The 57,671-nt window shown below is 55.3% G+C and carries 46 protein-coding genes and 3 pseudogenes (1 of these 49 only partly in view); 29 read left to right on the forward strand and 20 right to left on the reverse strand.

Translation table 11 applies throughout. The features are described from left to right. The 3 genes and pseudogenes from ACZ1HV_RS08730 to ACZ1HV_RS08740 form a co-directional block, all read right to left on the reverse strand. A protein-coding gene (locus ACZ1HV_RS08730; protein ID WP_472717843.1) for an ABC transporter permease crosses the window boundary here: on the reverse strand, positions 1 to 329 show its beginning. The gene continues 1,882 nt to the left of window position 1, outside the view; 329 of the gene's 2,211 nt are visible here — the first part of the coding sequence; it begins with the start codon at positions 327 to 329; the stop codon falls past the left edge of the window. A gap of 6 nt (positions 330 to 335) precedes the next feature. Further along, the gene (locus ACZ1HV_RS08735) at positions 336 to 1,361 is read right to left on the reverse strand and encodes an ABC transporter substrate-binding protein (protein WP_472717844.1); all 1,026 of its coding nucleotides are present in this window, start codon (positions 1,359 to 1,361) and stop codon (positions 336 to 338) included. An 881-nt stretch (positions 1,362 to 2,242) separates the two neighbouring features. After that, positions 2,243 to 3,246: pseudogene (locus ACZ1HV_RS08740) on the reverse strand (nucleoside recognition domain-containing protein). A 117-nt stretch (positions 3,247 to 3,363) separates the two neighbouring features. On the opposite strand from ACZ1HV_RS08740, the gene ACZ1HV_RS08745 reads away from it, so the two are divergent. Next, complete coding sequence (locus ACZ1HV_RS08745; RefSeq protein WP_472717845.1) at positions 3,364 to 3,816, forward strand: Lrp/AsnC family transcriptional regulator; 453 nt, start codon at positions 3,364 to 3,366, stop codon at positions 3,814 to 3,816. Between the two features lie 205 nt (positions 3,817 to 4,021). On the opposite strand, the gene ACZ1HV_RS08750 is transcribed toward ACZ1HV_RS08745, so the two are convergent. The 4 genes from ACZ1HV_RS08750 to ACZ1HV_RS08765 all read right to left on the reverse strand — a co-directional run bounded on the left by ACZ1HV_RS08750 (position 4,022) and on the right by ACZ1HV_RS08765 (position 7,282). Next, entirely contained in the window at positions 4,022 to 4,873 is an 852-nt protein-coding gene (locus tag ACZ1HV_RS08750; RefSeq protein ID WP_472717846.1) for a carbohydrate ABC transporter permease, read from the reverse strand. Positions 4,874 to 4,876: 3 nt separating this feature from the next. Beyond that, positions 4,877 to 5,827, reverse strand: a complete 951-nt coding sequence (locus ACZ1HV_RS08755; RefSeq protein WP_472717847.1) for a carbohydrate ABC transporter permease — start codon at positions 5,825 to 5,827, stop codon at positions 4,877 to 4,879. Next, positions 5,824 to 6,552 carry a CE1 family esterase gene (locus ACZ1HV_RS08760; RefSeq protein WP_472717848.1) on the reverse strand — a complete coding sequence of 243 codons (729 nt, stop codon included), beginning with the start codon at positions 6,550 to 6,552 and terminating at the stop codon, positions 5,824 to 5,826. Before ACZ1HV_RS08760 ends, ACZ1HV_RS08755 begins: the two co-directional genes overlap by 4 nt. Before the next feature lie 169 nt (positions 6,553 to 6,721). Continuing rightward, complete coding sequence (locus tag ACZ1HV_RS08765; RefSeq protein WP_298983573.1) at positions 6,722 to 7,282, reverse strand: TetR/AcrR family transcriptional regulator; 561 nt, start codon at positions 7,280 to 7,282, stop codon at positions 6,722 to 6,724. 251 nt (positions 7,283 to 7,533) lie between these two features. Here ACZ1HV_RS08765 and ACZ1HV_RS08770 point away from each other — a divergent pair, with 251 nt between their 5' ends. Next, the gene (locus tag ACZ1HV_RS08770; RefSeq protein WP_472717849.1) at positions 7,534 to 8,136 is read left to right on the forward strand and encodes a hypothetical protein; all 603 of its coding nucleotides are present in this window, start codon (positions 7,534 to 7,536) and stop codon (positions 8,134 to 8,136) included. A 204-nt stretch (positions 8,137 to 8,340) separates the two neighbouring features. Here the strand turns inward: ACZ1HV_RS08770 and ACZ1HV_RS08775 are convergent, their stop codons facing one another. Continuing rightward, positions 8,341 to 10,500 (reverse strand): malate synthase G, encoded by a 2,160-nt coding sequence (locus tag ACZ1HV_RS08775; RefSeq protein WP_472717850.1) that lies wholly within the window; start codon positions 10,498 to 10,500, stop codon positions 8,341 to 8,343. A gap of 223 nt (positions 10,501 to 10,723) precedes the next feature. Between ACZ1HV_RS08775 and ACZ1HV_RS08780 the strand changes: the two genes are divergently transcribed. Beyond that, on the forward strand, positions 10,724 to 11,653 hold the full coding sequence (locus tag ACZ1HV_RS08780; protein WP_472717851.1) for a DMT family transporter: 930 nt from the start codon (positions 10,724 to 10,726) through the stop codon (positions 11,651 to 11,653). Positions 11,654 to 11,719: 66 nt separating this feature from the next. Further along, the gene (locus ACZ1HV_RS08785; protein WP_472717852.1) at positions 11,720 to 14,563 is read left to right on the forward strand and encodes a cation:proton antiporter; all 2,844 of its coding nucleotides are present in this window, start codon (positions 11,720 to 11,722) and stop codon (positions 14,561 to 14,563) included. A 33-nt stretch (positions 14,564 to 14,596) separates the two neighbouring features. Here ACZ1HV_RS08785 and ACZ1HV_RS08790 read toward each other — a convergent pair whose 3' ends face one another. The 5 genes from ACZ1HV_RS08790 to ACZ1HV_RS08810 all read right to left on the reverse strand — a co-directional run bounded on the left by ACZ1HV_RS08790 (position 14,597) and on the right by ACZ1HV_RS08810 (position 20,755). Then, positions 14,597 to 15,403, reverse strand: a complete 807-nt coding sequence (locus tag ACZ1HV_RS08790) for a mechanosensitive ion channel family protein (protein ID WP_298813646.1) — start codon at positions 15,401 to 15,403, stop codon at positions 14,597 to 14,599. Between the two features lie 166 nt (positions 15,404 to 15,569). Further along, positions 15,570 to 17,090 (reverse strand): ankyrin repeat domain-containing protein, encoded by a 1,521-nt coding sequence (locus tag ACZ1HV_RS08795; protein ID WP_472717853.1) that lies wholly within the window; start codon positions 17,088 to 17,090, stop codon positions 15,570 to 15,572. A 188-nt stretch (positions 17,091 to 17,278) separates the two neighbouring features. Continuing rightward, entirely contained in the window at positions 17,279 to 18,142 is an 864-nt protein-coding gene (locus ACZ1HV_RS08800) for an SDR family oxidoreductase (protein ID WP_472717854.1), read from the reverse strand. A 64-nt stretch (positions 18,143 to 18,206) separates the two neighbouring features. Beyond that, positions 18,207 to 18,950 carry a crotonase/enoyl-CoA hydratase family protein gene (locus tag ACZ1HV_RS08805; RefSeq protein ID WP_472717855.1) on the reverse strand — a complete coding sequence of 248 codons (744 nt, stop codon included), beginning with the start codon at positions 18,948 to 18,950 and terminating at the stop codon, positions 18,207 to 18,209. 23 nt (positions 18,951 to 18,973) lie between these two features. Next, positions 18,974 to 20,755, reverse strand: a complete 1,782-nt coding sequence (locus ACZ1HV_RS08810) for an acyl-CoA dehydrogenase (RefSeq protein WP_472717856.1) — start codon at positions 20,753 to 20,755, stop codon at positions 18,974 to 18,976. Between the two features lie 227 nt (positions 20,756 to 20,982). On the opposite strand from ACZ1HV_RS08810, the gene ACZ1HV_RS08815 reads away from it, so the two are divergent. From ACZ1HV_RS08815 to ACZ1HV_RS08900, 18 genes and pseudogenes are all read left to right on the forward strand, one after another. Next, positions 20,983 to 21,984, forward strand: a complete 1,002-nt coding sequence (locus ACZ1HV_RS08815) for an L-threonylcarbamoyladenylate synthase (protein WP_472717857.1) — start codon at positions 20,983 to 20,985, stop codon at positions 21,982 to 21,984. Between the two features lie 540 nt (positions 21,985 to 22,524). Further along, positions 22,525 to 23,453 (forward strand): annotated as a pseudogene (locus tag ACZ1HV_RS08820) (histone deacetylase family protein). A gap of 140 nt (positions 23,454 to 23,593) precedes the next feature. Further along, entirely contained in the window at positions 23,594 to 23,842 is a 249-nt protein-coding gene (locus tag ACZ1HV_RS08825; protein WP_472717858.1) for an exodeoxyribonuclease VII small subunit, read from the forward strand. Between the two features lie 287 nt (positions 23,843 to 24,129). After that, the gene (locus tag ACZ1HV_RS08830; RefSeq protein WP_472717859.1) at positions 24,130 to 25,320 is read left to right on the forward strand and encodes a helix-turn-helix transcriptional regulator; all 1,191 of its coding nucleotides are present in this window, start codon (positions 24,130 to 24,132) and stop codon (positions 25,318 to 25,320) included. Between the two features lie 392 nt (positions 25,321 to 25,712). Beyond that, positions 25,713 to 27,632 (forward strand): 1-deoxy-D-xylulose-5-phosphate synthase, encoded by a 1,920-nt coding sequence (gene dxs / locus ACZ1HV_RS08835; RefSeq protein ID WP_298813662.1) that lies wholly within the window; start codon positions 25,713 to 25,715, stop codon positions 27,630 to 27,632. A gap of 166 nt (positions 27,633 to 27,798) precedes the next feature. Beyond that, a complete protein-coding gene (locus ACZ1HV_RS08840) occupies positions 27,799 to 29,223 on the forward strand; it encodes an MFS transporter (protein ID WP_472717860.1) in 1,425 nt (474 codons plus the stop codon). Between the two features lie 494 nt (positions 29,224 to 29,717). Further along, entirely contained in the window at positions 29,718 to 30,224 is a 507-nt protein-coding gene (locus ACZ1HV_RS08845; protein WP_298813669.1) for a copper chaperone PCu(A)C, read from the forward strand. A gap of 24 nt (positions 30,225 to 30,248) precedes the next feature. Continuing rightward, positions 30,249 to 30,875 (forward strand): SCO family protein, encoded by a 627-nt coding sequence (locus ACZ1HV_RS08850; protein ID WP_298813671.1) that lies wholly within the window; start codon positions 30,249 to 30,251, stop codon positions 30,873 to 30,875. Between the two features lie 27 nt (positions 30,876 to 30,902). Next, on the forward strand, positions 30,903 to 31,037 hold the full coding sequence (locus tag ACZ1HV_RS08855) for a hypothetical protein (protein ID WP_298813673.1): 135 nt from the start codon (positions 30,903 to 30,905) through the stop codon (positions 31,035 to 31,037). Positions 31,038 to 31,100: 63 nt separating this feature from the next. After that, positions 31,101 to 31,841: a TlyA family RNA methyltransferase gene (locus ACZ1HV_RS08860; RefSeq protein ID WP_298813675.1), complete on the forward strand. Its 741-nt coding sequence runs from the start codon at positions 31,101 to 31,103 to the stop codon at positions 31,839 to 31,841. Between the two features lie 57 nt (positions 31,842 to 31,898). Next, entirely contained in the window at positions 31,899 to 32,267 is a 369-nt protein-coding gene (locus ACZ1HV_RS08865) for a VOC family protein (protein ID WP_298813676.1), read from the forward strand. A gap of 136 nt (positions 32,268 to 32,403) precedes the next feature. Then, positions 32,404 to 33,636 (forward strand): class I SAM-dependent RNA methyltransferase, encoded by a 1,233-nt coding sequence (locus ACZ1HV_RS08870; protein WP_472717861.1) that lies wholly within the window; start codon positions 32,404 to 32,406, stop codon positions 33,634 to 33,636. Positions 33,637 to 33,639: 3 nt separating this feature from the next. Then, positions 33,640 to 34,752 (forward strand): class I SAM-dependent methyltransferase, encoded by a 1,113-nt coding sequence (locus ACZ1HV_RS08875; RefSeq protein WP_472717862.1) that lies wholly within the window; start codon positions 33,640 to 33,642, stop codon positions 34,750 to 34,752. Between the two features lie 72 nt (positions 34,753 to 34,824). Beyond that, positions 34,825 to 36,144: a 3,4-dihydroxy-2-butanone-4-phosphate synthase gene (gene ribB / locus ACZ1HV_RS08880; protein WP_298813683.1), complete on the forward strand. Its 1,320-nt coding sequence runs from the start codon at positions 34,825 to 34,827 to the stop codon at positions 36,142 to 36,144. Between the two features lie 61 nt (positions 36,145 to 36,205). Beyond that, complete coding sequence (locus ACZ1HV_RS08885; protein ID WP_298813685.1) at positions 36,206 to 36,727, forward strand: hypothetical protein; 522 nt, start codon at positions 36,206 to 36,208, stop codon at positions 36,725 to 36,727. Positions 36,728 to 36,915: 188 nt separating this feature from the next. Beyond that, positions 36,916 to 38,019: a patatin-like phospholipase family protein gene (locus ACZ1HV_RS08890; protein WP_472717863.1), complete on the forward strand. Its 1,104-nt coding sequence runs from the start codon at positions 36,916 to 36,918 to the stop codon at positions 38,017 to 38,019. Between the two features lie 63 nt (positions 38,020 to 38,082). Next, positions 38,083 to 38,970: an alpha/beta fold hydrolase gene (locus tag ACZ1HV_RS08895; RefSeq protein ID WP_472717864.1), complete on the forward strand. Its 888-nt coding sequence runs from the start codon at positions 38,083 to 38,085 to the stop codon at positions 38,968 to 38,970. A 22-nt stretch (positions 38,971 to 38,992) separates the two neighbouring features. Next, positions 38,993 to 40,525, forward strand: a complete 1,533-nt coding sequence (locus ACZ1HV_RS08900; protein ID WP_472717865.1) for an MFS transporter — start codon at positions 38,993 to 38,995, stop codon at positions 40,523 to 40,525. 49 nt (positions 40,526 to 40,574) lie between these two features. Here ACZ1HV_RS08900 and yghX read toward each other — a convergent pair whose 3' ends face one another. Together yghX and ACZ1HV_RS08910 are read right to left on the reverse strand one after the other, a co-directional pair. Further along, positions 40,575 to 41,462 (reverse strand): YghX family hydrolase, encoded by an 888-nt coding sequence (gene yghX, locus ACZ1HV_RS08905; RefSeq protein ID WP_298814049.1) that lies wholly within the window; start codon positions 41,460 to 41,462, stop codon positions 40,575 to 40,577. A gap of 162 nt (positions 41,463 to 41,624) precedes the next feature. Further along, positions 41,625 to 42,488 (reverse strand): LysR family transcriptional regulator, encoded by an 864-nt coding sequence (locus ACZ1HV_RS08910; protein ID WP_298958983.1) that lies wholly within the window; start codon positions 42,486 to 42,488, stop codon positions 41,625 to 41,627. Between the two features lie 23 nt (positions 42,489 to 42,511). Between ACZ1HV_RS08910 and ACZ1HV_RS08915 the strand changes: the two genes are divergently transcribed. Next, positions 42,512 to 43,345 carry a sulfite exporter TauE/SafE family protein gene (locus ACZ1HV_RS08915; protein WP_472717866.1) on the forward strand — a complete coding sequence of 278 codons (834 nt, stop codon included), beginning with the start codon at positions 42,512 to 42,514 and terminating at the stop codon, positions 43,343 to 43,345. Positions 43,346 to 43,364: 19 nt separating this feature from the next. On the opposite strand, the pseudogene aroC reads toward ACZ1HV_RS08915, so the two are convergent. Next, a pseudogene (gene aroC, locus ACZ1HV_RS08920) lies at positions 43,365 to 44,449 on the reverse strand (chorismate synthase). Positions 44,450 to 44,775: 326 nt separating this feature from the next. On the opposite strand from aroC, the gene ACZ1HV_RS08925 reads away from it, so the two are divergent. Together ACZ1HV_RS08925 and ACZ1HV_RS08930 are read left to right on the forward strand one after the other, a co-directional pair. Further along, positions 44,776 to 46,005: a GGDEF domain-containing protein gene (locus tag ACZ1HV_RS08925; RefSeq protein WP_472717867.1), complete on the forward strand. Its 1,230-nt coding sequence runs from the start codon at positions 44,776 to 44,778 to the stop codon at positions 46,003 to 46,005. Beyond that, the gene (locus tag ACZ1HV_RS08930; RefSeq protein ID WP_472718419.1) at positions 45,905 to 47,023 is read left to right on the forward strand and encodes an EAL domain-containing protein; all 1,119 of its coding nucleotides are present in this window, start codon (positions 45,905 to 45,907) and stop codon (positions 47,021 to 47,023) included. The genes ACZ1HV_RS08925 and ACZ1HV_RS08930 overlap by 101 nt, the downstream gene beginning before the upstream one ends. A gap of 6 nt (positions 47,024 to 47,029) precedes the next feature. Here ACZ1HV_RS08930 and ACZ1HV_RS08935 read toward each other — a convergent pair whose 3' ends face one another. From ACZ1HV_RS08935 to fabI, 3 genes are all read right to left on the reverse strand, one after another. Next, complete coding sequence (locus ACZ1HV_RS08935; protein WP_472717868.1) at positions 47,030 to 48,199, reverse strand: DUF3095 family protein; 1,170 nt, start codon at positions 48,197 to 48,199, stop codon at positions 47,030 to 47,032. Positions 48,200 to 48,395: 196 nt separating this feature from the next. Beyond that, on the reverse strand, positions 48,396 to 49,040 hold the full coding sequence (locus ACZ1HV_RS08940; protein WP_472717869.1) for a histidine phosphatase family protein: 645 nt from the start codon (positions 49,038 to 49,040) through the stop codon (positions 48,396 to 48,398). 85 nt (positions 49,041 to 49,125) lie between these two features. Continuing rightward, entirely contained in the window at positions 49,126 to 49,944 is an 819-nt protein-coding gene (fabI, locus tag ACZ1HV_RS08945) for an enoyl-ACP reductase FabI (protein WP_152503013.1), read from the reverse strand. A 170-nt stretch (positions 49,945 to 50,114) separates the two neighbouring features. Between fabI and ACZ1HV_RS08950 the strand changes: the two genes are divergently transcribed. From ACZ1HV_RS08950 to ACZ1HV_RS08965, 4 genes are all read left to right on the forward strand, one after another. Further along, entirely contained in the window at positions 50,115 to 51,527 is a 1,413-nt protein-coding gene (locus ACZ1HV_RS08950; protein WP_472717870.1) for an FAD-binding oxidoreductase, read from the forward strand. A gap of 994 nt (positions 51,528 to 52,521) precedes the next feature. Next, positions 52,522 to 54,006 carry a chromosomal replication initiator protein DnaA gene (gene dnaA / locus ACZ1HV_RS08955; RefSeq protein ID WP_472717871.1) on the forward strand — a complete coding sequence of 495 codons (1,485 nt, stop codon included), beginning with the start codon at positions 52,522 to 52,524 and terminating at the stop codon, positions 54,004 to 54,006. Positions 54,007 to 54,336: 330 nt separating this feature from the next. After that, entirely contained in the window at positions 54,337 to 54,768 is a 432-nt protein-coding gene (locus tag ACZ1HV_RS08960; protein ID WP_472717872.1) for a glyoxalase superfamily protein, read from the forward strand. Positions 54,769 to 54,982: 214 nt separating this feature from the next. Then, entirely contained in the window at positions 54,983 to 56,749 is a 1,767-nt protein-coding gene (locus tag ACZ1HV_RS08965; protein WP_472717873.1) for a caspase family protein, read from the forward strand. Between the two features lie 11 nt (positions 56,750 to 56,760). Here the strand turns inward: ACZ1HV_RS08965 and ACZ1HV_RS08970 are convergent, their stop codons facing one another. Beyond that, complete coding sequence (locus ACZ1HV_RS08970) at positions 56,761 to 57,618, reverse strand: methyltransferase (RefSeq protein WP_472717874.1); 858 nt, start codon at positions 57,616 to 57,618, stop codon at positions 56,761 to 56,763. Between the last annotated feature and the right edge of the window lie 53 nt (positions 57,619 to 57,671).

The following is a 57,671-nucleotide window of genomic DNA, read 5'->3' on the forward strand; positions in this document are numbered from 1 at the left end:
ATGGAAAAACCCTGGGCAATCATCCACGCAAAGCCGATCGATCCGGCAAGCACAAGCAAACGGGCATAGGCCGGATCCGACTTTGAGCACCGCAACGCAAACAGCGGAAGCACCAGCGGGATCAAAAGGGGTGCCAGCCACAGTTTTTCGCCCTGTGCGATCAAAAACGCGGCAGGCGCATAGTCGTCGTTGAAAGGGTAGCCGTCGATCAGCCACTCAAACGACCAAAAGCCGTCCTCAATGCCGTACCAGGGCAGCAGACAGAAGCCTACCCACCCGGCAATGATCCAGAAGATCAGAACCGGGGGAGCTTTATTTGGTTTGGTCAAAGTCACTTACTGCGGCAGCGTGGATACGTCCTCGTCCCATTTCTGCAAGAGGCGCTTACGCTCATCCGACGACCCATATTTCTTGAAGTCGTAGTCGATCAGCTTGATCTGGCTCATGTCAGGTGCGCTATCGGAGGTCTCCGCACCTTTGTTGGACGGCACCTGGAACGCGTTCACCTCAAGCGCAAGGTTTTGGGCCTCAGGGCTCAACGCCCAGTCATAAAACTTCTTTGCCTCGTCGATGTTGCGGGCACCGTCAATGATCGACATCGACCCAATCTCGTAGCCGGTTCCTTCGCACGGGGCGACGACTTTCACCGGGAAACCGGAGACGGCCTGCTTGACGGCATCATGCATGAAAACAATACCAATGGTGTTTTCGCCGCGACCGGCAGCCTTGATCGGAGCGGAACCGGATTTGGTATACTGGTTGATGTTGGCGTGGAGGCCCTTCATGAATTCAAAGCCCTCGTCCTCACCAAAAATCTGCACCATGGAGGCAAGCGTCGTGTAAGCGGTGCCGGAAGAGTTCGGGTTTGCCATCTGGACATGACCCTTGTATTCGGGTTTCAGAAGGTCCTTCCAACATGCCGGCTCCGGCAGATTGTTTGCGGCCAGAAGATCGCTGTTGTAGCCGTATCCGAGTGCACCGGAATAGATCCCGATTGTCCTGTTTCCTGCGCTTTCAGCCTGGCTAATTGCCCAGTCGTGCAGCTGATCCCGCATGGGAGAAACATATTCGGCGGTCAGGCCTTCCTCAGCAGCTTGCAAATGCGGATCACCGGTGCCACCCCACCAAACGTCTCCTTTTGGATTGGAAGACTCGGCGCGGATCTGTGCGAAGGTTTCACCTGAAGACTTGCGTGTCATATTGACGTCGATGCCGGTTGCATCTTCGAAACTGCGCGCCATCAACTGGCACCAGTCCTCCTGAGCACTGCAGTAAAGGGTGAGTTTGTCGGCGTGAGCCATCGATGCGCTGGCTGCAAACACCACAAGCGAACCTGCAAAAACTGCGGCTTTTCTGTTCATTTCTGTTCCTCCCTGAACATTGTATTCCAACCGGTTTTCCGGCTTTCTTTTGGACCCCAACAACGTTTCGCGAAGTCTCACGGGGCAAGGCAAGCGCCAATTTGGATCGATGTCTCCACGCTTCGTTGCGGTAAAACCGATATTGTGAGCCGCTTGCAGGCAATTGGGTAAAACCCAACTGTTTGAGCATTCTCCTTGATTTTCAGACAGCACCCTCAACGCTGGTCAGACCTTGGGTTTCCGGAACCTTCACGGTTGAATACCCAAGAGACAGGTCATTCTTGCTGGACCTCCGTCCTTTTTCGGCTCCCTCCCGATCGTCTTTGCTTGAACGGCGGTTAGAGCTCCGCCAACCCGGAGTTTAGTCACTGCTTTCAACGCCTTCGTCTTGGGACTTCTCCCTTGTCATCCGTCCCTGAAGCCGACATTTTTTGGCGACGTTGTTTGTTCAATCACCCTGGATGCGTCGCTGTTTTCCGAATGCCGAAAACTTTTCTGACAGACACTTCCTTCTGGCATCGATTATCAGCATCAGCTTGAAGGCTTTGCAACTAAATTTATCCAAAACACTGAGTTTCTTATAAAAAAAGATTAGTAAGCAAAATAAAGAAGCTGATTTCCATTACCAGAAGATGAGGTTACCACCGCCCGGCATCCGGCAGTTGGTAAGGCTGAGGGCCTTGATGCATCAAGGTTCACCCGTTTGAAAGCAACAGCTGCGACCCCTGAAAGGCAATCAGATGAGCGGGCGAATTGTTCGACTGAAAACCAACCGACCTCAATGAGGGACTGCCCGATCCCGGGAGTTGTTCGGCATGTCATCGCCCAACCTTGGAAGGGCGCTCCCATTCCAGGGACAGGCATGCCTTGTCACCTCTTCTTCAGGCCCATTGCCAAACACCGACAAAGGTTTGCTTACCCAGTTTTTGCCCCTCTAGCCGGTACATGTGCTGGAAGAAGGCATTGTCAGACAGTCGACGAAGCAGAGCAGCAATGATGGCGGTGGCCGCAATGGCAAAGCAAAGCCGTCCGACCAGCACACCATAAACATCGGCCCCTAGAGCGATCATCAAAAGCGTGTCTTCAATAACGCTGTGCGCAAACCCCATAAACACGCAAGACACAAAAACCTGCCGCGGTGACACCGCGCCTGACCGCGCTTCCCGGATCAGCAGGCCGGCGCCATAAGAGATGCCCAAAAACAGACCCACCGCAGTCAGGTATCCGGCTTCACCGCGAATGCCCGCAAGGCGCAGAACCGGTGCCAAGGCGGACATGATCCATTGCAAAACCCCGGTCACCTTCAGGACTTCCAGGAACCAGAAAAGAGCGACAAGGACGACCAGCATCCAGATCATGGCCTGGGCGAATCCGAAGAAAAACTCGAACCAGTCCGGTGTGGTGCTTAAGGGTATCCAGGCAGGTGCAACCGGAGCAGACAGCCATCCCGTCATTTGCAGTACCGTGTGCAACAGAAATGCATAGAGGAGCCCTCCCACAATGCGCAGCGTTGTCGTGACGGTCATGCCGGGGCCAGCCATCCGGATGATTTTCTGCTCAACGGGCAACCCGTGCGCAAACAAAACAAGCGCAGAAAAAATTGTGACGTCCGCAACACTCAAGGACGAGACGGGCACCAGTGTGAAGAGAAGCGGCACAGCCCCCAGATCCCAACCAGCATGGCGGTCAGCCAAGCCAGGCCAAGCTCTGAAGGGAGGCCGACAAGGTTCATAACAGGTGCGAAGACTGGCGCGACCACTTCGATCACACCCAGTCTCGAGAGCACCTCGGCTCCGATTGTTATAGGTATCATAACACGCGCCAGGACCCAGTAGATCTCAATTGGTTCAAGCGTTTTTCGGAATATTTTTGCGATGACCGACATTCAAGGCTCCTAAAAAGTTGCCTCAGTCCTAGCTTGGCTCGCTTCGAATTTGTGGTCTAAAATTGCATGATCTTGCAATTTTATTGCAAAGATTTGCTGAATGAATAGGCTTTTCAGATGGACCGAATAGACCGTAAAATATTGAACTTCATCCAGCACGATGCTTCGCGCACGAATGTGGAACTGGCAGACAAGGTAGGTCTCTCGCCGTCTACCTGTCTGCGCCGCGTGCAGCGGCTCAGAAAAAACGGTTTTATCGATCGCGTGGTCGCCATTTTGAACCCCGCCAAAGCCGGACGGGTCATCAAGGCTATTGTAACCGTTGAACTGAAACTGCACGGCGAACAGCATATGCGCCGCTTTCTGGACAGCGTGGCTGCAGAAGAAGCCGTCTCCAACGCTTATGCGGTTACGGGTGCAAGCGATGTCGTCCTGATGCTTCGATTGCGGGACATGGAGGAATATGACCGTCTGTGCGAGCGTCTGTTTCGCGACCAAAGCAACGTCGCCCGTTTCTTCACAATGGTGGTCATCAAGACCGGCAAGGAAGAAACCGCCGTTAGTCTCTGACATGCTCTTAGAGAGTAGATGATCTTCTCCATCGGCCTTCGACGTCGGCAAGGTTCATGAGCGGCACATGAGACTGAATTGAAGGCAATGGATTATCTGCAGTCCGGTGCGAGGCTGACAGACCAACGTCGTCAAAGCGCTCCCGCTCCAAAGAGGTTGAGAGCACTTTTGGAAAAACGCAGGCTACCTCAACGCGGCACGAGTGCTACCCCTTGCTCGCCCCGAGTGTGAGCCCGGCCGTGAAGTGTTTTTGCATCAGAAAAAACAAAATGACCGGCGGCAAAGCAGCCAGGAGCGAGGCTGCGGAGACCAGATGATGACGACTGACGAACTGTCCATTCAAGGACTGTATTGCCGCTGTTATCGGGCGCGTATCATTGCTCTGGGTGAGTGAAGTCGCCCAGAAAAAATCATTCCAGACGAATGTGAAAACAAGGATCATCATTGCGGCCAGGACCGGCTTGATCAACGGCAATACAATACGCAAAAAGATCTGTCTTTCGCCGACGCCGTCCAGCCTTGCGGTCTCGATCAGCTCAAACGGAAGTTCCCTGATGAAATTGCGTGCCAGCAAGGTGCAAAATCCGGTTTGAAACGCAGCGTGAAACAAGACCAGACCGGTCGCAGTGTCATAGAGCCCGGTCTCCAGAGCAAGATTGCGGACCGGGACCAGCAGGATTTGAAACGGGACAAAATTTCCGGCCAGAAAGAGCAAAAACACTGTCGCGCCAATCCGGATTCGATGGATTGCAAGCGCGTATCCCGCCAGGGTGGCAATGCAGACAGCCAAGAGCGCGCTTGGTACGGTAATGTTGATCGTATTCAGGAAATGGGAGACAAAATCGGACTCAGTCAGGACTGCACCATAGTTTTGAAAAATCTGGATCTCCGATGGCCACCCCATAATGTTGCCGCGCGTGATATCGGCTTGTGAGCGAACAGACGTTACAAACACCGCCAATAGAGGCAGCAACCAGACAATTACGCAGACAGGTAAAAGCAGATTGTAGAGGTACCTTGTGACCGCCGGCGCATGTTCGATGGGTTTTGGAAACATCGCCTAGTCTTCCGCCTCTGACTTGAGCGTTCGCCAGATGAAGATGCTGAGCACCGTCATGGTCAGCAGGAAGAGAACAACGGCTATGGCTGCTCCATATCCCTGACGGGTGCCGTATTCAGACAGGGCCTGCTCATACATGAAATAGGAAAGCACCCGTGATGAGCCGTAGGGCCCGCCATCTGTCATGATCACAATGAGGTCGTATGACCGCAGTGCGCCAATAGCCGTCACAAGGAAGGCAATGAACGTCGCCGAACGCAATTGCGGAAGGATGATATAACGCAGCAGTTTCCATCCCTTTGCATTGTCTAGTCTTGCCGCTTCGATCTGGTCCTGTGACAGATTGCAGAGCCCTGTCAGGTAAATCAGGGCGCAAAATGCGGTCTGGGGCCAAAGGCCCGCTGCAATCAGGCCGAAATTGACGAGACCTGGCTCTCCCAGAATTGCAGGGGGTGCTGCCCCCATCCAGTCCCAAAGTTTGCCGACCAGCCCAAAGCGGGGGTCGTAAAACCAAGTGAAAATCAGGCCGACAACGACTTGAGAGATCACAAAGGGAAAGAAAAAGAGCGACCTGTAGAGCCAAACGCCTGGAGCGGTCTGATTCACAAGCAAAGCGATCCCTAGCCCTGCCGGCAACGCCAACATGAAGAGGCAAAACCAGAGCAGCGTGTTTTGAACAGACACATGGAACCTGGGATCTTCAAGGAGTTCCAGATAGTTGCTTAACCCCACCCACTCGGCTTTGTTCGATGCGCTGAACAGATCCGCTCCCGTCATATCGAAGAACGAAATCCAGATCGAATGCGCGATGGGATAAAGAACAAGAACGGAAAAAACCAGAACCGCGGGTGCCAGGAAAAAATAGGCTTTCACATTTCGTGGCACGGAGGGAAAAGAACGGAAAACCGTCTGACGTTCAGCGCGCCCAGCAGCCATTGAGACATTTGTCACGGCTTGCCTGACCGCTGTTCAAACCAATCGAGAGCCTTCTGCATCCAGTCGGCCGGCCAGGTATGGTCACCATCATACAGGCAGAAACGAACCGCGCTGTCTTGCCAGAAACGGCAACTCATTTCAGCCGAGACGGCAAACCCGTCCGGTGTATGGCTGTCAACCGCAACTTCCCGCACCAACTTGAGCCCTGCGAAAACGTCACCAGTGCTGACAGGTCCGTAACTCAAACCCTCAAGCGGCATAACGGTGTCTGAGAAGGCATGGATCTGGAAAAGTTGAACGGGTTCGACGCAGGTCTTCGGAAGTGGCGTCCACATAGCGCCGTTGAGAACGACAAATCCGGCAAAGCCTTGTGGCGAATGGCAGGCTGTATCCAGAACGGCGGAACCTCCCATTGAGTATCCAGCAAGCAGGACGCGACTCAAATCCAGAGACAATTCGCCGGCGAGATCTTGAACCGCCGCTCTGGCAAAATCGGCTTCGTTGCGCAACGGGTGTTGCCCGTCGCGCACCGACCAACCATTCTTGGCTCCCTCAAAATTCCGGGTCATTCCGTTCAGCGCGAGAAACACATATCCACGCTCCAACGCAGCGTTGACAAGATTGCGATCCACCTCAATCGTGTTCGCTGCCGAGCTGCCGTAACCATGAAAGTAGACCACGACAGGCAATTGGGAGCCGATGATGTCAGGTGCCTCGTAGCGATAGGTACCTGTTTCCAACCTGCAATCACTTGCATTCCCGCAAGCATTGGCAGCGCCCCCAGGACCAGCACAAAAGCTGCATAAAATATGGGATACCAGCTTCTCATTGTACCTCCTCCAGGCAAAAGAACCCCGTCCCGGCGACAGAGCCAGGCTTCAAAAAATCAATCAGGAGATTGCCGTCAGTTCACTTCAGGCAGGCATCCAGAAGTGTCATTGCAATACCGACAGAAATGTCCGGCCTCGCTTCCAGCATTGAACTCGAGCCGATATGTTCCGTTTCGACGCAGCAGGCGACCACATCCGTCCATTTGTTCAGTTCAATCGGTTTCATTGGAGTTTCCGACATGCGTGTCAGCGTCACATAGATTTTTCTGCGAAGTTCCGTTTTGGCAAGCTGCCGGCCTTCAGAAATCAGACACTCGGGCGTCGCCAGAATGCTGTGATTGTCGCGATTGAATTTGTAGTAACTCAGAAGAAACGTTTCGCATTTCGCTCGAATTGCATTCGCATCTCCCTTGATCCATTCCGGTTCATAACTTGAGCAAACGGCGCGATATCCTTCGTCCAAATGAGCAAAGATCAAATCCCCGATTTCCGGAAAGTGGCGATAGACAGTCCCTCTTCCCAAGCCACTTTGCCGGACCACGTCCGACATCGTGGGAAGCTTGGCGTTGCCTGGTCGCAACAGACTGGCAAATGCCTGAAGTATTGTGCGTCTATTTTCCTGCGCGTCGCTTCGGGTCATCAGTTTCGCTTACTTAAGTGGACACTTGTCCGTTTGTCAAGTCCAGCCTGAACCAGTTGGAATTCAAAGGACCGATTGAAGGGGGGATGAGCCTCTTCTCTGGTAATTTGATCCTGCTCAGGACAATGTTCCGGTATGTGCCAGACTTGCGGAAAATACACCGACCCTACCGGGACGGGCACCGTCTTCACCCTCGTCTTTCAATCATGGGCCAAACACTAGTGACACACGCACCGCTGCAAAATCGAGTCTTGCCGACAGGAGAAATCGTTTCAACTTCCTTCCGGGGGACAATCACCGGCAATCGCGGCATTCTTGATCTCGATGCGCAAGGCCGGTTGGGCACAAGCCGCTGGAAACACAAGCATTGGATCATTTGCAATCTCGTTCATCCGCGCGGACGCTATCACGGGCCAAGACCAGCACGCGGATGGACACCGTTGTTTTTCTTTGACGAAGCGATTGCGCTTGCCGCGGGTCACCGGCCCTGCGCCTATTGCAGGCCGAAAGCCTACCGCGCATGGGTCAAGGCCTGGTCCAAGGCGCATGGAGGCGCGTCCGGTCACAAGGAAATCGATACCGCGTTGCATTCTGCCAGAGTAACACGCATGCGCACCCAGGTTCGTCATGAGGCCTTGCTGCGTGACCTTCCAGATCACGCATTTGTTCTTTATCGGGATCGCCCGCACCTGCTGCTTAACCGTTCGCTTTATCCATTTGAATCCGGCTCGTATGGCACGGCAGTTCAGAGCCCCTTTGACAGCCTGCAGGTTACGGTCCTTACGCCTCGCCCGACATTGGCTGTTTTGGCGGCAGGCTTTGAGCCCGAAACCAGCTCAATACCTGACAGCTAGAACGACACTTGTCTTTGCCGCTTTGATCTGATGACTGGTGCATGTTTGCGTTTGGATCAATCGCCGAGAATGGGGAACTTCGAGAAGCAAAGCGTACCTCCGGGAGTGCTTTCTCCCGTCGGCATTCCCATAATATCCTGCGCGCAGCCCCTGCCTCATCGGCTGGCCGCGCGCAAACTGCTCGCATTGAACGATGATCGCGTGTCAGGCTGTCTTGGCCTTGAACTCAAGCCGACGGCGATGAAGAACCGGCTCGGTGTAGCCGTTGGGCTGCTTGGTGCCTTCAAAGACCAGCTCACACGCTGCCTGGAAGGCGACCGAGCCTTCATAATCAGCAGACATCGGACGATAGAGCGGGTCGCCGGCATTTTGACCATCCACGACGGCTGCCATGCGCCGCATGGTCTCCAGAACCTGTTCCTTGCTGGCAACACCATGATGCAGCCAGTTGGCGATATGCTGGGAGGAAATGCGCAATGTGGCCCGGTCTTCCATGAGGCCGACATTGTTGATGTCCGGCACCTTGGAACAGCCGACCCCCTGCTCTACCCAGCGGACGACGTAGCCAAGAATGCCTTGCGCGTTGTTGTCGAGTTCAGCCTGAATGTCGTCCGGCGCCCAGTTGGGCCTTTCGGCGACGGGAATAGACAGAATGTCTTCCAGCTTGGCCGCGTGCCGTGACTTCAATTCCTGTTGTCTATCCTGAACGGCAATCTTGTAATAGTGCATGGCATGCAGGGTTGCCGCCGTTGGCGAGGGAACCCAGGCCGTGTTCGCTCCTGACATCGGGTGCCCGACCTTTTGCTCCAGCATCGCGTGCATCAGATCAGGCATGGCCCACATGCCCTTGCCTATTTGTGCGTGCCCCGGCAATCCGCAGGCGAGCCCGACATCAACATTGTTGTTCTCATAGGCCGCAATCCAGGTGGCTGCTTTCATGTCACCCTTGCGGATCATCGGACCGGCTTCCATGGATGTGTGCATTTCATCACCGGTTCGATCCAGGAAACCGGTGTTGATGAAAAAGACACGATCCTTTGCCTGCCGGATACACTCCTTCAGGTTCACTGTCGTGCGCCGCTCTTCGTCCATGATGCCCATCTTGAGCGTGTTTCGCTCAAGCCCGAGTGCGTCTTCCACCCGGCTGAATATCTGCGACGCGAAAGCCACTTCTTCTGGGCCGTGCATCTTTGGCTTCACGATATAGACAGAGCCGGTGCGGCTATTGGTGCCGCCGCCGTTGGGGCCAATGTCATGAAGTGCAATCAGCGACGTGATCATGGCGTCGAGCAGGCCCTCAGGCACTTCGTTTCCATGCTCATCGAGAACGGCATCAATCATCATCAAGTGACCGACATTGCGTATCAGCAGCAGTGAACGACCATGAAGCTTTAGTGCGCTGCCATCCGGTGCTGAATAATTCCGGTCGCCATGCAAGCGCCTCGTCACCGTTTCACCGCCTTTTTCAAAGGTCTCCTGAAGGTCCCCCTTCATCAGTCCAAGCCAGTTGGTGTAAACGACAACCTTGTCCTCGGCGTCAACGGCAGCGACAGAATCTTCGCAATCCATGATCGTCGACATTGCGGATTCCAGGACAATATCCGAAATGCGCGCCTTGTCGGTTTTGCCGATCGGATGCTGACTGTCGACATTGATTTCCAGGTGAAGACCGTTCTTTACCAGCAGAACCTTGTAGGGGTCCGCAGGGTCGCCGGCGAAGCCGGCAAACTGGGACCTGTCTGCAAGGCAGGTAGAACCGCCGTCGACCGAGATCAACAGATTTTCGTCTTTCACTGCAAGGCCTGTGATATCCGACCAGCTTCCAGCGAGAAGCGGTGCGGTCTCGTCCAGCACACGGCGCGCATATGCAATGACTTCTGCGCCGCGCGCGGCATCAAAGCCGCCCGGTTGCGGGCGCGAACCCATGGCATCGGTGCCATAGAGTGCATCATAGAGCGACCCCCAGCGCGCGTTGGCGGCATTGAGCGCATAGCGCGCATTCATGACCGGAACCACGAGCTGGGGTCCGGCAACTTCACCAATCTCCGGATCGACATTCTGCGTACCGACTTCAAAATCCGGCCCTTCCGGCACCAGGTATCCGGTTTCACTCAGGAACGCTTTATATGCGGGCATATCCGGAGTTCCGGAATTGGCCTTGTGCCAGCCATCAACCCTTGCCTGCAGTTCGTCGCGCCGCGCGAGCAGTGCCTTGTTCTTTGGCGCCAGATCATGGATCAGTGCAGACAGACCTTTCCAGAAATGCTCCTGTTCGACACCACTTTCCGGCAGGGCTTTCTCATTGACAAAGTCATATAGAACCTGGGCAACTTGCAACCCGTGGACGTCGATCCGGCCTGTCATTCGTATTCTCCGCTCAGAACATGCGTGTTTTGCTTTACCCAGTGTTTTGGGGTCAAAGGCCCCGATCGTCAATTGCCGTCCTCCAAGCATCACTTTTTCTTTTTTGGAAACAATCATTTTCATTATCTCCGAGAATATAGAACTGCATTCGAAGATATTGTGCTTTCGCAACGTCCTTTGATCCGCTACCTCTCGTTCTCCCGCTCACTCCTCACAGGACCTCATGCGCGCTCTCGCAAAACGATTTGGCGACCTGACCTTCGGCAATGCCATCGTCATGCTCGGCCTGACCACACTGTTCTGGGGTGGAAACACGGTCGCCGGCCGTCTGGCAGTCGGTGAAGTTTCTCCCATGGCGGTTGTCTTCCTGCGTTGGGTGATTGTCGCGTCCATCATGTTGCCGCTGCTGTGGCCGCGCATCCGGGCAGACTGGCCGGTCATCAAACCATTTTTCTTTCCGCGCATGGTGCTCATGGCAGCTCTCGGGTTTGTGGCCTTCAATTCGCTGTTCTATATCGCTGCCGGTCAAACGACAGCGGTCAATCTCGGCATCATTCAGGGTTCCATGCCCATTCTGGTTCTGATCGGTTCCGTGATTGCCTTTGGAGCAAAGGTTCGGGTGTTGCAGGTGTGCGGCATCCTGTTGACCTTGGCGGGCGTCACCTTGATCGCCGCGCAGGGCAAACTGGAGACACTGCTTGCACTCGCCGTCAATCCCGGTGACGGCGTCATGTTCATCGCTTGTGTTCTTTACTCCGGTTACACCCTGGCTCTCCGAAACAGGCCGCAGGTTTCCGGACTGGTGTTCTTTGCAATTCTGTCCGGCATTGCCGTTGCCACCTCAATCCCGGGCCTCCTTTTCGAAATCAGTGCAGGCACAGTGCAGTGGCCCACCGCCAAGGGATGGCTGGTGGTGCTATACATTGCCGTCTTTCCCTCTTGCCTGTCGCAGATCTTCTTCATGCGCGGTGTGGAGCTGATCGGTCCGGCTCGGGCCGGGGTCTTTATCAACCTGGTCCCGATTTTTGCCGCCGTATTGGCAGTGTCGATCCTGAACGAACCCTTCAAATGGCATCACGGCCTCGCACTGGTGTTTGTCCTCGGTGGCATCTGGCTTTCGGAGCGAAAAGCCGCCAGCGCCGCGTCGCCTTAACTGAAATTCATAAATTAATTCGACCGGTTATTTGAAATTGCCGCATTCGCGGGGCACATTGCCGTAATGGATACCCCACTGATTACAGGCGTCTTCGCGCTCTTATTGATTACGATTTCCGTGCTTCAGCCGATCGCACGACGCCTTGGACTTGCGCCCAGTGTTCTTCTGGCCATGGTCGGAACGCTGATTGGTATTCTCGCTACCTATCTGCTTTATACGGCCCATACGGATGCACTCAACGAAATCGCGGCAGTCTTCGTAGATCCTCCGCTGAACTCGGAGATGATCCTCTATATTTTCCTGCCTATTTTGCTATTTCAGACGGCGCTCACGCTGGACGTGCGGCGCATGTTCGAAGATATCGGCCCCATACTGGTCATGGCAGTCGTCGCGGTTTTCGTGGCAACGGCCTTTATAGGTTTCGCGCTTTATCCACTGACCAGCCTCGCCAATATTGCCGGCATCTCCCTGCTCGCCTGCCTGTTGCTTGGAGCGATCGTTGCAACGACAGACCCGGTCGCGGTCGTCGCCATTTTCAGGGATATCGGCGCGCCGCCCAGACTCGGCAGGATTGTTGAGGGCGAAAGCCTGCTTAACGATGCTGCCGCGATCGTTATCTTCGTCATCATTCTGGACATTCTCACCGGCAATCAGTCCATGTCGGCAAACGAGGCGCTTGTAGCCTTTGTCAGATCTTTCATTGGCGGCATTGTCGTCGGCACTGTGCTCGCACGAATAGCGGTCTCCTTGCTGCCGCTTATGCGTGACCTCCCTCTGGCGCAGGTAACACTCAGCCTTGCTCTGCCTTATGGGACCTATGTCCTCAGCGACCAGTTCGCAGATGTTTCAGCAGTTGTTGCTGTTGTCTGTGCAGGAACAGTGTTCAATCTTTATGGCCCTGCCCGCATACAGCCTGCCAACTGGCGGTTCCTGCATTCGGTCTGGGAACAGATTGCGTTCTGGGCTGCGTCCCTCATCTTCCTGCTGTCCGCAATTCTGATCCCGCGATTTGTCGAAGGCTTCACACCCATCGATATCCTGCTTCTGGTGGTGGTCGTGCTTGCTGCATTTGCCGCACGTGCAGTGGTGATCTTCGGACTGTTACCGGTCTTGAGCAAACTGCGAGCCGGGCAATCGGTGAACAATCGTTACAAGACGGTGATGCTCTGGGGAGGCATGCGCGGCGCAGTCACATTGACGCTCGCACTCAGTGTCTCCGAACATACCGGGCTGGGTGAGGAGGTCTCGACATTCATAACGAAGCTGGCGACCGGCTTTGTTCTTTTCACACTGCTGGTCTATGGCACCAGCTTGAAACCTTTGATCCGCCTGCTCGGTCTCAACAAATTGAATGCGCTCGATGAAGCGGTCAGAACACAGTTTCTGGCGTTGTCGCTATCTGATGTGCGTCAGGAAATCGAAGAAGCGGCAGAGAACTATCACATCGAACCGCGTGTCACCAAAAAAGTCCTTCAGGACTATGAGGAGCGTGCTGCAGCTGCGGCAGCCGAGACCAACAAGCTGGAAGAACTCAGCGACTGGGATCGCGTGCGTATCGGGCTGATCGCTTTGGCAGATCGCGAACAGCAACTTGTTCTTCAGCATTTTCATGAAAAGACGATTTCAGGCCGTTCGGTTTCGCGCTTTCTGACATTGACCGGACGCGTTGGCGACCTTACCCGAAGCGACGGTCGCTCGGGATATAACAAAGCAGTTCGCAAGCCGCTGAAATTCGGCCTCGGATTTCGACTTGCACAGATGCTTCAACGGCGGCTGCGCATTGCAAGACCCTTGGCAAACCGGCTTGCCGACCGGTTCGAGTTTTTGCTGGTGTACCGTATCCTTGCTGACGACTTGATCGATTTCAACAATCTGCATATCAGACCGCTGCTCGGCGAACGTGTCGCGGATATTTTGCAGGACACACTGGCCATTCGCCAGGACGAGACCATGCAGGCAATCGATGCCCTGCGTCTTCAATACCCGGACTATGCAGACGCCCTGGAGGATCAGTTCCTGCGCAAGGCCGGTGTGCGTCTGGAAGAAACGGCACTCGACAATGCCCGGGACCAGATGCTGATCGGCACAGAGCTTCATCGGAACCTGCTCCGTGATGTTGAACGGTCCCGGCGATCCAGCCACACGCGACCGAAACTCGACCTCGGGCTGAAAACCCGGGAACTGGTCAGCGCTCATCCGCTGTTCGCAGATCTTCCACGCAAGCAGCAAAAGGCGATCCGGCGCATGATGCGGCCGCAATTTGCAACGCCCGGAGAAAGACTGATCCGAAAGGGTGACCGAGGTGACGCCGCCTACTTCATCGCATCAGGTGCCGTGGAAGTGCGCGCGCCGACACATAATGTGCGCCTGGGACGTGGCGATGTTTTCGGTGAAATTGCGCTCATGACCGGCGGTCGTCGCAGCGCGGATGTTTTTGCCCTTGGCTATTGTCAGCTCCTCTACCTCAAAGCCCATGATTTCAAGGCATTGATGGAGCAGCACCCGGATCTGCGCGATCACGTGGTCGGCCTGGCGCAGGAACGTCAACTCATGAACGTCGACGAGCCTGAGCACGACGTTGAGGATCCGGTGTTTCCGGTCTTCACCAAAAAAGACCCGGACACGCCACAGGAAGATGACGCGCAAGTCGCAACACCAGAACCTTCGGAATTGGCGAAGCCGGAAGCAGACCGTATCGACAAAGTCGATATTGTAGCCGGTGATGCCAACCCTGAATTGGCCGAAGCAGGAAGTGCCGCACCGGAGCCTGCAAATGACGCCACGGCCGCCAGACAGCCGTATATCGAGCCTTCGCCAGAAAAGACCGCCAATGCTGAGGAACTTTCCAAAACCTCAGAGCCTGAGACATCAGATCAGACACTAAAAAAGGAGACCGCATCCGGGTGATGCGATCTCCTTGAACGAACCAGGTCTTCCGGATCAACCGGCCTTCTGGATTTCGACCGCGTGCGGATACGGAATGGAAATGCCGCCTGCGTCGAAGGCTTCCTTCACCGTTTTCAACATGTGGAACTTGAGCTCCCAATAGTCGCTTGCGTTGCACCATATACGGACGCCCAGATCCACTGAACTGTCGCCGAGATTGGTCACGCGTACCCAGGGCTCAGGGTCCTTCAATACTCGGTCGTCGGCATTCGCAACATCCAGAATGATCTGTGTGGCCTTGTCTGCGTCATCTCCATAGTCGATGCCGAAGGTCAGATCGAGGCGGCGTGTGTCGTGTGCAGAATAGTTGGTCACCACCGTGCCCCACGCCTTGCCATTGGGCATGATGATCTGAACGTTGTCTGGCGTTACCAGTTCGGTGACAAAAATATTGAGGTCCTTCACGGTTCCGGATGTGCCACCAATGTCAACGAACTGACCGATCTTGTACGGCCGGAAAATGATCAGCATGACACCGGCCGCGATGTCGCTGAGCGTTCCCTGCAAGGCCAGACCGACGGCCAGAGTACCTGCACCGAGAACAGCAACCAGGCTGGTTGCCTCAATGCCGAACAGCTGAAGGATCGCGATGATGGTAACCAGAAGCACCAACCAGCGAACGATGGAAGCTGCAAATCCACCAATCGTGTCGTCGATTTGCGGGTGACTGACGATCCGTTTTCTGACAATGCCCGCCAGGAAACCGGCCAGGAACCAGCCGATAATCAGGACAACAAGGGCTTTCGCCGCATTTATGATGAGCGGCATGTAGACGCCCATCTGGTCCATTGCACCTTCCATCGGTATTACTCCACTTCATTCAATCGGTTTGAATAACCGTGACTAGTAGCAGTGCAATTGCCAAGTTTCCAGAACATGTGCTTGGCAATTGCAACAGGTTTTGTTGGCTTCAGGCACCTTTTGCGCCTCTTCATTGACCGCCAAGTGGGCACCAACGGCCCGCCGGTTAGCTGTGACCCCGTGAGGCCCAGTCCTCAAGAAACTGCGCCATCTCCTCATTGCCGCAATTGGTCAGGAATTTGGGGTGAAGAACACTGCCTGCTTCAAGCAGCAACCGCGCGCACTGGATGTGGTCAGCTTCCGATCTTTGTGGTGCGAATTCCGATCCGTGTAGCACCGTATCGAGTGCATCACCTCCGTATCCGTTTGTCCTATCCAAATCCGGATTGAAGGAAAGGAAGAATGTGATCTCAGGAACCAGACCATTCCAACCGGCGATGTGAAGCGGTGACATTCCCATGCTGTCGATCGCGTTCGGGTCAAGCCCGGCCTTCACCAGCGCTTTCGCGTGGTCGAGCCTTCCAGGTTCGCCGACGAGATTGGTTAAGAGGCATTTGTCCTCGTCGTTTAAGTCCTGGACAATCAGCTGGCCGGGTTCAGGTGCCCCATCCGCGCACTTGGCCAGAACTTGCTCGTTTGCCGACAACTCGGGTGCATGATCCCGAGACTCCAGATATCTGGCGGCTGCACGGTTTCCATAGATCCGCGCAAGACCATAAGGAGTGTGCCCCTTCCAGATCCCCGACGGATCGGCTCCGAATTCGAGAAGCAGCTCGATCACCGCAACCGACCGCCCGCGCCGAACCGCCTGATGAAGGGACGGTATCGTGTCCATAGGCTCTCCGCTCGGATGATCCGGCACTGACAAATTCGGGTCGGCCCCCGCCTCCAGCAACAGACGCACCATGTCCACATTCTCCGTGTCCAGGGCGCGCGGCAAGGCGTTTGTACTGTTTGGTTTGGCGCCGCGCTTCAGCAGCAGCGACAATGCCCTCGTCTGACCAAGCTCGGTACTGTGGTACAGGCTTTCATCGTCATTCGGATCAGCTCCGCGATCCAGCAGCCATTTTCCAAGCTCGAAGTTATCGGCATGACACATCGCACCGTACAGCGCCGACAGCTTGTGTTCTAGGCCGGGCTGTGCCGGATACCTGTCATCGACATCTGCACCGTTTGCGACCAGCAGTTCGGCTATGGACATCATGTCATTCAGTTTCTCAGGGCGGCGATGGATTTCCTTTGAAAACGCGAGATGCAACAGGGGCGAGCGAATGCCGACAATTCGGGTTGCAACATCCCGGTCGCCCTCGATTGCGCTGCGCACAGACGCCAGATCGTAGAGTGCAACTTGCAGTCCGAAGTTCTCGTCTTTGAGATCAGGGGCATCCTGAAGCAGTTTTTCGGTGATCCAATGCTGACCGAAATAGAGCGCCATTTTGAGCCGCTCGGCTTTTTCAGCCTTGCTCATAGCCGCACTTTCCAGCGCGAATTTTAGCTTCGGCCAGCTCTCCTGGCCCGCTTCGCACGCGATCACATGCAGAAAATCCGCATGCCGAAGCGCCTTTGCCGGGTCAACGTGCGCGGCAACGCGTGCAAATGCGTCGGCATCACTATTGGCATGCGCCTTTTTGAGCTGCCTTGCAGCTTTCTTGTAGCTATCGAGGGAAGACAAAGGTCCATTGGACATGGCTTTTCTCCTGGTTCAGGCCCGGACGATCCGCTGTTTTCGGGCGCAGGTGAAAAACCGGCTTATGTTGTCAGTGGTCAGGGTGCTTGCGCTTTCCGCGGATCCGGCAGCCGCCCTCATCGGCTCCGAAAAACTGCCTGAACGGGTCCAAAAAAGCAACCCCGTTCAGGCCAATGATCAAGTCTGATTCACTTAGTAAGCGGTCCGAGTTCGCATGGTGCTTCGCTATCATCTGGAACGAAGAAATCGGGCGCCAGCGAGAGGCTCGGGTCAACGCGGTAGCGTTTGAAATCAGTAACACCACGACTTGCAAGGAAGGTGTCGTCGATCAGGAACTCGCCGGTAAAGTCTCTCGACGGCGAAGTGAAAATCTCATAGGCGGCATCCGCGAGGATGTCTGGTGTCCGGCTTTGCTGCATCATCTTGTCGCCGCCAATAATGTTCTTTATGGCAGCAGTCGCAATCGTAGTGCGCGGCCACAAGGCATTGACGGCGATCCCTTTGGACCGGAGTTCTCCCGACAAACCGAGCACCACCAGACTCATGCCATATTTGGCAATCGCATAGGGTGTGAAGGGCGCAAACCATTTTTCCTTCATGTCGAGTGGCGGGGACAGCATCAGTATATGTGGATTGTCGGCATGCTTGAGGTGTTCAATTGCATGCTTGCAGCAAGCCATCGTCCCGCGTGTGTTGACCTGGTGCATCAGATCGAACCGTTTCATGTCCGTTTGCTGAAGAGGCGTCAACTGTATGGCGCTGGCATTGTTGACAAGAATGTCGAGCCCGCCGAAATGGTCAGCCGTCTGGTCGATCGCGGCCTTGACCGCCTCATCCTCGCGCACATCGAGAACGATCGGCAGCGCCTTGCCGCCGGCGGCCTCGATATCTTCGGCAGCTGTAAATATCGTGCCTTCTAGCTTGGGATGAGGTTCTGCGGTTTTGGCGGCGACCGCGATGTTTGCACCATCACGGGCTGCTCTCAATGCGATGGCCTTTCCAATGCCACGAGAAGCACCGGTGACAAAAAGTGTCTTTCCCTTCAGGGACATGAAGACCTCCTCCAGTGTGTCAGCCAAAGCTTGACCCATACTCAAATGCGGGTCGGGTGTAAGCTCAGGCCTTCTTTTTCATCATGAATGCCTGAAAGGCAGCAATCGTTTCCGGTGCGGTCAATCTGGCTGCAAAAATCTGAATCTCTTCTTCCACCCGCTCGGAAAGCTCATCGACATTGCCGCGCAACAACTTGCGGGACAATGCCATGGCTTCCGGTGGTTTTGCGGCAATGTTCTTTGCGCAGGCGAGCGCCACCGCATCCACATCGTCCTCAACAATCTGGTTGACCAGGCCGATTTGCACCGCCTTTTCTGCTGTAAACGCGTTGCCCAGACAAAGCAGTTCAAATGCGCGCGCATGCCCCATCAATTGCGGACCCAGCAGACTGGATCCGGCCTCGGGCACAAGGCCCAAGTCAACGAAGGGTGAACGGATAAGCGCACGCGGGCTTGCAAACACCATGTCGCAATGCATCAGCAGTGTCGTACCAACGCCAATGGCAATGCCGTCGACCGATGCAACAACAGGCTTCTGATTTCGAACCAAAGCCCGCAGGAAACGGACAACCGGCGTGTCTGAAATAGCGACCTTGCCCGCATATTGCAGGAAATCGCCGATGTCGTTTCCAGCGGTAAAAACCTCAGGCTGACCGCAAATCAGGTGACAGCGCACATTCGTGTCGCTGTTGCCTTGTTCCAGAGCTTCCGCGAGGTCGCTATACATCTGCCCGGTCAGAGCATTCTTTTTCTCCGGCCTGTTCAGACGCAATGTCTGAACGCCGTTCTCCAGTGTTTTCAGGATCACCCCAAATTCTCCAATCGGCGCGTTCAGGAGGCCAAGGCTTCTGCGTCGAAGGCCGTGATCGCTTCGGCAGACAGCAGAATGTCGGATCTCAAGCCCGCAGTTTCGCCCAGCAGCGTTTCGCAGTAGCTTCGTGCCAGAAGCGTTCGTTCCGCCATCCTTGCCGCAGGCTCATCTGCAGAACGCAGCGCGCCTTTGCAAAGCAAGGCGCCACCAAGTGCCAGCCCAGCGATGCGCAGGTAAGGCGTAGCACCGGAGAGCGCATCGGCAACCCTGCCTTCCGACAATGCGGCAAGCATGTAGTCGGTTGCCTCTTCCAGATCCTTGATGCCGGCGAAAAGGCGCTCCGACGCAGCTCCGAATTCCGGGCGATTGGATGCGGCAACATCGCTGGCTATCCTATTGAGTTCATCAATAAAGCCCTTGATGTGCTCCCCACCGGCAAGTGGCAGCTTGCGCAGAACCAGATCTATGGATTGAATCCCGTTCGTTCCTTCATAGATCGGAGCAATACGGGCATCACGAAGATGCTGTGCAGCGCCGGTTTCTTCGATGAAGCCCATACCGCCGTGGATCTGCACCCCGAGTGAGGCGACCTCAACACCGAAATCCGTCGACAGAGCCTTTGCAATTGGTGTCAGCAGACTGGCGCGATCGTTCCAGAATGCCTGTTCAACCTCGTTGTCCACGACGTTTGACATGTCGATCGCATGAGCACAGGCGTAACAAACGGCGCGCGCGACCTGCGTTCGCGATTTCATGCCGAGCAACATGCGCTTGATGTCCGGATGACGCGCGATCGGGCTCATGCCTTCGCTTTTGTCACCGGGTGCCTTGCCCTGCCGCCGTTCGACGGCGTAGCCCAGGGCGTGCTGATAAGCACGTTCGGCAACACCGAGACCCTGAATCCCAACTGCCAAACGCGCATTGTTCATCATGGTGAACATGCAGGCCAGACCCCGGTTCTCTTCGCCGATCAACCAGCCCTTCGCGCCGTCTTCATCACCATAGACCATGGTGCATGTGGGAGAACCGTGAATGCCCATCTTGTGCTCAACGCCCGCGACCGTGACGTCGTTTCTCTCGCCTAGCGAGCCGTCATCATTGACCAGGAATTTTGGAACCAGAAACAGCGAAATACCCCTGGTGCCTGCGGGAGCGTCAGGCAAACGTGCCAACACCATGTGAATGATGTTTTCGGTCAGGTCATGATCGCCATAGGTGATGAAGATCTTTTGCCCAAAGATGCGATAACTGCCGTCATCGGCACGCTCCGCCTTGGCCTTGAGCGCGTTGAGATCCGACCCTGCCTGAGGTTCCGTCAGGTTCATGGTGCCCATCCACTCGCCTGAAACCAATTTATCAAGATACTTGGCTTTCAACGCATCGGAAGCATGCTTTTCCATCGCTTCAACAGCGCCGATTGTAAGCGTCGGACCGATGGCGAATGCCATTGAACCGGAATTCCACATCTCCATCGCCGCTGCCGAAAGCATCTGTGGCAATCCTTGCCCGCCATGTTCGGGTGCCGCCGTCAGGCCATTCCAACCGCCTTCGATCCATGCATGATATGCGTCGCGCCATCCAGGAGGCGTCGACACGTTTCCATCCACCAAAGGTGTGCCATGCTTGTCGGCAACGGTGTTGAGTGGGGCAATTTCTTCGGCTGCAAACCGCCCGGCCTCATTCAGGATCGCATCCACAAGATCGTCTCCCAACTCAGCGTGATGCGGATTGTCCTGCAGATCATCCAGGCCGCAGACACGCTTCAAGGTGAAAGCAATTTCCTCGACTGGTGCGCGATACATTCAGGTCCTCCCACGAACGGCCGGGTTTACGACGTCCGGTATTGTTTTTCGCTGTTTTAAGCTTGACGCGAGGCGGGCTTCTCCGCAAAAGGCGCGTGTGTACAGCAGTTGGACAGGACAATAGACCAGTTGACGTTAACGTCAACCCATGCCGCAGCGGCAGGTCCTCGTCTTTTTTGTGGTAACCGTTCGCCGGCTTCTGAAATCATTGGAACATTGGGTGTTGGATGCAGCGCTGGACCCTCGATACCGACTTGCCCAACTGGCAATCCACACCGCAGGCAGAAGCGGTCGCGGAAGTGCTATTGAGCGGCAACCTTGCTGCAATTCCAACGGAAACGGTCTACGGACTGGCAGCAGATGCGACCAATGGGCTGGCCTGCGCAAAAATCTTTGAGGCCAAGGGGCGACCGCAATTCAACCCGCTGATCTCTCATCTGCCGTCAACTGAAGCAGCGCTTGAGCACGGGGCATTCAGTGACAAGGCAATCCGCCTTGCGAAAGCTTTTTGGCCAGGCCCTATGACGTTGGTTGTGCCACAGAGAGCATCGTCATCCATTTCCGATCTGGCGACCGCCGGACTTGCGTCCGTTGCGCTTCGTGTTCCAGAAGGCCCGGTCATGCGCTTCCTCGCTGAAAAGACAGGGCGACCACTTGCTGCACCAAGCGCAAACCGCTCAGGCAGGATCAGTCCGACACGGGCCGAAGACGTTATCGCGGATCTTGGCCCGGCACTTGGAGCGATTGTCGACACTGGCCCCTGTCCCGTTGGGATCGAATCCACGATTGTCGGCCTTGTGGACGACCAACCACTCCTGCTCCGTCCGGGCGGCCTTGCGCGCGAAGATATCGAGGCGGTTCTCGGTGAGCAACTTGAATGGGCCGAAGGCAACGGGACAGAAAATGCACCGACGGCTCCGGGAATGCTGTCGTCGCACTACGCACCAGATGCCAAGCTGGTGATGAACGCGACCGAGGCCAGCCCAGCAGACGCATTGTTGTCATTCGGTCCTGATCCTTTTCCGGGTGCAGAAAGAGCCTTTTCTGAGATTAATTTGAGTCCGTCCGGCAACCTCGCCGAAGCTGCTGCAAACCTTTTTCACGCCATGCGGACGCTCGATTCCAGCGGTGCTGACGTCATTCGCGCACAAATTATCCCCAACTTTGGATTGGGCGAGGCAATCAACGACCGGCTGCGCCGTGCGGCCGCCCCGCGCGGAACCGGCTGAAGGCCCGACTTTCACATAGAAGGGTCAGCAACCTGGCGATGAAAATTTTGCCGCTTTCTTTACCACTTGTTAAAAAAGCCTTAAAAATCAGCAGCTCCCGAACATCTCCTGATGCGGGAAAACGTGTCCAATCAACTTAAGTTAAGTTCATGATGCGGCAAGAAACGTCAGCCAGTTTTTAAGTTACGCTCGCGTGATGACGTAACTTCTCCTAAGCAAATCGCCCAATAAGAATGGTCAAAATTGGGTATCCAATGCACTTATCAACACCGGCATGCAGAGGGATTACGGTAAAAAGCTCGCATTCCCTTACTGGAATCACGTAGTTTAACAATCAGAATTGAGATGCAGCGGACCTCCCCTCGGGCATTGCGGTGCTCGCACCTTTACCAAGGCCGGCAAAATTGCCGGCCTCTTTTTTGGCGCAAAGCACCTTCAGGCCTCTGCACGCCCTGATACCTATCGTCAATTGACAGCTTCAAACACAACCGTTCTGATACCCGGACAAAATTTAATCAAATAACGTCCGGAAACGTCCCTTTGTCCACGCTCATCCTGCATCACACATCTTATCTGGATCACCTGACCCCGGTTGGGCACCCGGAACGCCCCGACCGGATACGTGCGATCGATCGCATTCTGGAGCATGAGAAGTTTCAGTCCGTTGAGCGGGATCTTGCACCGATGGGTGCTGTTGAAGATATCGCACGTGCGCACCCGATGAGTTATGTGGATCAGCTGCACCGGCTCGCTCCTACCGAAGGCACCGCGCGAGTGGATGCCGACACGACCATGTCGCCAGGTACTTGGGAAGCGGCACTACGCGGCGTCGGCGGTGCCTGCCGGGCGGTGGACGAAGTGCTGACCAAAAAGGTCAACAACGCCTTTTCGGCTTCACGCCCACCGGGACATCATGCGGAAAAAGACCGCTCGATGGGCTTTTGCTTCTTCAACAATGTTGCAGTTGCTGCCCGATATGCGCAGGACAAATACGGCATCGACCGGGTGGCGATCATCGATTTCGACGTGCACCACGGAAATGGAACCCAGGATATCTTCTGGGACGACCCGAGTGTCATGTATTGCTCCACACACCAGATGCCGCTCTATCCGGGCTCCGGCGCCGCGTCCGAAACCGGTGAGGCAAACACAATTGTCAATGTGCCGCTTGCTCCCGGAGAAGACGGTGCGGGTTTCAAGGAAGCGTTTGAGGTAATCGTTCTTCCACGGCTTGATCACTATGCGCCTGAACTGGTGATCATTTCAGCCGGGTTCGATGCACATGCGCGGGATCCCCTGGGAGGCCTCAATCTGGTTGAAGCCGACTTCGCCTGGGCCACGCGGGCGCTCATGGATGTCGCGGACAAACACTGCGACGGCCGCGTGATTTCCGTGCTCGAGGGGGGTATGATCTTGAAGGACTGGCCCGCTCAACCGCTGCTCATGTCATGACCCTGATGACGGGCTGACGGGTGTTTCTGACCTGCGGCCTCAAAAGCACGGGGATCTTTCATGTCATAGCTGCGCGGGGTCTTGACGTTGGCCTCCAAGCCCGCAAGTTTGCACCAAGGCGCTTCTTGGCGCTGGACGCAAACCAGGAACCGCACTGATGACCGACGCTGCAAACGACATTGACAGCCTTTCTTTTGAAGAGGCGCTCAAGCAGTTGGAAACCATCGTGAGAGAACTGGAACAGGGCAACGTACCGCTCGAGCGAAGCATAGAGATGTATGAACGCGGAGACGTTTTGCGCAAACACTGCGATACGCTTTTGAAGTCTGCAGAAGCCAAGGTTGAAAAAATTCAACTCGGACAAAACGGAGAGCCGAGCGGCAGCGAGACACTCGATCCGCAATAGAATTCAATCCTTGTACAAAGCCTTCGTGGCGACACTGCTGGTTTCCCCTAACCGGTTGCCTGCCTCCTATGGCACCTGCAACTCCGGAGACATTGGCTCGCCTAGAGACACATGCAAAGTTGATGACTTTGCTTGTGTCAACGGCAGATTCATAAACCGACATGCGGGCTTCCAACAGAGCTCACAGTCAAAACAGGCGATTTATATTGCCTTTTTTAGGCTGTATTGATATCAATATTTACAGCCTCAAGAGGACTCTATGTAATAATTAGTAGATCAAACACTGTATGCCTGTACTTAGCAAAACAGATGAAGTCGAACTACTTTTACGCGTCCTTGAGTGCTCAACACAATCGGAAGCATGGCCCCGGATTCTGGAGGCAATCGATTCCAGCCTTGCCTGCAAGTGTTTTCTCGCCGAGTTTGATGATGACGGCGATCCGCTTTCTGGGTTTGGCGGCGAAGCACCCGCAAGAGATTTCGGAGCAGTGCTAGCGCGCATTGAAACAGAGGGCGGGCGAACTGCGCTCCAGTTCCTGATCAGCGAAGCGTCTCTTTTCTATCCTTATTGCAAGACAGCACTGAACCGGCACGCTTCTGCATCCGATGACGTTTCCCGGGTGAATCAGGCCGGTGCGATGGATCGAGTGTCCGAAGTGGACACGGTAGCACCCCTTCAACAAGCTCCCGGATTGATCTCTCCTGTCTGGCGTGGTGACCGAACCACCATCCTATTCGGATGCTTCTTCCTGAAACATACGCCTGAAACCGTTGATGTTGCCGTTGCCAGCGAAACGTTCCGGCGATTGACCAAAGCAATCTCACCAGCTCTCAGCCTGCACTTTCAGCTTGAAAAGGAACGCGTCGGCAATCTGATGCAGCAGGTCCTGCTTTCCTCCCTGGACCGTTCCGTCATTCTCATCAGCGCAGATCGAGATATCCTTGCAACAACACCCACTGGTTCAACTGCATTTGCCGACATCGACGCAGCCGAACCAAGGCGCGGCAAACTTGTCATCAAAAACAAGTTGATCGAATCGGCCCTGCAAGACCTATCTGCGGGGTGCAACTCTGCGCAGCAAACATTCAAGTCTTCCGGCACCGCAGATCAGACCCGTTCGGTCTATGTAACGGCAGCCGACAATGCGCCTCGCAGGGTTGCCATCGAAATGGTCCCCCCGGCACTGACGGAGAGTAGTTCTACATCGACACCCTGGTTTCTTGTCAGTGTCAGCGAACCGGCGGATTTGCCGGAAGAACTCGAGCAGGTTCTGCAGGATAGATACGATCTGTCCCAGTCAGAGGCTCACCTGGCCCGGAACCTGACGATGACCGGGTCGATGAACGAGACGGTGGCACAGCTCGGCATTACGCGAAACACGGCCAAAACCCACCTCAGGCGTATCTATGAAAAGACAGGCGCTCATACACAACTGCAACTCGCAAGCCTGATCTACAGGCTCGCCGGACTGTTCTAGGACAGCTCAGCAAATTGGTGCCAAACACCGCCTAACTGTTTGAACGTACAAGCGAAAAACGATGACAGGACATTGCCTTGAACAAAAAAATGGGGCCGCGAGATGCGACCCCAAGTTGATCACTGTGCACGTGGCCCCATCGACCACGATAAATTCATTAGGCCAGATCCACCAAAGATGCATCACCCAAACGGGTGATTGCGTATAATTTCGTCAAAAGTTGCGCAGCATTTGCACCAGTGCCACCTTATTTTCAAAGATCGATAGACACAGCATCTCACCCTAAGGAAACACAAGGCCAAAATGGCGCATTCCAACACCACCATTTGCGCGCTATATCCCGTTGGTGTATGCCTGCCCGCCATGCCTGAAATCTTGGAGCCGTCTTAGTAGTGACTTCCAGACCCGAAACCCCATTGCTCGACAAAATTTCTTCGCCGGCTGAGCTTCGCAAGTTGAATGAAGCGGATTTGCTTCAGCTCGCGGACGAACTGCGCTCGGAAACCATTGACGCGGTTTCAATTACCGGTGGTCATCTGGGAGCAGGCCTCGGTGTCGTGGAACTGACAGTTGCATTGCACTACGTGTTCAACACACCGGACGACAAAGTCATCTGGGACGTTGGACATCAGTGCTATCCGCACAAGATCCTGACGGAAAGACGCGACCGCATTCGCACACTGCGTCAGGGAAAAGGCCTTTCCGGCTTCACCAAACGGGCGGAAAGTGTTTACGATCCATTCGGGGCCGCTCATTCTTCGACGTCGATTTCAGCCGGGCTCGGCATGGCGGCCGCACGCGACCTGAAAGGTGGAGACAACAATGTCATCGCGGTGATCGGTGACGGTGCCATGTCTGCCGGAATGGCTTACGAGGCGATGAACAATGCCGGACATCTCGGCTCCCGCCTTATAGTGATCCTGAATGACAATGATATGTCGATTGCACCACCGGTCGGTGCCATGTCCGCATATCTTGCAAAGCTCGTTTCGGGCCCGACCTACCAGACCTTGCGGGACGCTGCCAAAAACCTTGCCAAGAACCTGCCGAAGCCTGTCTTTGAAAAGGCTGCCCGCGCTGAAGAATATGCGCGCGGCTTCTGGACAGGCGGAACCATGTTTGAAGAACTTGGCTTCTATTATGTCGGCCCGGTCGACGGCCACAATCTGGATCACCTTCTGCCGATCCTGAAAAATGTTCGAGATACGCATCACGGTCCCGTTCTTATCCATGCTGTCACGCAAAAGGGCAAGGGATATGGCCCGGCCGAGGGCGCCAAGGACAAGTATCACGGCGTTGCCAAGTTCGATGTGGTAACCGGCAAGCAGGCCAAGCCGAAGGCAAACGCGCCCAGCTACACAAATGTATTTGCCACGTCCCTGATCAAGGAAGCCGAAGCAGACGAAAAGGTCGTTGCGATCACGGCTGCAATGCCCGACGGCACAGGCCTGAACCTCTTCGGCGAAGCCTTTCCTGAGCGAACCTATGATGTCGGCATTGCCGAACAGCATGCTGTAACCTTCGCTGCCGGCATGGCAACGGAAGGTTTCAAACCCTTCGCAACGATTTATTCCACGTTCCTGCAAAGGGCCTATGACCAGGTCATTCATGACGTGGCAATCCAGGGGCTTCCTGTTCGCTTTCCGATTGATCGTGCTGGCCTGGTGGGCGCTGACGGTCCGACACATGCCGGTGCGTTCGACACAGCGTTTCTGTCCTGTCTTCCAGGCTTCGTGGTCATGGCAGCTGCAGACGAAGTGGAATTGAGGCACATGGTGGCGACTGCTGTCGCCTATGACCAAGGACCGATATCCTTCCGCTATCCGCGCGGCGAAGGTGTTGGACTTGATCTACCGGAACGCGGCAGTGTTCTTGAGATCGGCAAAGGGATCATCCGCCGCGAGGGAACCAAGGTTGCCCTACTGAGCTTTGGCGGACGCATGAGCGAGTGCCTAAAAGCAGCTGATGAACTTGATGCCGCAGGCCTCTCGACAACCGTTGCGGATGCGCGCTTTGCCAAGCCACTCGACATGGACCTCATCCGCCGCCTGGCGCGGGAACATGAGGTTCTTGTTACTGTTGAAGAAGGCTCAAACGGTGGTTTCGGCAGTCATGTTCTGACCCGCCTCGCTGAAGAAAGCCTGCTCGACAACGGGCTTAAAATTCGCACGCTTGCCTTGCCAGACACCTATCTGGATCAGGACAAACCCGATGCCATGTATGCGGCAGCGGGCCTGAATTGCGACGGCATCATGCGCACGGTTTTCGCAGCTCTTGGAACCGAAGCCCTGACTGCACCGCAACGCGCATAAGCGTCACTGCGAAGCGGTATTCCGGCATCCGGGTGATGCGCTTGTGGGCCGGAAATGAATCTAGATTGACACGCGTCTTCAGAACTGAAAAGGCTGGATGCAAGTAGTTATCGCGTCAGTTTCGCCCGGCGCTTTTTGCATTGTTTTCAGATCGCGGGAGGCAGTCATGGTTCAGACACTTCTTTCAGTGTCCGCACTCATGTTCTCCGTTGCCCTGTTCATATTCGGGCACGGGCTTCAAACGACTTTGCTGCCTCTGGCCGCTGACCGATACTATTTCTCCGATTTTGAAATCGGGGCAATGTCATCTGCCTACTTCTTCGGCATGGTGCTTGGCTGTCTGGGCGCTCCCCTGATTATTATGCGAGCCGGCCATATCCGCGCATTTGCTGCTTTGGTTTCGCTGATGTCTGCCGCTGCGATCATGCATCCGGTGTTCATTGACCCATACGCCTGGATCGTCATTCGCATGATTTCCGGTTTCAGCCTTGCCGGATTTTACATGATTGCAGAAAGCTGGCTGAACGAGAGTGCCACCAACGAAAACCGCGGCACGGTAATGTCGTTTTACATTGTCGTTCTGTTCGGAGCGCTGATGGCAGGTCAGATTTCCATCGCGACCATGAACATTGCCACCTTTGTTCCCTTTGCGATTGCTTCGGTCGCGGTCAGTCTCGCTGTCATGCCCGTGTCGCTGACGACCTCCACACAGCCTGCCCCGATCACGCTTGTCCGCTTCCGTCCGATCCAGCTTTACAAGAACTCACCGGCGGCCTTTGTCGGCGTCGTCTTTATCGGCGCAACACAGGGTGCGATCCTCACACTGTCACCTCTTTACGGGTCTCAGATCGGTTTGACGACAAACGAAGCGGCGTTGTTCGCAGCAGCGCTCTTTGGCGGCGGGCTCATTTCCCAGTGGCCTGTCGGACGGCTTTCAGACCTCTTTGACCGTCGCCGCGTCCTGATCGGCCTTGGTGTTGCGACAGCGGCCACATCCCTTGCGATTGTGTTGGTGTCTCCAAGCACTTTTGTCGTGGCTGCACTGATGGGCATTCTGATCGGCATGTCAGCGCAACCGCTTTACGCAATTGCCGTAGCGCATGCCTTTGACCATGCCGCGGCGGAAGACTTTGTCGAAACCTCCTCCGGCATGTTGCTCTCCTTCGGCATCGGCTCGATCGCTGGCCCGCTGATTGCATCCGTTGTCATGAGCAACACCGGCCCGTCCGGTCTGTTCTACATGGTGATTGGGTCCAATCTGATCATGGTCACCTTCCTGTTGACTCGCGTTGTCGCCCGCAGAGCGCTTCCGGCGGCCGAGAAGACAGACTTCGAATATGCATCGACCGCTCAAGTTGGTACCGTCATTTCATCCGAGCCTTTGGATGCCGAAGCTGAGGAATACGTCATTCCGCCGGAAGAATTCCCTGCCTATGAAGATGACATCTACAATTTCGAACCCTCCGAGGAAGGAGACGGATCCGAAGGAGCGGAAAAGGCTGCCGGCATTCCAGAGGCGCAGAATGCAGAAGTTCAACAAGCAACCGCGACCACAAAAGGCAAGGTGACAGAGCCACAACCGCCAACCTGATGGCGATATGACCTGCGCTGTTTCGTCCCTCGACTTGACCAGAAATTAGGCGTATAGCCGAAGCATGAGCTCGCGTGTTTCACAACTGCAAGTGCTGCGCCAGGAACGCCACCCATTGGTCGCGTTTGCCGCTCTTGCTTTTGTCATGCGGCTCTGCATCACCGTCCTTGCGACCGCCTTATCGCCGAATGCAGCGGCAGCGGCAGGCTTTACGAGCTTGTGTCAGCCATCAGGTCAGCATGAAAACTTAGCCGGACAACACGACGCGCTCTCCTGTCAGTGTGGTCCTGTCTGTGCTCATGGCTGTGCTCTTGGCCCTTGTCTCGCCGGCAATGCCTGCCTCCCCCGGCCCATTCAAGCATCCGGCACCCCAGGTTGGGTTCAGGCCTATCAGGACAGCTGGAAATCCGACGCCGGCCGGTTCAATTCAATCCGTGCACCACCAGTCTCCTTGATCTGAAAATCAACACGAATTCAGACCTCAAGGAAACGTTATGAAATTCTGGAAATCCATCGCCGCGGCGACGGCGCTAACACTTGTTTCGCTTGCAGCGACAGCAGGCGACTACACGGCTGGCGATCTGAGCATCGGCCAGGCCTGGACACGGGCAACTCCGCCAAAAGCAAAGGCCGGTGGCGGCTTTGTCGAAATCGTTAATTCCGGCACCGAAGCCGACACACTGGTCAAGGCATCGTCCGATGTTGCGGGCAAAGTTGAACTGCATGAAATGGCCGTTACGGATGGCGTCATGAAAATGCGTGAACTTGAAAGCGGCATCGAAATCCCTGCAGGCGAGACCGTCACCTTGAAGCCGGGCGGTCTGCACATCATGTTCATGGGTCTGAACCAGTCATTCGAAGAAGGCGCGACCGTCCCGGTTGTCCTGACTTTTGAAAAAGCCGGTGAGGTTGCCGTTGAGCTGGCGATTGCGAAAATGGGTGCGAAAACCATGGCTGCCGGTCATATGGACCATGGCAAAATGGATCACAGCAAGAACTAAGCGTCTTGAAGAAGAGGACATTCCATGTCTGGCTTGAAACTCTTCCGGTATCTGGCTTGGGCGGCGGTTGCCGTCCTCGCCGTTGTATCCGGAGCACTCGTCTATCAGCAGACCGCAGGCAACAACAATTCTGGCGGCCTGATCGAGCCGTTGGCCGCCATTGGTGGCCCCTTTGAGCTCGTCAGTGGCTCAGGTGAAACGGTTACCGACGAAACATTCGCCGGCAAACCGCTGGTGCTGTTTTTCGGCTTCACCTATTGCCCGGATGTTTGCCCGACAACGCTGGCCGAGCTTCAGGGATGGCTCGAGGCACTTGGTGAGGACGCGGGCAAACTGAATTATGCATTCGTCACCGTCGACCCGGAAAGAGACACGCCTGATGTCATGCGGGACTACGTATGGGCTTTTGACGAGCGCATCATGCCTTTGACCGGCTCGCGCGAACAGATCGATGCCATGATCAAGGCCTATCGTGTCTATGCCAAAAAAGTACCGCTTGACGACGGCGACTACACCATGGACCATTCAGCTGCTGTCTACCTGATGGACGCTGATAATAAATTTGTCGGAACGATCGCCTATGGTGAGGCAGAAGAGAACGCCCTTAGTAAGCTGCAGCGTCTGATCAAAAACGCTCCTGCAACTTCGTAGGGTTGCCACAGGAGCCTACGGACCCACATGCGGATGCCTCTTTATTTCGGATTGGCAACAGGCGCGACGGTGCTCGTCGTGCTCGCCATCGGATTGTGGCTCTATTCCGGTGAGCGGGTCTACGCTGACAGGCTGATCTCCATGATCGCCAATTGTTTCTGACGTCACCGCCCATCAAAGAGCGGTGACTTTCCTTTCCTCCGACACATCGCGGAATAGCTGCGCATGTCAAAACAGCGGTTAGACCAGCAACTTGTGGACCTCGGTATCTTTCCCAGCCGGGCCCGTGCGCGCGATGCGGTTTTGCGCGGAACCGTGTCAATTGATGATGCTGTCTGCATCAAACCCGCCCAAAAAATAGGTCCGGAGGCGAAGGTCTCCGTAGACGATCCGGCGGCGACTTACGTCTCACGTGCCGCATTGAAACTCATCGAAGGTCTCAATGCTTTCGGCGTCGATCCCACCGGCAGGATCTGTCTCGACATCGGCGCCTCTACAGGCGGTTTCACACAGGTTCTCCTGAAGCGCGGCGCAGCCAAGGTCCATGCGATTGACGTCGGACACGATCAGTTGCACGAAATCCTGCGGCAAAACCCAGGTGTTGCGGCAACTGACGGCCTCAATGCACGCGACCTCACCGGCGACCATCTTCTGGGCGACATGCCTTCCCTTCTTGTGTCTGATGTCAGTTTCATTTCCCTGAAACTCGCCCTGCCACGTGCTCTCGACCTCGCCGCCCCCGGTGCAGAAGGCATCTTTCTGGTCAAACCGCAATTCGAGGCCGGCAAGGACAACATCGGCAAGGGCGGACTGGTGGACCCAAGCATTGCAGCCCGGTCTGCAAAAGATCTTCAGCATTGGCTTGCCGTCCAAAATGGGTGGAATGCACTGGACATGGTCCCTTCTCCCATCAAGGGTGGAGATGGAAACGCAGAGTTTCTGCTTTACGGTCAAAAGCAGTCATGACGATTCAGGCGGTCCAAGCCTGGGTCGCCCCCGGCAAATCGGATCTCAAGAAACCTCATGAAGTTCATCAACCCGCTGCCTTTTGTGACGGATATGGAAAGATCGAAGGCTTTCTATCGCGATGTTATGTGCCTGAAAATCATCGAAGATCACGGCAATTTTGTCCGCTTTGAAAATGGCTTTGCACTTCATGAAGGACGATCGCTGCTGCAAACCGTATTCTCCAGAAACCCGGAAGTGAACGAACCTCATGGCAGGTACAATCTCGTACTCTATTTCGAGGATCCGGATATTTGGTCGTCCTTTGACCGCATCGCACCGCATGTTGAACTGATCCACGCGATAGAGCGGCAGACCTGGGGACAAAGGGTTTTTCGTTTCCATGACCCGGATCGGCACATTCTGGAGGTCGGAGAGCCGACCTGAACACCGCGCACTTCGGATGCGCCCCATCCCTTCTCTGGCCTTGAGCACGCACGCTTGTTGATCTTCGTCTTCGTTCTGCATTCATGCAAAGCTTTCGGGGCTTGCTCCCAGGATGGGTTGGCGCTATCGCTCAGCCATGAGTGAGAGAGAACTTGAAGTTTCAAGCCTGGGTCATCGCGGCGATGGCATTGCGGCAACCGAGAACGGGCAGGTCTACATTGCGGACGTGTTGCCCGGCGAAACAGTCCTGGCGGAAGTGGTCAATGGCCGCGCAAATAATCCGCGCCGACAATCGACGTCCCCGGACAGGATAGATCCAGTCTGCCGCCACTATGAGGCGTGCGGTGGCTGCGCCTTGCAACACCTGTCGGAGGCACCTTATCTCGACTGGAAACGGGGCCTTGTCGAAAAGTCGCTTAGCGATCGCGGCATAGACTTCGCAGTTCGTGACGTGATCGCCGCGACGGCGGATGGACGCCGAAGGGCGGTCTTCACCGCAACCAGAGCCGGCCGGCACACTCTTTTGGGATACCATGAGAAGTCCAGTCACCGTCTGGTTGATGTTCACGAGTGCCCTGTCCTCGACCCTGACATCGTGCGTGCCCTGCCCGGCCTCAGATCCCTTGCTGCGCAACTCTTGCCCAAGAAGGGCGATCTGCGACTGACCGTTCTTTCCACAACGGCCGGGCTCGATGTCTCCATTGAAAAGGCGGACAAGACATATGAACGCAAAATCCCCTCGCTGTCTCAAAAAACCGTGGAACTGGACCTGGCACGACTGACCGTCAACGGAGAGGTTCTTCTTGAAACGCGCCCTCCACTTCTTGACATGAGCGGCGTTGGAATTGTGGCTTCGCCCGGTGGCTTCACTCAGGCGACACGGTCAGCCGAAGTGGCACTTTCAAAACTGGTGCTGGAAGGCATTGGGAAGGCAAAATCGGTCGCGGACCTCTTCTCGGGCGTCGGAACCTTCGCGCTTCGCCTGGCACGGGGCGCCAATGTCCATGCTGTCGAGGGTGATGCAGCAGCCATATCCGCATTCGACAAGGCGCTTCGAAAACCACAAGGGCTAAAGAAAGTAACTTTCGAAAAACGCGATCTCTATCGACGCCCGCTGGTTGCGCACGAACTCGAACCTTTCGACGCAGTCGTGTTCGATCCGCCGCGAGCCGGTGCTCAGGCGCAGGCTGAACAACTGGCAGCATCAAAGGTCAAAAAGGCGATTGCCGTGTCTTGCAATCCAGCGACCTTGGCCCGCGATCTCCGGATCCTGATCGATGGTGGATTTGTGCTGCAAACCGTCACACCAGTGGACCAGTTCGCCTATTCGCCCCATATTGAAGTTGTGGCGGTGCTGACACGGGAGTGAGCAATGAGCGTAGCGGATGAGAAACTGAGATCGAGAGGCCGTGATCTGTCACGTCCACCTTTTTTGAACCTCGCCCGCAGATCACGTTACGCCCTTACCCAGGGGAGCCGTGTCGCGCTCTATACGCTCCACTCGGAAGCCATGCGGCGCATGAACCGGCGCTTGCAGAAGGACCTGCCTGACACACCTAAAGTCACGCCAGAAGGGCCGGTGCCGAGCCAGAGGCGCATGCTTGCCGATATCCTGCGGCTCTTCGCAGATGACATGAGAGCCGTAGAAGACGGGCTATACCCACTGCCATCGGACGGCACCATGACACCCGGCGAATTGATCGCGACAAGCCGCGCCTTTTTCAAGGATGTTCCAGAGGTCGCACGCCGGCGCGCCACGGGTGCACATCAGGAAGTGAATGAAAGCCCGGAAGGATTCGCAGCTGCGCTGCCCCGCTACTACCGTCAGAATTTTCACTTTCAGACCGATGGCTGGCTTTCTGAGGACAGCGCCAAACTTTATGATTTTCAGGTTGACGTGCTTTTCTCCGGTGCAACCGCGGCCATGCGCCGCCGGGCGCTTGTTCCCTTCGCACACATCCTGAGGCGCAAGGACCAGCGCCGGGTCGCATATGTGGATTTGGCCTGTGGTACCGGTGGCCTCCTGCGTCCGGCACTCAGAGCATTTCCGCGCCTGAAGGGCACCGGGCTGGACCTGTCGGAGCCCTATCTCAATGTCGCGCGCAGCCGGGCGAAGACCCACAGGGCCAGCTACGTTACGGCGATGGCTGAAGAGCTGCCTTTTGCAGACAATTCTCTGGACATCGTCACTTGCGTCTTTCTCTTTCACGAATTGCCCCCAAAGATACGGCGGCAAGTCGTTTCGGAAGTCGCAAGAGTGCTCAAACCTGGCGGATCGTTCCTTTTTGTAGACAGTCTTCAAACCGGTGATGTACCGGACTATGACGGGTTGCTGTCGCTCTTTCCGCAGCTCTTCCATGAGCCCTATTATTCCTCTTATCTGACAGAGAACCTGACTGGGCTCTGCTCCGCACAGGGCTTGCAGGAGCGATGGATGGTTCCGGCATTCGTGTCGCGTGTGGCAGAATTCGTCAAAGGCACCTAGCTTTTCAGGCTCACTGAATTTTTGCCGTTCATTACCTTGTGACTGAAAGAAATCTGGCCTATATCCTCGAGCATGAGACTCGATCAATGGCTCTTGCAGACCGGGGAAAACCGCAGCGCATTTGCGCGACGGGCTAACTTGTCTCCCGCTTCAGTAACAGCCCTTTGCAATGACCCGAATGTCTGGGTCTCGCGGGACATGGCCCGCAAGATCGCCATTGCCACCAATGGCGAAGTTACACCCAACGACTTTCTCGGACTGTCTACAACCAAGGAGCATCCCGTGTCCCAGGCCCGTGTCGCAGAAGCAATCCGCGCGTTCGAACGTGGTGAAATGGTGGTCGTGACCGATGATGATGATCGCGAAAACGAAGGCGACCTGATTGTTGCAGCGTCCAAGATAACTCAGGAGCAGATGGCCTTCATGGTCCGGCATACCTCCGGCATCATTTGCGCGCCCATGACGGTTGCCCATGCAAGGCGCTTGCGGCTTGATCCGATGGTTGCAGAAAATGACGCGCCGCTTGCGACCGCCTTTACAATTTCGGTCGATTATCGTCACGGCCTGACGACGGGCATATCCGCTGAGGAACGCTGCTCCACCGTGCACGCGCTGGCCAATCCGAACGCTGCTGCAGAGGATTTTGTGCGACCAGGCCACATATTCCCGCTCGTCGCCAAGGAGGGCGGCGTGATGATACGCTCTGGCCACACGGAAGCCGCTGTCGATTTGTGTCGTTTGTCCGGGCTGGAGGAAGTCGGCGTGATCAGCGAGCTCGTCAATGACAATGGCACAGTCAAACGCGGTCAGCAGGTTGCCGAATTTGCGGCCGAGCACGATCTCAAGATGGTCTCGGTATCCGATCTCATCGCCTGGCGCCAGCGGACCGAGCGCATGGTTGAAAGGGTGAACGAGCAACCGGTCGACACCATCGCCGGTCCGGCCTATGCGATGACGTTTTCAACACCCTACGACCCGATGCATCATCTGGCGATCGTCTATGGCGACATTCTTGACGGGCGCAGCGTTCCGGTACGTTTGCAATTGGAATCCGTGCTCGACGATGTCTTCGGCGAAACACAGCCTCTCGATCAGATCATGGAGCACTTCGCCGAACGCGGGCGTGGGATTATCGTCTATTTGCGGGAAGGTTCCGCAGGCGTCGCTCGCCAGTCCAAACGGACACGGTTGGACTTTGAGGCCGCCGACAGTGAAGAACACAGTTCGGCACAATCGAGACAGGAGCAATGGCGGGAGATTGGCCTTGGCGCTCAAATCCTTAAGGATCTCGGTGTCACGTCAATTCGTCTATTGTCATCCAGGGAACGGCACTATGTCGGGCTGGAGGGCTTTGACATCAAGATCGACGAGACGGAAATTCTCGACACTTAGTCGCAACGAAGCTCCGCTTCCAGGTTCTCAATCCGGCAAGCAGGAAAAGGCTTAAAGGCAATTGCACGAAACCACAGGTCCTGTTCCATTCGCTATCGGATACAATCGCAGCCAGGGCGAAGGTCTTGTCTATGGCTGTGTGTTGCTAGGCCTGATGATGGCAGTTGTTGGCGTTGTCGCTGGCCTGCCGCTGCTATCGCTTGCAGCGCTTCTGCCCCTCGGTATCGCCTTTTGGCACTATCCGATGGTCGAAAAGGGACAACCTCAACTCGGTGCGAATGAGGATGGGCTTTTTGTCGATCGAATTGGTTTCATAAACTGGGCCGCCGTCAGCGAGATCGACATCAAGCGCACCTCGGTTCGAAATATCATTCTTGTACGGTTGGAAATCCTGTTAAATTGCCCCCTCGGTGAGGCCATCAACAAAGATCAGGCCCTGCCGCCATGGAAGAACCTCATGCTCCGCAACTGGCGTCGCGTGCGATCTGAAACCAACTGCGATGCGGTCATAGTCAATCTGCATACGCTTGCGGCCGATCCCGATGAGATCTTTCAGCGACTACGCCGCTATAAATCTGCTTAGTTGCGCGTCCTGATTTTACTCATAGAATTCAATTCTCTATCCAAATTCCTCCTGTTTTTCTCTTAGGTTAAGTCAAATTTACCTTAGCTGTTAACAGGCCATCCATATTGCTCGCGCAGACTGACCCTCACTCTATTGCGCTGCAGCAACCGCTGCCAATGCGTCTTCTGTTGCCGAATGGGTCAGTCATGAATGATAAAGCGAAAAAAGTTGGTCTCGTCCTCCAGGGCGGAGGAGCTCTCGGGGCCTATGAGGCTGGCGCGATCAAACGAATTTACGAACTCGGCTACCGACCTGAGATCCTGACCGGGACGTCGATTGGCGCACTGAACGCAGCCGTGCTCGCAGCTCCCTTATACGGCGAAGCACATGAAACGCTTCTGGAAATGTGGGACTATCTGGGCCACGAGCACCCCTTTCCGCTCTTCCAGAACTACAACACCGCCTACACAAGTCTGGGGCACCCGCGTTTCTTCAAACTGCATGGCACTCTTTTCGGCATGGGGCGGCGGCCCAGCATCTACGATATCTCGCCCGCACTCGAAACGATGCAGCGCTATATCGACTTCGACAGGTTGAACGCGCCCGAAGCGCCGACGGTGGTCGTAACGGCAACAAATGTGGTCTCCGGTGAAATTGAGCGGTTTTCAAACCGGACACACACTTTGACACCGGAGCACATCATGGCGAGCGGTGCTCTGCCCCCGAGCTTCCCGCCGATTGAAATTGACGGCGAGCACTATTGGGACGGCGGTATTTACGACAACACCCCCATCCAGTCTCTTGTGCGCATTCTAAACGAGCATGAAACCGCCCATCTGCCGATCTTCGTGATCGAGCTTTTCGGCGCTCTTGGGGATGTGCCGAAGGATCTTGGCCAGTCCATCGACCGAATGACCGAACTTGTATACGAAGACAAGTTCTGGAAGACCTTCGAAGGTCACGACAAGGCATATGAGTTTGCAGAGATGCTCTGGGACCTTGAACAAGACCTGCCGGAAGATTCTCCTCTCCGGGAGCGTGATACCTTCAAGAGCCTCATGCGCCTTCGAGCAATTTCCCACATATTCACAATACCCGCAGAAAGAGCCGCGCTGCGCAATGTGATCGACTTCAGTCCTACGACAATCGGGAAGAGAATCGAAAGCGGCTATAAATCCGCTGACTACGCGCTGGACAAAAACGCCTTTCAAATCAACTACATCATCCATAATCGAATTCAAAGTGAAGTCGATGCTGCGTCAGCAGCGAAGAAAGATAGCAAATCTCGACGCCGGAACACGGCAGCCTAGGGCACGGGCTCATTTATTTGTGCAGTCAGCCCGCACATTTGCGTTTCCGGCAGGAGTACAGACATGACCAGCTCAATTGAGAGCAAGCACGATTCCGGCAATTACGAAGCCACGACCTTCGCAACGTCTGATGGCCTCTCTCTGGCCTATCGCGTATACGGAGAGAAAATTCCCGGGAAACCGGCAATCATCGCTCTTCCGGGCCTGACTAGAAATGTCCGCGATCTCGATCCCGCCGCCAACCTGCTGGCAGACACCTTCAGGATCTACACGCTGAACCTGCGCGGACGGGACACCTCGGATCACGACCCGGCCTATTCCAACTACAACACTGTGGTTTACATCCGTGACATCTACGAGTTCTGGCAGCACCTTGAAGAAGAGCCCGTCGTTCTGCTCGGGTCTTCACTTGGTGCACTGCTCGCAATGCTCATGGTCGAAGATCACCCTGACATGCTGGCCGGAACCATCCTGAATGATTTGGGAGCCACGATTGAAACTGCCGGCATGGCCCGCATTTTCGGTTATGCAGGCAAGCTTCCCGATGAATCAGATCTGTCGAAAGTTGTGGCGACCTTGAAAGAGCATGTCGGCGCTCAGTTTCAAGGCTTGAGCGACGCGGACTATGAGCGCATGGCTGTGTCGATGTATGGCCTGAAGGACGGGAAGTGGCATCATCGCTATGACGACAACCTTGGAAAGGCCCTTGCCGAAAACAAAGAGACACCACGTGATCTTTGGGCCGCACACAGAAAAGCGGCAGAACTGAACCTGCCGGTTCTGTCAATTCGCGGTGTTTTATCCGATGTAACCGCGCCTGCAACAATCAAACAGATGCAGGACATCGCCCCGCGCATGACCGCTGCGGAAATTTCGGGCCGAGGCCACTGCCCCATCCTTGACGAACCAGCCTCTCAACATGCCATTGTTCACTTCATGAACGGTATTTAAGCTCCGGTAAGGCTCATTGGCGATGGATAAACGGTATCTCATCCTGGTCAACATGACCGGGGCGATCGGGATGATCATGATCGACCAAACGGTGATCGGGATTGCTCTCCCACCATTGCAACGTGCCTTTGCGTTCGGCCCGATGGAGTTGCAGTGGGTTGTCAACGGGTACACGCTTGCCCTTGCAGCTGCATTGATCTGTGCCGGTTGGGCAGGCGACAGATTTGGTCACTACCGCTCATTCACGGCGGGAGTTGGCCTTTTTACAGCCTCCTCCCTTCTTTGCGCGATCGCGCCAACCGGTGAGGTTTTCATTCTTGCAAGGATTGGCCAGGGCATTGGAGCTGCCCTCATGCAGCCAGCCGCAACTGCAATTGTCTTCGGCATTTTTCCGGCAGAACTGCGCGGCAGAGCTATGTCGATCTACGTGGGCAGCGGATTGCTGTTTCTGGCCGCCGGTCCGCTGCTTGGCGGCTTTCTCGTCCAGCACCTTTCGTGGCACATGGTGTTCCTGATCAATGTTCCAATTGGACTGGTGACGTTCACAAGCGCAGTCTTGTTCAGCGGACACGCTCCCAAAGGCAATGAGATACCATTTGACTTTAAAGGGGCATTCTTGCTTATCGCCGGAATTCTTACCCTGACAATTGCCATTCAAAGCTTCGGTGACAGAACCATGGCGGTGTCGATATCACTCGCCCTTGCGGTTGCCGGACTGCTCGCTCTCGGCGTTCTGCCTTTTCGCAAACCCGCGAAAGGGGCCTCGATCATCGACTTTTCTATGTTCAAGAGCCGTGTTTTTCTCGGATGTGGCATTGTCTTGTTCTGTATCCAGTTCGCGATGCTTGGACAGGTTGTCTACGGCGCGGTCTTCATCCAAAACGTACTTGCCTTTTCCCCATTTCAAACCGGCCTCTCCATGATGCCGGTTGTGCTTACGATCATAGTGATGGCGCAGGTTTCGGGGTATCTGTTTGACAAAGTCCCCTTCCGGCTTCTTGCCGTCGCGGGGACGCTTGCCATCTCGGTTGGTTTCTTTTCACAAGCTGTCGTTCTTGAGCAGAACAACATCATCTGGCTGGTCCCGGGCATGATGCTGATTGGCTTTGGGCTTGGTCTGCTGGCAAGCACTGTCACGACGGAAGGATTGTCGCACGTTTCCCAGACACAGCGCGCCACTGCATCAGCGATATTGCAAACGTTGAGGCAAACCGGCGGTGTTTTCGGAATTGCCTGTATCGGCTCCGTCATCAACCTTATTGAAAAGGACCGTATTTCGATGGTTGCGGAGAAACTGGAGCCGCTCGCCGATAAACGCTACGATCTGCAGGTTCTTCTTTTCCAATCGGAGCAGGCTCAGGCCACGGCAACCGATCAGCTCCGTGCACATTGGCCGCGGGCTCTCGACGAACTCAAAGACATTACGACGGAAGCCATTGCTGCCGGCTATTACCTGGGAGCGGGCGTGGTGCTCTTGGCTGCAATATTTTCGATTTGGTCTTTCTCACAAAAAGGCGAACCAGAAATAGCGCCTGATACGCTTGAACAAGACTAAAAAACCCGGGCTTGCTGCCCGGGTTCAGGATTTGAGTCCTTGCTAAAACCTACATCAGCTTTTCTTTGAAAAACGCCACTGTTCTGTCCTCGGCGAGCCTTGCTGCGGCTTCGTCGAAACGTGGCGTCGTGTCGTTGTGGAAGCCGTGATTTGCGCCCGGATACATATGCACGACATAGTCCTTGCCATTGGCCTTGAGAGCCTCCTCATAAGCTGGCCAGCCCGCATTGATGCGTTCATCCAGCTCGGCAAGTTGCACCATCAAAGGTGCTTCGATCTTTGCAACGTCGGCAGCATCAGGTTGACGCCCATAAAACGGTACTCCAGCAGCAAGCTCTGGATAAGCGACCGCGATCGCATTGACGACACCGCCACCATAACAGAAGCCAACCGCACCGACCTTGCCTGTGCCATCATCGTGGTTCAGCAGGAACTCAAATCCGGCAAAAAAATCATTGAGCAGTTTTTCCCGGTCGACCGTGCGCTGCAGTTCGCGCCCCTTGTCGTCATTGCCCGGGTAACCGCCGACAGAGGTCAATCCGTCGGGTGCCAGCGCCATGAAGCCGGCCTTGCCCAGTCTTCTGGCGACGTCTTCGATATAAGGGTTCAAACCTCGGTTCTCGTGGATCACCAGTACGGCCGGAAGCTTGCCGGTTGCTCCGGCCGGCTTCACCAGATAGCCGTTGACTTCACCATGGCCGTTCGGCGACGGATAGGTGATGCGCTCGGTCACAATCGAGGCATCATCGGGTTCCACCTGCTGCGCAAGTGCGTAATTGGGCGAAAGCTGACCAAGCAGCATCGTCGCGGTTACGCCACCAACGGCAAACTTGGCCGCTCCGCTCAAAAACTCACGCTTGGTGATCTTGCCGTGAGCATAATAATCATAAAGGTCCAGCAATTCCTGCGGGAAGTCCTTGGCCGTCATGCGGCGCACCGGTGTCATGTCATTCATGTCCATGCTCCCTGAAAATTCGGGTTTTCTGCCCTCAGGCAACTAGAAGCCTCTTTCTTGAGATCCAGCTTGCGCACCAAAGAATTGTGTAACGCTTTGTATCAGTCAGGGCTCCAACGAGCCATTGGCGACTGCGAGCAAAATTCAAATGCGAGGTTTGACGCTGAAAATCTCCTCCAGCCAATGGCTGACGGTTTTCATGCGTGCAAGCGACGCCTGATCAGCGTGCTGCAGCAGCCAGACTTCGCGCAACAATTCTGGTTCGGTCTTCGACAGCCTGAAGAGACGTTCGTCCTTTTCCGCGATAAGTGTTGGCAATGCAGACTTGCCCAATCCCGCTGCCACGGCTTCAATCACACCTTCAAGGTCGTAGGGACGCACGCTCGAAAGCTCGCTTTTTGCCGAAGAACCGTTTTCGGCCACCCAGCGCGCCTGAGGCAGAAAACTCATGTCTTCGTGGTATTGAACCCAGGGCAAGTCCGTCGACCGCATATGTGCAGGCGAATAGACCGCATGATCCAGCACAGCGATCCTTTTTGCCTTGACATTGTGCCCGCCCTCACCTGGACGACCGAGCCGAATTGCCATGTCGGTCTCGCGCTTCGGCAAACTGACATTGCGACCTTCGGATGCAAGGTGCAGTTCAATACCCGGGTGTTTGGACGCAAACGCGCTTGCGCGCGGTATCAGCAAGCTGTTGACCACCACAGGGACTGAGGAAATTCGAACAATGCCTTCCTCGGCGAACCGCGCACCGGTCAGGTCCTCATCCAGTTTCACCAGGGCCGTTTCGGCCATTTCCACGTGCTGCACCGCTTTTTGGCCAGCACGCGTCAGAGTTAGAGCCCCTCCAGACGAACGCTCCAGGAATGCAACGCCGGCTTCGTCTTGAAGCGCAGCAAGGCGGCGAGAGACCGTGGTTGCATCTACCCCGAGCCTTTGAGCGGCTTCGACGAGTGTTCCGGCTCTATAAAATGCCAGTAAGTATTTCAGGTTCTCCCAGTTCATGCCTGCATACTTGCAGACCTACTATGCAAAATCGAGCATTTACCTGCGTCTTTGCATACCTCAGTACTCATGATCACTTGAAGGATTGGAACAAGATGCAGGCACTTGCCGACTGGATCGGACTACCACCGTCTCTCTTTCTGATTTCGCTGGCCGTAGCTTTCCTTGCCGGCGCCGTGCGTGGATTTACCGGTTTCGGGCTTTCTGCTGTTGTGATGGCAAGTATGGTGGTGTTTCTGCCACCCGTTGACCTTATTCCGATCTGCTTCCTGCTTGAGACTGCCGCAAGCCTCGTGATGTTCCGCGGCGGCTTCAGAGATGCAGACAGGCGTATGTCCTTCACTCTTGCTGCCGGCAGTGCCATTGGTACACCTCTGGGACTTTTGGCGACGACGTCAATTCCGTCAGAAATTTCAAAAGCCGTTGCCCTTGCGCTTGTCCTGGCGCTATCGGTCTTTCAGTTTTTCAAAGTGAATCTGAAGCTTTTCGAGATACGCGGCGCGCTTCCGGCAACGGGGATTTTGGCCGGCATTGCCACCGGGCTTGCATCCGTTGGCGGTATGGTTATCGCGCTTTACGTTCTTGGCACTGCGCACGAGGCTCGAAAAATGCGCGCCTCTTTGGTGCTATATCTGTTTGCGAGCATGGCAGTGTCGTTCATTGCGCTGCTCTATTTTGGCGTGCTGAACGAGACCGCACTCAGACGCGGCATTGCGTTGGCACCTGCCGTTTTGGCTGGTGTCTTTCTGGGAAGCCGCCTCTTCAGTCAAAGACTGCAAAGTGCCTATAAAAGCTTTTGTCTCGGGCTCTTGATCATGCTGTCCTGCGCGGGTGTCCTGAGGCTTTTTCTCGCATAGCGGACAGAATCAGAAAAAGTCAGCCCACCTGGCCCCGGTGCCGCAGAAAGTGGTCTGCCAGAACACACGCCATCATGGCCTCTCCTACGGGGACCGCACGAATGCCGACGCAGGGGTCGTGACGGCCCTTGGTCATCACATCTACCTCTTCACCCTGCCGGGTGATCGACTTGCGCTCGGTCAGGATGGACGATGTCGGTTTTACGGCAAATCGCACAACCAGAGGATCGCCGTTGGAAATTCCCCCAGGACACCACCTGCGTTGTTGGTCAGGAATACCGGTTGCCCGACGTCATTGACGCGGATTTCGTCAGCGTTCTCTTCCCCTGTCAAAGTAGCCGCATCGAACCCATTGCCGACTTCAACACCCTTGACTGCATTGATGGACATCATCGCAGCGGTGAGATCAGTGTCGAGTTTTCCATAGATCGGTGCTCCCCAACCAACGGGAACACCTTCGGCAACCACTTCTATAACTGCACCGACCGAGGATCCGGCTTTTCGAACTCCATCAAGATATTCCGCCCAAAATTCAGCCGCCTGCTTGTCGGGAGCGAAAAATGCATTGTTTGCGGTTTCCGCCCAATCCCAATTGTTACGATCAACCTTGTGGGGCCCAACCTGGACCAACGCGCCACGAATGGTAACGCCCTGCAACACCTTTCTGGCAACCGCTCCGGCGGCAACCCGCATGGCGGTCTCGCGCGCAGAGGAACGGCCACCACCGCGATAGTCGCGGATCCCGTATTTTGCGTCATACGTGAAATCTGCATGTCCTGGCCGGAAACGGTCCTTGATTTCAGAGTAATCCTTTGACCGCTGGTCCATGTTTTGAACCATCAAGGAAATCGGTGTTCCGGTGGTTTTTTGCACACCGTCTTCATCGACCATAACACCGGAGAGAATTTTGACTTCGTCCGGCTCGCGTCGTTGCGTTGTGAAGCGGGACTGACCGGGCTTGCGCTGGTCCATATATCCTTGAATGTCGGTTTCGGTGAGCGGGACAAGCGGCGGACAGCCGTCGATCACGCAGCCGATTGCCGGTCCATGGCTTTCGCCCCATGTGGTAACACGGAATAGGTGGCCAAAACTGTTATGTGACATGGGCAGCATCCGAAAATATCAGGAAAGTTGTCAGGCGCTGAGCGATACGCCATCAGGAGATCAAGCTCAAGCCCATGCCCCAAGACAACAGGCGATTTCGCGCAATTGCCACTGGCTGCTTCAAAATCGATTGAAAACCGTTTTCTGCCCCAAAATCACATTGCGTTTCATTGCGGCTCTCAATCTATGGTTTTACAGCATTTGATTGCACAGGAAAAAAATCGCTACAGATTTGCCAATCCTTAAGGCTCTATCGGTATTACCTTTAGGAACTGGGGCTAATATGAGACACAGAAGTGCGCATTCGGGGTTGGCTAACAGGTTTAATGGTTTTTCTGCTGGCGCCCTGCCTGCTGTTCGCCTCACTGTGGTTCAAAAACAAATTCGAAAACGTCGAAGCCATTGATCGAAGCCTGCGCGGACTGCACCTCATTCAAGCGCTTGGCCCGCTTGTGCAAGAAAAATCCGTCACTGGCTCTCTCGGTAAAGTTCCACCCAACCTCAGGCAAGAGCTGATCGATTTCGGCGGTGAAAACCTTGCCGACCCTCTTACAAGCCAGCTCGATATTTTCCTCAACGAACCCGACGTTAAGACATCTCTCGGGTATGCACAGGAACTGAGCGTGAGCATTTCCCGGGTGGCAATGCTCGACATGTCGGTGTCCTACGAGGCTTCGACGCTGCCAAACCTTGTCAACAACCTGCTTTTTTCGGTGATCATCGAGTCCTCCAAGATGACCGATGATGCTCGCAGGCTTTACACACGCAAGAAGGTCAACGTCTGGGAGAAGATGCTGATCACCGTTCAAGGTGGAAAGTTCAAGGCTGCTGCCGATACGGCGTCACAAATTACGGCAAACTTCATCGACAAGCTGGAAGGACCGGGTTCCGCGGTGCTGCAAAGCAAGACGCAACTCTTCCGGCAGGCAAATTTTGCCTTTCAATCTGAAGGCAGCAAGCTTCTTCGATCTACGATCCTTGCAAAGACCGGCAAGGATGTCGCTGCAGGTCCGATTGCCGAAGTGCACCCGGAACTGATGCTTGCAACACTGGCACTTTGGCAGTCGAGCCTGGACTATCTCAATGGCGATCTAGTCAAGCGACGGACCGAAATGCAGCTCGACGTTCTTCTCGCCGGACTGATCGGTGCACTTGTGATTGTCGCGGCCTTTGCAATTTCCGTTGCCTTGACAAGAGCCCTCGCGGAACGGACCCAACAGGAAATCGAAAGCCTCGGCTATCATGATCCGCTGACAGGCCTGCCAAACCGTCGTGCTCTTCTCAAAAGAATAAAGACACTTCCCGAACCGGCCCCGACTGCGCGATATGGATTGCTGTTGCTCGATTTGCGGCAATTCAAGAAGGTCAACGATCGTTTCAGTGATCAATGCGGGGATCTCGATCCTGAGGAGTGTTGCCGGGCAGCTTGGCGAAATCGCGGACCCGGAAGATTTCCTGAGCCGCACAGGTGGCACCGAATTCCTGCTGTTCAGACCAGAGCTGAAGGACGCAGGAAAGTTCAAAGAATTTGCCGAAGAACTGATTCAGGAAATTAGAAAAGAACGGTTTGTTGCCGATCAGAAGGTCAAGATCGAAGCAAATGTCGGCCTTCTTATCAGCCAGCGAGGCGATTGCCTCACAAGCCACACACTGACTGATGCGGCCCTTGCGCTAAGGTCAGCCAAACAGAAGGGCTACAGTACCTTCGATCTCTTCACTCCGAAAATGCGCGCAGCCTTCGAGGAACACGGCGAAATTGCCAAGGAGTTGCTCAAGGCCATCGAAGAAGGTGTCATCCTGCCGTGGTACCAGCCGCAAATCGATATTCGCACGGGTGAAATCGTCGGTGCCGAAGCATTGGTCCGCTGGATCGACCACGACGAGGTGCGCTATCCAGGTTCGTTTTTGCCTGCAGCAGTCGAGGCCGGCTACATGGAGCTTATCGAAGCGACGGTACGCACCAACGCCTTGCGCCTCGCCGACAGCCTCAGTGGCCGAACACAACGGAATTTCCACCTTGGCCTGAACGTATCCGCCAGCCTTCTTGCCAGTGCGGAGGCGGTCGACGCACTTTACAGACAAGTCCGTGCCATGGGGCTGGAACCAGCGACCGTCAGCCTTGAGATACTGGAGGCGGTCATGATCGACGAAATCACCGCCGCTCCTATCAAGGAAAACATCGCACGCCTGTCAGACCTCGGCTTTCACATCGAACTGGACGATTTCGGTACCGGGCACTCAAGTATTTCAAGCTTGAGGGATCTCAAGGTCGATCGCGTAAAAATCGATCGAAGCTTCATTTCCGGAGTTGATCACAAACCAGCACTGCAGAAATTTACCAGCGCCTTGATAAACCTTGCCAAGAGCCTTGATATCAGCGTCCTGGCAGAGGGTGTCGAAACGGAAGCGGAACGACAGTGGCTCCTGGAAAACGGATGCGATGTCATCCAGGGCTTCCTGATTTCGAAGGCCGTTCCGGAAGACGAGCTGGCGACGCTCATCCTCAGGCGGAACTTCTCTCTCAAAACACAACTGCCCGACCAGAACTCGATCCGTTCGGCCCGCTCCCGTTAGAGGTTCCTAGGTAGAGCCGAGCGCCGCTTCACGTTTCTTGAACTCGGCTGCTGCCATGGAAAATCCGCCATTTGCACCGTCAATGAAATGGATGTGCTGGCTTTTGCCTATGTCCTCGACGAAGCAGGTCATCAAAGCTTCATCCGAGACGTGCATGCCAAAAACAGCTTCCTTGGCGTTGTAGGCTTTTGCAAGACTGTCCCTGATTGCCGCCAACTGTTCGGCAGTGACATCCAGGACAAGCTGCAGACTATCCCCGATCTTGCGATGATCGGAGTTCAGGCTGAGTTCGTTGAAGTATTTTTTCGGATCAAAAGGCCCCACCCGCCTGCCGGTGGAATAGCCGTAGACGAAAAACACGCATTCGACGAGTGCCATCGACCATCCCCTGACCTTTTTGCCGGCAGATGCCAGATTGACTTCCAGTTTGAGACCGCGCGGAGGGAACCTGAATTTCAGTCGGGGCCCCTCGGCAAGTTTTGTCCTCGCGTCATCTATCAAGGGATTGAACCCGATGACGCCGGCAAGATCATTCATGATATCCGGGAGTGATTTGCGCCCGGTTGGTTTGACAATCAGTGACACGATGTGACCGTTCTGTGCAGGAAGCGGTTCCCACCTGCAGGACAATCCTTCCAGCGGTGGCAGCTGCGTGTTTTCCTGCGACACGGCAAACGGCGCGCAAGCGTCAGGATCCTTGAGGATCCGGTCGGCCATTGCCAGACCATCACCGACAATCATCGCCAGATGATTGCCTGGGCTCAGCCGGTATTTACGCAAGCGAATGTCGCCTCCGAGCTTCCGGATGTGGGCAACGGGGATCGCTGCCGCACGCAGTTCAAGTTCCATGACTTGTCTGGCAAGATCCGCAACTCCTGCCAGCGCTTCCCGGCCGGCCGCGACTTCACTTGCCGGAACAACAAGCATCGCGCCGTCGCCGCCGAAGACAAACGGCACCCGCTCTCTGCCGACACAATTGAGCACAGCAGCTACGACAGCAGCGCCAACCATGTTGACGTCCTTGTAACGCCCCTCCGCAACAGCATCGCTTGAACGGACGATGTCTGCCGCAAGAACGCACCAGCCGTCTGGAACAGGGCGGTAGTCCTGCAGATCACCAACGGTGCTGAAGTCGGAAAAACTCGGTAATTCACTATAGAAATCATCTGCAGACACGGTTTCTGCCCCTGTAACCTTTGATAGGCTACGTTGCTAAGCGCGTTGCCGATCAGACGATCGACCCGGCCGTGGTCAATTATTTGTGTTTCGGCATTCAATATTTGACGAATGCGCGGACAGGAACTTCGTTCGAAAGAGCTGGGTCCAATTCTGGACTTGCCCGCTGCAAGATCTGGCCTGTCACTTCTGCGAGCTAGATTTCCTCAAAAGTGCCGCGGCGCCAGACAAAGACCTTGTCTTGAGGCACATCCAGTTTCGGGATCCGTTTGGTGTCCAGCCCTTCCAGATGGCCGCGCAAGACACGGAACACGCCGCCATGCGAGACGACGACCGTTGGCCGGTCGACCGTTTTCAGCCAGGTGCCGATCCGCCCTGAAAGCATTTTGTAGCTTTCACCATCGGGGGGAACAAATCTCCACTTGTCAGCCCGGCGCTTAAGGATAAGGTCCTGCTCTTCGTCAGCCAACTCTTCCAAGGTGAAGCCTTCCCAGGCACCAAAGGTGATTTCCTTCAGCTGATCATCAAGCCTGTAGGTTTTTGAGTCGATCTCCATGGCCTGACGCATCAACTCCATGGTGGATCTGGTACGACCGAGAGGCGAACAAACGAAATCCAGAGACTGATGACTGATGCCTTCGGCCTCCAAAAAGGTTTTCAAGCGCTCGCCATTGCCGGTTGCCTGCCCCTTCCCCGTTGCGTTGAGAGGAATGTCCTTATGACCTTGCATACGACCTTCGAAGTTCCAGTCCGTCTGTCCATGGCGAACAAAAACCAGCAACTCAGGGTCATGTAGCTTGGGCAGCTCACTCGAAGCCGGATTTGGGATGGCGTTTGTCATAAAAGATCCAGAACAAAGACTAGGCTTGGCGGCCATGAGACCGCGCAAAGAAAAATGGCCGGACTGGGCCGGCCATTGAACCAGTTCAGTCTTTTACGACCGATATGTCTGGAGCATCCACCGCCTTCATTCCAACAATGTTGTAGCCGCAATCCACATGCTGGATTTCACCGGTGACCCCGCGACCGAGATCGGACAGCAGGAACAGAGCGCTGTCGCCGACTTCCTCAATCGTCACAGTGCGGCGCAGCGGTGAATTGTATTCATTCCACTTCAGGATATAGCGGAAGTCACCGATACCAGATGCAGCAAGCGTTTTAATTGGCCCTGCCGAAATCGCGTTGACACGGATGTTCTGCGGACCGAGATCCATTGCCAGGTATTTGACGCTCGTCTCCAGCGCAGCCTTTGCGACACCCATGACGTTGTAGTGCGGCATGACTTTCTCAGCGCCATAATAAGTCAGTGTCAGAATCGACCCGCCATCGGCCATCAGCTTCTCTGCTCGCTGCGTCACGGCAACCAGCGAATAGCAGGAGATGTCCATGGTGCGTGCAAAGTTGTCCGAACTCGTTTCAACAAACCGCCCGGTCAGCTCAGCCTTGTCGGAGAAAGCGACAGCATGAACGAGGAAGTCGATCTTGCCCCACTTGTCTTCCAGCGTCTTGAAGACTTCATCAATCGAAGCTGCGTCGGTTACGTCGCAATGTCCGGCAACAATGGCACCCAACTGATCTGCCAGCGGCTCAACGCGTTTCTTCAAGGCATCACCCTGATAGGTAAGAGCCAGCTCCGCGCCTGCATCCGCCAGAGCTTTGGCGATGCCCCAGGCGATTGATTTGTTGTTTGCCACGCCCATGATCAGGCCACGTTTGCCATTCATCAGTCCGCGCGTTTCCGCCATCGTCATCTCCGAAAAGGATTTCATTACCACCCGAATGGGCTGGCATCCTATGGCACAAGGGATTTCTTCCTTCAAGAGACCCGGCAGCGGAATGAGGCGTCGACGGCGGCCCGATCACCCACTATGTTGGCGCGCAAATTTTACTGTCAAACTTAACGAGGAACCCGCGCATGGAGCGTTCCCCCCACGCCGATCGCTTCGCCGAGATAATCGGCGCAGCAAATGTTTTGACCGCCAAAAGCGACCAAGCCCCCTACCTGACAGAGTGGCGCGATCTCTACCAGGGCGTCACAACGATGGTGCTGCGTCCCGGCTCCACCGAAGAGGTGAGCGCGGTGATGACCTATGCCTATCAAAATAACCTGAAGGTTGTTCCGCAAGGCGGCAACACAGGCCTGGTCGGTGGGCAGATTCCGCAGGAAACCGGGGATGAGATCGTCCTTTCGCTGTCGCGGCTGAACAAGGTGCGCGCTGTCGATCCGGTCGGCTTCACCATAATTGTGGAGTCCGGAGTTGTTCTCGAGACGCTGCAAAATGAGGCCGAAAAAGTCGACCGGCTGTTCCCGCTTTCACTCGGTGCACAAGGCTCCTGCCAGATCGGCGGCAACATTTCCACCAATGCCGGCGGCACCTCCGTACTGGCATATGGCAACACGCGCGACCTTGTTCTCGGGCTCGAAGTCGTCCTGCCGACGGGAGAGATTTGGAACGGGCTCAGGACCCTTCGCAAGGACAATACCGGTTATGATTTGAAACAATTATTTATCGGCGGCGAAGGCACCCTGGGGATTATTACCGCAGCTTCCCTGAAGCTTTTTCCGAAGCCCAAGAAAATGGAAGCAGCATTCGTTGGACTGCCGGACCCTCATGCGGCTCTCAGGCTGTTCACGCTAGCCAAAGCGCAGGCAGGACCCGTCCTGACCGGCTTTGAGATCATGCCGCGTATCGGCGTTGAGTTTTGCTTGAGCCATCTGGACGGAGCCCGTGATCCCCTTGAAGGGTCTCACGCATGGTATGTGCTTATGGAGCTCTCCAGCGGGTCAGACGCATTTCCGGTGCGCGACCTGCTTGAAGGCATTTTGGGGGATGCGTTCGAAGACGGACTGGTGGAAGACGCGGCGTTTGCCCAGAACCTCAGCCAGGTACAGGATTTCTGGCACATAAGACATGGCATGTCAGAGGTTCAGAAAGCAGAAGGCGGATCGATCAAACACGATGTGTCGGTGCCAGTTGCCTCGATCCCGGAGTTCCTGGACAAAGCTGCCGCAGCCGTTGAAGCCTTCGTGCCTGGTTGCCGGCCTGTGCCATTCGGCCATATCGGGGATGGCAACATTCATTTTAATGTCAGCCAACCAGTCGGTGCAGACAAGGCTGCCTACCTGGTGAACTGGGATGACATGAATGCAATCGTTCACGGCATTGTTCAGGACTTTGGCGGCAGCATATCAGCCGAACACGGGATTGGCAGGCTGAAGCGGTCGCTGCTGAAGGAAGTCAAAGCGGATATCGAGTTGGATCTGATGCAGAGAATTAAGTCGGCGTTCGATCCAAAGGGTCTTCTCAATCCTGAGCGGGTTCTGTGACGCCTGACTGAAATCAATTCGAACTCGCATGTCAGCAGCTGCCGATCCCATCGGCAGCTGTTTTCAATTTGAGCTCCTGTTTCTTTCCAACGAAACAAGAACTGCGTGAATACATTTCCAGACGGACAGTAGTCACGCCGAATTACTGGCACTGTCCTTTGGAAAAACACGATTCGCCGTTCAAGACTTCAGAAAGCGACCGGACATGCACCAACCGTTCAAAACGACAAACGATCAATTGGTAATACTGGCGAGACACCTTAATTATCTAACGGCCTGGGGATAAGAAATTCCCGCGCCAATAGAAAATCAACAACCCTAATACCTTATGCACCGGCGCGCAGAAAGCTGATCCTACTGAAGTTTCTGCAAACGCTGCCCAGTTCGATCCCCACTCGCGTTGCCCAAAAACGTCCCACCCGGCGGCTGGAATTGTCCCCAACTTCGTCTGAACGAGTCGCCGCTTCGGGGTCTGCAGGTTGAGAACTTCGGGCTGTTCGCCTCCTAGCGCGAAATACACCTGGAATGAGCTATCGTTAAAATTCGCTAGCTCATTTGCGTTATCGCCAGATTTTCACTGCTTAAAATCCCGATTTTTACAAGCAGCGTTTGAAAACTTCGAGAAAAAATCCCGAAAAGTTAATAATTTCCTAAAACTGTCTTTATGCCCAAAGGCATTCTTGAAGATGCAGAAGGAGATCAACTCGGTCAGGACTTAAAACAACTCCCTGACGCAAACGTAATGCAAGATTCGCCATGTAAAATTTACATGCGCCGCAATCGTCATCTACAAAAATTACAATATGAAACGTCTATGACCTCATAAGAATAAGCTATTTGTAAACATGGTAAGTAAAAGGTTAATGGTGTTTCATAGGCGTAAAAAAGCCACCGGTCAGGAGGCCCAAAAAGGGTCCAAAGACCTAACAAAAGCAACGGGCAGCGACGGCGGAATATCGCAGCCCATTAGACAGTGCACGGGGGAGCAAGATGCATGTTCCCTCAAATGGAGGCCACTATGCAGGTTCAGAACCTAGCAAGCTCGGATCAATGGGATCGTGTAAAAAAGGAATTGAGAAACGAACTTGGAGATGATGTTTTTTCCAACTGGTTCGGACGCGTCAAACACGAAGAAACCACAGGCGACGCAGTTCGGCTGTCAGTACCGACCCGTTTTCTCAAAAGCTGGATCCAAAGCAATTATGAAAAGCAACTCGTTGGACTTTGGAAACGCGAGCAAGGCGAAATCAACCGCATTGAACTGACCGTTCGCGGAGCATTACGCCCCCGTCAGATCAGCAAGACCCCACCAAAGGCAATCACGGCTCGCAGGATCAGTGGTCGACCTGCTCCATTCAGCAGCACACCACAATTCGGCTCGGCTGTCGGCACTGCCGCCATTCCCTGTCTTGCAGACAGCGGTGAAGAAGCTGCGACCGATTTCCTGAGCGGTGCGGCCCTGAACCCGAAGCTCACTTTCGATACGTTCGCTGAAGGCGCTTCAAACAGCCTGGCTTGTGCTGCAGTGCGCCAGATAGCAGCAGGCCACGAAGGCACGCTGGACCTTCTTTATATTCATTCAACAACCGGGATCGGCAAAACTCATCTGCTACAGGCAGCGGCAACCGAGGCCCGGAAAACCGGACGCCAGGTCGCGTATCTGTCCGCAGAATTCTTCATGTACCATCTGGTGCCTGCTCTGCGGACCCCGGCATTTCCGGTGCTCCGTCAGGCGATGAGATCCATCGATCTGCTGTTGGTGGATGACCTTCAGTTTCTCCATGGCAAGCAAGCCCATGAGGAATTCAGCAAGACGCTCGAACTGCTGATGGAAGCTCCTTCGCAAATCATCATGGCATCCGATCGTGCGCCGGAAGATCTCGATACTTTGGGACATGGCCTGCGGCAACGGATCCAGAGGGGCCAGGTTGTCGGCATCCAGTCTACGGACTACGCCTTGCGTCATGACATCTTGAGAAAACGCACCGCTTCCGCGCGGCGGACGCACCCGGGTTTTTCCGTCCCGGAGGAGGTTACCGACTATATAGCACGGTACGTCATCTCTTCTGCTCGCGACCTGGAAGGCGCTCTGAACCGGCTGTTCGCACACAACCAATTGACCAAGCAATCCGTGACGATGGAGCTTGCGGAAAAAACCCTGCACGACCTGGTACGCATCGGCGAACCACGCTCGATCAAGGTTGAAGAAATTCAGCAGGTGGTCTGCAAGCATTTCAGTGTCACCAAGGCAGATCTCCTGTCATCATGCCGGGCTCGCACGCTGGTGCGTCCACGTCAGATCGCGATGTATATCGCAAAGGTCATGACCGGGCGGTCTTTGCCGGAAATTGGCCGCAGGTTCGGTAATCGCGACCACACAACGGTGCTGCACGCAGTCCGTAAAATTGAATCCATGGTGAAGCACGACACCGTGCTTGCTCAGGAAGTCGAACTCCTGAAGCGTCTGGTTCACACCTGACCCGATCCGGGGTCGCTCCCGGCTGACTGCGCAATCGGGGCCATCCGATTGCGCACAAACTCCCGGCAGCGGTTACCGCCTGCCGGTTCATCTAAACCTCCCTCTCCTTAAAGCCGCAATAGCGGCTTTCTTTTTGGTCATTGACTCAATCGAGGTCGACGCTTATTGACGGCTCCGGTTCGAGAGCACCGGCCGCCCGCGGGCATTTCCCTTGGTGAAGTTTCTCGCGCGATCCATTCGCGGACATGCATGAGCTTCCACAGGACTGTGCAGGCTGATGGCAATGCGGGCCCCGTCGACATCGCCTGCCTTTCTTGAAAGGTACATCTCATGTCGCCTCCAAGCGTCGCCGACCTGAAAACTCAGGCCAAGCGGTTGCGTACCGCGCTCGCTGCAAAAGGCCAAACCGTTTCCCACAGCCAGGCACTGGAAATCTTGTCGGTGCAACATGGCTTTAAGGACTGGAATACAGCCTGCGCGGCACTCTCAAAGCCAAACTCCGTTTCCTTTTCCGTCTCGGACCGGGTGACGGGGACATACATGCTCCAGCCCTTTGAAGGCGAAATCCTGTCGCTTTCCAAGCTGGGATCATCGGGGCAATACCGGATCACCCTCCAGTTCGATACACCGGTCGACGTGGTAACATTCGACAGCTTTTCCGCGTTGCGCAGTCGCGTTACCTGCGTGATCACGGCTGACGGTATCGCGGTCAAAAAAACCTCCAACGGTGAACCATATCTGCGACTGAAGACATCAGGTTGATGTCCGGTTCCAATGCGCGGTGCTGGCCTTGCGTTCGCTTGAGGACAGCACCGCGTCCTCCTCCACACTCAGGTTCGCCGTTTCGTAAAATCATGAAAACCGGCGGAAGCCATGGCATAGTAGCAATTCAGACAAATTGAAGGGCTTGGCACACCGACCCGCCGGCAGCGGCGTCTTGGGCCAGGTTCGTACCCGTGACCCGAGGACGTCAGACATGACCGAGCAGATCGCCGCTGCCTCGAAGCCCTTTCACCGGCTGCGCTTATTATGCGTCCTGTTCGCGCTGCTGGCGTCAGCCCTGGTTTCCACCGCGTCTGCCTCTGTCATGCCAGGCGGTAATTCCGGCTGGCTGGTAGTCGCCAGCCGGCCTGATGCAAATACCGCAATTTCGCTGGCAAGTGGATTTGCCAAACGATTTCCGCAAGTTACTGTCTTTCAGTCCAACAACGGCTGGTATGCCGTCACACTGGGCTGGATGAGACAGCCAGCCGGAAATTCATACAGGGCCCGGCTGGTTTCCACGGGGATCATTCCCGGTGATAGCTATTTTCACAACGGTCAGCGGTTTCAATATGCGGTCTGGTCCGCCACCGGCATGACAGGCGCGGCTTCGCAGGCACTGTTTGCCGCTACCGCCCTGCAGCAAGGAACCAGTCCATCGCCCGAACGGTCGCCACCCCAGGCTTATGTGAGTGGCCTGGATCCGCGTGGCGACAACTACCTGTCGCTGCGTACAGGTCCCGGGACGCGTTATCAGGAAGTCGCACGTATGGCCCCAAATACTCCGCTCACAATCCTGGGGCGCAGCGGTTCCTGGCTCAATGTCGCAATGGCAAACGGGCGCAGCGGCTGGGCCTACAGCAAGTACGTAGCCTCTGCGCCCTCGTATGCGCCTTCACCGAAAACGCCCGTCATTGCGCCTCCTCCGGTCACGTCACCGACAATTGCAAAACGGTCGATTGCTCCTCCCCGCCCTGGCGTTGTCGGCGATCTGAGCGACAGTGGCGACAGCTTTTTGTCGCTGCGGACCGGTGCAGGATCCCGTCACACGGAAATTGCGCGCTTGCTTGAGGGAACCGAGGTTTCAATGCTTGCCCAGCAAGGCGCCTGGTTCGAAATTGAGCTTACCAACGGCATGAGAGGCTGGGCGCACGGCCGTTATCTGGCAGCTGCCAAGCCATCCTCGTCTGGGGCTGTTTCGCCGGGCGTGCCGACCATCGGACCTGATGCAAACTCAAATCCACCTGCTTCATCCCCGAATTTGCCTGACCTGTCATCTTTGCCTGATGGAAAGCGTGTTGCTCTGATCATCGGCAATTCGGCCTATGAGCACACGACACCCTTGCCCAATCCGAAGAATGATGCGGCAGGTCTGACGGCCTCCCTGAAACGGCTTGGCTTCACGGTTATCCTTGGTCTCGACCAAAGCAAGGTGGCCATGGAGAACACCATAAGATCCTTTGTGCGCAACATTCAGGACGCGGATGTTGCGCTCTTTTTCTATGCCGGTCATGCCATGCAGATGGATGGAAGAAACTTCCTTATTCCGATCGATGCCAAGTTGGAAGACGCAACCGCAGTCGATTTCGAAACAATCGAACTCGGCACGGTCCTGAACTACATGAACGCCCCCGGCAGACTGTCGATCGCTTTGCTCGACGCCTGCCGGGACAACCCACTGTCCCGGCGGTTTCGAACCCTTAGCCGAAGTGCCTCTGTTGGCCGCGGCCTCGCAGCACCGCGTGCGGGAGATGGCAATATCCTGATCGGATTTGCAACAGCCCCCGGCGATGTCGCTCTGGACGGGGAAGGCCAGAACAGTCCGTTTACCGAGGCTCTACTGAAACATATCGAAACGCCGTCTCTGGAAATTGAAATCATGCTCAAGCGCGTCAAGGCCGATGTCTATGCCTCCACGCAAGGCTCTCAATCTCCCTGGCACAATTCGGCACTTCGCCGTGAATTCTATTTTTCAAAGTAAAATGCCAGAGCCTAGCTCAAGCGTGCCATCACCAGATGCCCGGGGACGGGTTCACCTTCCTCAAGACGAACCGTGATCGGTTCCATGGCAAGGACCTCAAATCCGGCAGCGCCAAGCCCGGCGAGAACGTAAGCCTCTCCTTGCGCAAACCGGTTCTTGGGTCCGACCATATATGACCGGCCTGCGAGGGTCTCCTTGGGGAGGGTTTCAGTGGAAAAAGTCAGGTACCCGCGTGCATTCAGCCGGTTTGACGCTCCATTCAGGAACGGTTCGATCGCTCCCAGATAGGGCAGCACGTCCGTGGCGGCGATCAGATCCCAATGTGGCCTGGAACCGTCCTCTTCTTCAAAATCTTTCAAAAACTCAACGGCTTCACCAACATAAAGGTCATCATAGACCTCTCGATCATAGGCCAATTCCACAATGCGTTCCGACAGATCGACCCCTGTCCGATGATGCGTGCAATCCGCGAGGGATACACCTGTCAACCCGGTGCCACAGCCAAGGTCGAGCATGCGATCGAATGGGCCAATGGCCAGGCGATCAATCAGGTCGCGCACCAGCAAAGGCACGCAATACCCCAGTTCATCAACCAGGATCTCGTCGAAGACATCTGCATGCTGATCAAAGAGTGTTGCCACATAGGCATCAGGCATTTTTTCGGGAGAATTCTCAACACCTATGGCCGCAAGACGTATCGCGACGCCTCCCGTGTCCTTCGGATCGAGTGCCAATGCCAACCGGAAGGCTTCTTCCGCCCCGGTCAGATCACCGGTCTTTTGAAGCTCGAGCCCTTTGTTGTACGCCTCAGCCAGCGCTTCATTGTCTGTCTCGTTGCCTTGAGACGGTGCGTCGTCATCATCGCTCATCGGATCTCCTTAGAGCCCCTCCCCTACAAGCATCCATTGCGCTTTGCACGGGA

It is taken from the genome of Roseibium sp. JB4-4, from assembly GCF_055693425.1.

Bases quoted from the DNA above. Each gene is read 5' to 3' on its own strand.
- ACZ1HV_RS08785 (WP_472717852.1), top strand. From the start codon at position 11,720: ATGGATACCCCACTGATTACAGGCGTCTTCGCGCTCTTATTGATTACG.
- ACZ1HV_RS08750 (WP_472717846.1), bottom strand. From the start codon at position 4,873: ATGTTTCCAAAACCCATCGAACATGCGCCGGCGGTCACAAGGTACCTC.
- ACZ1HV_RS08735 (WP_472717844.1), bottom strand. From the start codon at position 1,361: ATGAACAGAAAAGCCGCAGTTTTTGCAGGTTCGCTTGTGGTGTTTGCA.
- ACZ1HV_RS08775 (WP_472717850.1), bottom strand. From the start codon at position 10,500: ATGACAGGCCGGATCGACGTCCACGGGTTGCAAGTTGCCCAGGTTCTA.
- dnaA (WP_472717871.1), top strand. From the start codon at position 52,522: ATGTTCCCTCAAATGGAGGCCACTATGCAGGTTCAGAACCTAGCAAGC.
- ACZ1HV_RS08950 (WP_472717870.1), top strand. From the start codon at position 50,115: ATGGAGCGTTCCCCCCACGCCGATCGCTTCGCCGAGATAATCGGCGCA.
- ACZ1HV_RS08865 (WP_298813676.1), top strand. From the start codon at position 31,899: ATGAAGTTCATCAACCCGCTGCCTTTTGTGACGGATATGGAAAGATCG.
- ACZ1HV_RS08845 (WP_298813669.1), top strand. From the start codon at position 29,718: ATGAAATTCTGGAAATCCATCGCCGCGGCGACGGCGCTAACACTTGTT.
- ACZ1HV_RS08790 (WP_298813646.1), bottom strand. From the start codon at position 15,403: ATGGAAGGTGCAATGGACCAGATGGGCGTCTACATGCCGCTCATCATA.
- ACZ1HV_RS08925 (WP_472717867.1), top strand. From the start codon at position 44,776: ATGGTTTTTCTGCTGGCGCCCTGCCTGCTGTTCGCCTCACTGTGGTTC.
- ACZ1HV_RS08875 (WP_472717862.1), top strand. From the start codon at position 33,640: ATGAGCGTAGCGGATGAGAAACTGAGATCGAGAGGCCGTGATCTGTCA.
- ACZ1HV_RS08815 (WP_472717857.1), top strand. From the start codon at position 20,983: ATGCAGCGCTGGACCCTCGATACCGACTTGCCCAACTGGCAATCCACA.
- ACZ1HV_RS08825 (WP_472717858.1), top strand. From the start codon at position 23,594: ATGACCGACGCTGCAAACGACATTGACAGCCTTTCTTTTGAAGAGGCG.
- ACZ1HV_RS08810 (WP_472717856.1), bottom strand. From the start codon at position 20,755: ATGTATCGCGCACCAGTCGAGGAAATTGCTTTCACCTTGAAGCGTGTC.
- ACZ1HV_RS08765 (WP_298983573.1), bottom strand. From the start codon at position 7,282: ATGACCCGAAGCGACGCGCAGGAAAATAGACGCACAATACTTCAGGCA.
- ACZ1HV_RS08870 (WP_472717861.1), top strand. From the start codon at position 32,404: ATGAGTGAGAGAGAACTTGAAGTTTCAAGCCTGGGTCATCGCGGCGAT.
- fabI (WP_152503013.1), bottom strand. From the start codon at position 49,944: ATGGCGGAAACGCGCGGACTGATGAATGGCAAACGTGGCCTGATCATG.
- ACZ1HV_RS08940 (WP_472717869.1), bottom strand. From the start codon at position 49,040: ATGACAAACGCCATCCCAAATCCGGCTTCGAGTGAGCTGCCCAAGCTA.
- ACZ1HV_RS08795 (WP_472717853.1), bottom strand. From the start codon at position 17,090: ATGTCCAATGGACCTTTGTCTTCCCTCGATAGCTACAAGAAAGCTGCA.
- ACZ1HV_RS08895 (WP_472717864.1), top strand. From the start codon at position 38,083: ATGACCAGCTCAATTGAGAGCAAGCACGATTCCGGCAATTACGAAGCC.
- ACZ1HV_RS08890 (WP_472717863.1), top strand. From the start codon at position 36,916: ATGAATGATAAAGCGAAAAAAGTTGGTCTCGTCCTCCAGGGCGGAGGA.
- ACZ1HV_RS08840 (WP_472717860.1), top strand. From the start codon at position 27,799: ATGGTTCAGACACTTCTTTCAGTGTCCGCACTCATGTTCTCCGTTGCC.
- ACZ1HV_RS08965 (WP_472717873.1), top strand. From the start codon at position 54,983: ATGACCGAGCAGATCGCCGCTGCCTCGAAGCCCTTTCACCGGCTGCGC.
- ACZ1HV_RS08900 (WP_472717865.1), top strand. From the start codon at position 38,993: ATGGATAAACGGTATCTCATCCTGGTCAACATGACCGGGGCGATCGGG.
- ACZ1HV_RS08780 (WP_472717851.1), top strand. From the start codon at position 10,724: ATGCGCGCTCTCGCAAAACGATTTGGCGACCTGACCTTCGGCAATGCC.
- ACZ1HV_RS08915 (WP_472717866.1), top strand. From the start codon at position 42,512: ATGCAAAATCGAGCATTTACCTGCGTCTTTGCATACCTCAGTACTCAT.
- ACZ1HV_RS08960 (WP_472717872.1), top strand. From the start codon at position 54,337: ATGTCGCCTCCAAGCGTCGCCGACCTGAAAACTCAGGCCAAGCGGTTG.
- ACZ1HV_RS08860 (WP_298813675.1), top strand. From the start codon at position 31,101: ATGTCAAAACAGCGGTTAGACCAGCAACTTGTGGACCTCGGTATCTTT.
- ACZ1HV_RS08745 (WP_472717845.1), top strand. From the start codon at position 3,364: ATGGACCGAATAGACCGTAAAATATTGAACTTCATCCAGCACGATGCT.
- ACZ1HV_RS08830 (WP_472717859.1), top strand. From the start codon at position 24,130: ATGCCTGTACTTAGCAAAACAGATGAAGTCGAACTACTTTTACGCGTC.
- ACZ1HV_RS08910 (WP_298958983.1), bottom strand. From the start codon at position 42,488: ATGAACTGGGAGAACCTGAAATACTTACTGGCATTTTATAGAGCCGGA.
- ACZ1HV_RS08855 (WP_298813673.1), top strand. From the start codon at position 30,903: ATGCGGATGCCTCTTTATTTCGGATTGGCAACAGGCGCGACGGTGCTC.
- ACZ1HV_RS08970 (WP_472717874.1), bottom strand. From the start codon at position 57,618: ATGAGCGATGATGACGACGCACCGTCTCAAGGCAACGAGACAGACAAT.
- ACZ1HV_RS08850 (WP_298813671.1), top strand. From the start codon at position 30,249: ATGTCTGGCTTGAAACTCTTCCGGTATCTGGCTTGGGCGGCGGTTGCC.
- ACZ1HV_RS08800 (WP_472717854.1), bottom strand. From the start codon at position 18,142: ATGTCCCTGAAGGGAAAGACACTTTTTGTCACCGGTGCTTCTCGTGGC.
- ribB (WP_298813683.1), top strand. From the start codon at position 34,825: ATGAGACTCGATCAATGGCTCTTGCAGACCGGGGAAAACCGCAGCGCA.